Below are 53,625 nucleotides of genomic sequence, written 5' to 3'. Positions count from 1 at the left end.
TGGTGCTTCACCTGTCGCCTTCACCAGAGGGGATCGGTGCAATGGCTCGCTTACGACGGTAGGCCGCCGCGGCGGCCCAGGGGCGGCCGCGTCCGGTGGACCGTCCGAAACCCGCCGGGCGCATGGCCGCATGGGGCCAGCCGGGTTTGACGCACCCCCGCCCGGTTCTGCGGCGGGCGGTCAAGGTGCGGACGCATCCGCGCCCGGGCACCGGCGTGCGACTGGCCTTTTCCGGCCATGACAAGCACTTAACCGAAGACGTCGATTCGCGGTGGAGAGCCCACCGTGGTCACCGTTCGGCGTCGCGCCACATGAGCCAGACCGGCGGGCACCCCCTGCCCGGCAGCCGGAGTTCGCGCGTCACCCTGAAGCCGAACCTCTCGTAGTAGGGCACGTTCTGTTCCTTGGACGATTCCAGGTAGGCGGGCAGGCCCTCGGCATCGCAGCGATCGAGCCGCGACCGCAGCAGGGCCGCGCCCAGACCGTTGCCCTGCGCCGGGGGGTCGGTGCCGAGCACGGCCAGGTACCAGTGCGGCTCGCGCGGATGGTGCTTCTCGATCGCGCTGAGCGCGCGGAGGGTGGCGGGCGTCCTGGCCCCCAGGATGCGCAGCAGCGGCATGGCGTGCGCCGCCTGCAACCGCAGGGGCACGCTCCACAGTCCGGGCGGGTCCCACAGCGCGGCGGCCTCGGCCCCGTCCCCGCGCCCGGTGGTCTCGGTGGACCCGTGGGGGAGGTGGACCCGCCGCAGCAGGATGCCGAACAGCGCGGTCATCCGCCGCACGCGGGAGGCGTCGTCCGGTAGCAGCCAGCGCCAGACGGGGTCGTCGTCGAACGCGCGCCCGAGGAGGGTCGCGATCGGTGCGGCGTCGGCGTCGTCCGCCACGCGGACGAGGGGGGACGGACGGGGCTCGGACGTCATGGCGCGACCTCCTCGGGGACGCGCCGATCCTCACCGGGGGCGCGGCCCCGCGTCAAGCGCGGTCACGCTCGGCCGCGGCGCTCGGCCCGCGCTCGGGCCAGCTCCTCCAGGATGAGCGAGACGCCGATCCCGACCAGCCAGGTGTCCTTCGCGAGCGGGATGCCCTGCGGGGTGGGGCGCAGCCCGCCCTCCTGCCGCACCCCGGGCAGCCGAAGGTACAGGCCGGTCAACCCGGCCGAGAACGCGGTGAGCGCCGCGCCCGCGACGAGGGAGGGCACCAGCGGGACCACCAGCACCGTGCCGAGGGCGACCTCCGCCCTGGCGAGCGTGCGGGTGAACTCCCGCGGATCCTGCGCCTCCAGGAACGGGTAGGCGGCCTTCGCCGTCCCGTGGGTCTGATCGGCCGCCTCGTCCAGTCCCTGGAGCTTCGACAGGCCCGAGTTCAGGACGAAGGCGCCGACGGCCAGCCGGACGGGCATCTGGTGAGCGCGAGCAAGTAGACGCATCGTGTCCCCATAAGCGATCGGAAGACCGGGTGCAGGGCATCATTCCCGCCGATTCGCCTTCACACCTGATCGCCGGGTCAAGTCTCGGCCTGCCGGCGCGCGGAGGGCGGACTACCGCGCGGGGAGCAGGCGCCCGGTCGGCGAATGCCCCGAGCGGGGCAGGCGGGAAGCCTCCGGGCGGCCGACGACGCCCCCGGTGCCGCCGTTGCACGATCGGGCCGTCGTCGAGAGAACCGGAGCGCTGAGATGTCGACCGTCCAGAGGCGGCCGGCGGCCGCCGGGCAGCGGTGGCGGCCGGGACCGCCCGTCCGCAAGACCATCACCGTCGTGCACGTCGTCGCCTCCGTCGCGCTGCTGGGGGAGGTGTGGGGCCTCGTGCTGCTCAACCTCACCGCCACGCTGACCGAGGACGCGACGCTCGCGCACTCCGCCTACCGCCTCATGGGCGTGCTGGTGTTCGGGGGAGGCATCCCGCTCAGCCTCACCGCCCTGGCCAGCGGCATCGCGCTCGCCACCGGCAGCTCGTGGGGCCTGGCGCGGCACTACTGGGTGCTCGCCAAGCTGGTGCTGCTGATCGCGGTGATCCTCGCCGGGATGCTGCTGTTCACGCCCGAGGCGATGGCGGACGCGACCGCGGGCGGGGCGGTTCCGTCCGGGCGGCGGTGGGAGCAGGTGGCGGTGGTCTCCTGCCAGCTGGTCATGCTGCTCACCGCCACCGCCCTGTCGGTGTTCAAGCCTCGCGGCCGCGTCCGGCGGCGCGTCCGCTCATGATGCGGGCCGCCCGTCCGGCAGGCGCTCGGCGACCGCCCGCAGCGCCTCCACGCACGCCCGGACCGCCGGCCGGTCCGACCCGGCCCGCCACGCCGCGTAGATCTTGCGGCGGACGGCGGGCCTGGTCGCGACGATGCGGACCCCGTGCGGGACCGGGTCGCGGCCGAGCCGGGGGATGAGCGCGGCGGCGAGGTCGGCGGCCACGAAGGCCAGCTGGGTCGGGTAGTCGGCGACGTTGCAGGCGAAGTCGGGCTCCACGTTGTGCTCGCGCAGCGTCTGCACGAGCTGCCGCTCGCAGGTGCCGCCCGCCGTCCACGAGGCCCAGCGCATCCCGCGCAGCTCGTCCAGGGCGACCGCGCGGCGCCGGGCCAGCGGGTGCCCGGCCGGCAGCGCCAGGTCGATGACGTCGGACGACAGCAGGACGTTGGACACAGACCCGGGGAACGGTGTGACCAGGGTGTCCCAGCTCTCGACGACGGCGACGTCGATGTCGCCGCGCGTGAGCGCGGGCAGGATCTGGTCGGCGTCCGCCTCCCGCAGGGTCGGGGTGAGGCCGGGATGCCGCTCGCGCAGCGCTTTGAGCGCCGTGGGCAGCACCGCGCGCGCCGCCGTCACGAACGCCCCGAGCCGCAGCGGCCCGACGGCGGCCTCGCGGAGCCCGTCGAGTTCGGCCGCGGCGGCTGTCAGCTGGGCCATCACCTGCTCGGCGTGCCCGGCCAGGACGTGCCCGGCCCGAGTGAGCCGGACGCCTCGGCCCCGCGGTTCGAGCAGGTCGTGGCCGGTCTCGCGTTCGAGCTTGGCGAGCTGCTGCGACACCCCCGAGGGCGTCACGTGCATGGCCTCGGCGGCGGCCGCGATCGAGCCGTGCACGGCCACCGCGTGCAGGGCGCGCAGACGTTCCACGTTCATCGTCACAGTAGTGATGCTACCGTCTTTTGCTTACGATCATTCGCTTGTGCTAAAGGGTCACTTGACGGCAGCGTGGTGCGCATGCAACGGATCGACCCGCGGCTGCTCGTGATCGCCGGCGCCGCCTTCATCTCGGTGTCGGCGATCCTGTTCCGGCAGTCCGGCGTCTCGTCCGGGACGGCGGCGTTCTTCCGGTGCGCGCTCGCGTTGCCCGTGCTGGTGCCCCTGGCCCGCTGGGAGAGGCGCCGGGCGGGGCCGCGCCGTCGCGCCGGGATCGACGTTCTCGCGGGGCTGCTGCTCGGCGGCGACCTCGTGCTGTGGGGCGCGTCGATCGACGGCGTCGGGGCGGGAATCGCGACGGTCCTGGTGAACGTCCAGGTCGTCGTGGTCCCGCTGCTGGCGTTCGCGGTGTTCGGGGAGCGGCCCTCACGGGCCTTCGCGCCGGCCGTGCCGGCGCTGCTGGTCGGTGTCGCGCTGGCCGGCGGGCTCGCGGGGCACGGCACGGGCGGGACGGACCCGGTGCTCGGGTCGCTGTTCGGCGTGGGCGCCGGGCTTACCTACGGCGGCTACCTCTTCCTCACCCGCCTCGCCGGGCGAGGCCAGGAGCACCGGGCGCAGCCCGTCCTGCTGTCGACGCTGGGCGCGGGGGCGGCCTCTCTCGCGATCGGCGGCTCGTGGCAGGGCTTCGACCTCGCGCCGGGATGGTCCGCCCTCGGCTGGCTCGCCGCACTGGCCATGACGGGGCAGGTGTGCGGCTGGGTGCTGATCGGTGCGGCATTGCCCCGGCTGGCCGCCGACGTCGCCGGCACCCTCCTGCTGCTTCAGCCGGTCCTGGCGGTAGCCCTCGGCGCGGTGATCCTCGGCGAACGGCCCGGCCCGGCGCAGCTCGCGGGGTGCGGCCTCGTCGTCGCCGCCGTCTGGCTGGCGGGCAGGGGTAGCGTTTCTCCGCGTGACGAGTCCGGAATGGGCCCCCGAGCGCGAGGTGACGCCCGAACTGGCGGGCACGCTGATCGCGCGGAGGTTCCCTGAACTGCGCGGCGCCCCGGTGGAGCGCCTCGCCAGCGGCTGGGACAACACCGTTTTCCTCGTCGGCGGGGACTGGGTGTTCCGGTTCCCGCGCCGGCAGATGGCGATCCCGGGGGTCGAGCGCGAGATCGCGGTGCTGCCCGTCCTGGCGCCACGGCTGCCGCTGCCGGTGCCCGTGCCGCGCTTCGCCGGGGCGCCGTCGGACGACTTCCCGTGGCCGTTCTGGGGCGCGCGGCGCATCCCGGGCCGCGAGCTCGCCGACGTGCGGCCGGCGGACGGGGACCGGGTCGTCCTCGCCGCCGAGACCGGGGCCTTCCTGCGGGCCCTGCACGACCCTGCCCTGGCCCGGGAGGCGGGGGAGGGCCTGCCGTTCGATCCGATGGGCCGCGCCGACCCCGCCGGGCGCGCGTCGCGCACCTACGGCCGCCTGGACGCGATCGCCGCCGGAGGGGTGTGGGAACGGGATCCGGCCGTCGAGGAGTTCCTGGCGGCGGCCCAGGGCTGGGACGCGCCGGGCGGGGAACCGGTGATCGTCCATGGGGATCTGCACGTCCGGCATCTCCTGCTCACCGCCGACGGCCATGCGGCGGGAGTGATCGACTGGGGGGACGTCTGCCTCGGCGCCCCGGCCGTGGACCTGTCGCTGGCCTACGCGGGGTTCGAAGGCGCCGCGCGGGAGGCGTTCCTCGCGGAGTACGGGCCGGTGCCGGGGGAGCAGGAGGCCGCCGCGCGCACCCTGGCGCTGAACCTCACCGCGGCGCTGGCCGAGTACGCGGTGTCCACCGGGCGGGACGCGCTGCTCGCCGAGGCGCTCGCCGGGCTCGGACGCGCCCTCAGCTGAGACCGGGGCTCAGGGTGTCCATGTAGACGCGGATCGTGGTGCCCTCCGGCCCGGTGTGGACGCGGACCAGGTCGGCGATGTGGTTGACCATGAGGATGCCGCGGCCGCCGTTCGGGCTCATGTCCGCGGGGCGGCGCCCGGCGAGCGGGTCGCTGATCGTCCCGGCATCGCTGACCTCGCAGACGACGTGCCCGTTCTCCGCCCAGAGCCGCGCGGTGCCCGTGCCGCCGCCGTGCAGGCAGGAGTTGGCGGCCAGCTCGTTCACGGCGAGTTCGAGGTCGCCGACGGCTCTGGCGCCGAGGCCGAACCGCGTCCCCCAGTGGCAGGCGAACTCGCGGACGAGGGAGAGCGCGTCGATGTCGAAGCTCATCGCGACCGCCTCGGCGGGCTCGGCGGGCTCGGGCAGCGGCAGGTTGTAGTCGCCGATGACACGGTGCGGCGCGTAGTCGCCGCTCGGACGCAGGCCGTACCGGTCGATCACGACCGGATGGGTGGCGCGGGCGTCGGCGATCGCCACCGGGTCCAGCCGGGCCACGTCGTAGGGGCACAGGATCGTCGCCTCGCGCCCCGCGAAAGCCAGGTTGATCAGCGCCTCGTGCTGCGCGCAGGCCGGGTACTCGGTCGCCGAGCGACCGGGCCAGACGGGCTCGCCGATGATCCGCACCCGGCCTCCGGCGTGCCGGTCGGCGAAGTGTCGCAGCACCCCCGGGATGATGCGCCCGGGATTGCGGCCCGCCTCCGCCATGTCGATCCAGGTCACCTGACCGGCGGCCGCGCCGAGGGCGCCGCCGAGCTGGGCCGTGCGGGCGCCGGGCACCGCCACGGCCACCGGCTCGCCCGCGTCGAGCCCGGCGCGGATGAACGGCACGGTGCCCGCGAGGTACTCCTCGTCACCGCGGTAGAAGAGCGCGGGGTGGACGAACGCCTCCTCGTGTGCCACGCCCGTTCCGCCGGGCCTGAGGCTCATCGTTCGGTCGCTCCGTCCGGTGCCGCCGTCTCGTGCATTCGATCGAGAATACGCGTCGGAGGGAAGCCGTACGAGCAGGGCCATGCGGACATCCCCCGAGGTCAGCCGATCTGATGTTCCGAATCAGCGGTACCCGCGAAGCGCCCTCCGAAAACAGACAATATCCGGACCAATCACGTCCGGCGCCGCCGTGTCGCTCTCCCGCCACCACATGACCGAGGGGTCATTAGCCGGGCAGGAGGACCGCGTCGACGACGTCGGTCAGCCGCCCGCGCCCGCGGTGGGCGGCGCGCTGCAGTTCCGCTCCCGTACCGCCGGCGACCAGGCGCCGGACCCCGCGGGCGACCACGTCGAGGTCGCCGGTCTCGCGCAGCGCGGGCAGCACGTGCGCCAGCAGGTCGCCCGCCTGCTCGCCGAAGCTCGCGGGCCGTCCCGTGCGCACGTCCAGGCCCCGCCCGGCCGGTCCGTGCCGCGCCGCCAGCCAGTAGGCCGCGCGCAGCATCTCGGAGGGCGGGTCGGGCGCCCGCTCGCCGGCGTCCACCGCGTCGGACGACACCTGCACCAGCGCCCGGACGAGTGCGGCGAACACCGAGGCCTCGCCGGCCGTCGGGGCGACGTCCGCGAGCCGGACCTCGATCGTGGGCAGCCGCGCCGACGGCCGGACGTCCCAGAAGATCGTCCCGGAGTCCATCAGGGCACCGCATTCGAGCAGCGCCCCGACGAGGTCGTCGTAGTGGCCCGCCGACGCGAAGTAGGGCGGAGGCCCCGCCACCGGCCACCGCGCCCAGGCCAGCGCCCGCCAGCAGGCGTGGCCGGTGTCGCGTCCCGCCCAGTACGGCGAGTTCGCCGCCAGGGCCAGCAGCGTCGGCAGCCAGGGGCGCAGATGGTTGCTGACCTGGACGGCGCGCTCGCGGTCGGGCATCTCGACGTGGACATGGCACGAGCAGATGCTCTGCTCGTCGTCCAGGCCGCGGTAGACGGCGAGGCTCTCGGCGTAGCGGGCGCCGCGGGCGATCGGGGCGGGCACGAGGTCCCCCAGCACGGGCGTCCCGGTCGCGGCGAGCCGGACGCCCTCCGCCGCCGCGGCGGCGGCCATCACCGCCCGCATCGAGCGGATCTGCTCGCCGAGCTTGTCCAGGTCGTCGCACGGCGAGGTCTTGGCCTCGGCGAGGTAGGCGACGAGTTCGGTGGAGGCGCGCTCGCCCAGTGCCGCGCCCGCCCGGCGCACCACGGCGGCGGCACGGGGGACGACCCCCCGGGAGACGGGATCGACGACGAAGTACTCTTCCTCGATTCCGAATCGCAGGGCCATCCCACCACCTCGGGCTCGGTCCTTCGACGCTACGTCGCCGCCGCGCCGTGCGCACCTGCCGGACGGTCCGGAATAGGTGGAAAGGGATCTCTTTGACCTTCTTTGACCCGGCGCTCAGCGGGCACTGTCCGGGGAGACGCAGTGGAAGGAAAGGGAGGTGAGATCGGATGCCCGGCTCGACTCCGATCGGCGTGCTCGTCATCCTGGTCGCCGTCGCCGTGTTCGTCCTGGCGGGGCTGTTCTACCTCGGCGACAAGCGCAAAGGCCCGCCCAACGGCTCGGATCGCGGCCGCTGAGACGGGCCGCCGGCGCGTGCCGCGCGCGGGCCCCCGGCCGCCCTCAGGGGCCGGGGTCCACGAAGTACATCGACAGTGCGATGAGGTGCGTGACGACGACCACGCCGATGCCGAAGAAGAACAGCATCTTGGCGGGGCCGTGCGGGAAGACGGTCCCCGGCTTGAGCGGTCCGCGCTCGCGCTGCCGCGCGGCGATCCGCTCCTCGATCGGAGGCCGGCCGAACACCGCTACCCCCGGGGCTCGTCGACCACGACGTCGGTCATGATGTCGACGGCCAGTGCGATGACGCCGCCGACCGCGACGAGTGCGGCGCCCACTCCGAACACGACCCAGTCGGGGCCCAGGGTGATGCCGACGCCGCCGATGGCGAAACCGATGAAGATGATGGCCACGGCGACCCAGGACTTGGGACGCCCGGCGTGGCTGCCAGTCGACATGCGTTCGTCTTCCCTCTGCAAGGTTCGGGGGCTGGGGTCTACGACGCCGAACTCTAGCAACGCCCCTAGCCACGGGGCCTTCGGGGGTACCCGAAGATCGCCCCGTGGCCGGGGGAGCCGCCACCGGGCGGGACGGATCAGACGAACGCCCCCAGACCGGTCGCCGCGCGTCCGACGATCAGCGTGTTGATCTCCCGGGTGCCCTCGTAGGAGTAGAGGGCCTCGGCGTCGGCGACGAACCGGCCGATGCCGTAGTCGAGGACGATCCCGTTGCCCGCCATCAGCTCGCGCGCCCAGCCGACCGCCTCGCGCATGCGGCTGGTGCAGTAGGCCTTGGCGAGCGCGGAGTGCTCGTCGCGGTAGAGGCCCTCGTCCTGGAGCTGGGCGAGCCGCACCACCATGCCGAGGGAGGCGGTGGCGTTGCCGAGCATCCTGACCAGAAGGTCCTGGACGAGCTGGAACTTGGCGATCGGCCGCCCGAACTGCTCGCGCTCCACCGCGTAGTCGCGGGCGATCTCGTAGGCGGCGAGCATCACCCCGACGGCCTGCCAGGCGACGCCGCTGCGGGTCTGGCGCAGGATCGCGGCGGTGTCCCGGAACCCGTTCGCCCCGGCCAGCCGGTCGGACTCGGGGACCCGGCAGTCCTCCAGGAGGATGTCGGCGTTCTGCACGGTCCGCAGCGCGATCTTGTTCTCGATCCGGGTCGCGGTGAACCCGGGTGCGCCCTTCGCGACCACGAACCCCTTCACCTGGTCGTCGGCCTCGTCCCTGGCCCACACGACGGTGTGGTCGGCGAAGGTGGCGTTGCCGATCCAGCGCTTGGCGCCGTTCAGCACCCAGTGGTCGCCGTCGCGCCGCGCCGTGGTGCGCAGGCCCAGGGCGACGTCCGAACCGCCCTCCGGCTCGGTGAGCGCGAACGCGCCGATCTTCTCCATCCGCCCCATCGCGGGCAGCCAGCGCTCGCGCTGCTCCGGGGAGCCGCACCGCCCGATGCTGCCCATCGCGAGCCCGGCGTGCACTCCGAAGAACGTCGCCATGGACGGATCCACGCGGGCCATGTCCATCGCGAGGAACCCGGTGAGCAGGCTGCTCGGCTTGTCGCCCGGGCACTCGTCGTAGGCCAGGCCGGCGATGCCGAGCTCCCCGTACTGCGGGATCAGGTCGAACGGGAACTCCGCCCGCCCCCAGCAGTCGTTGGCGATCGGCGCGATCTTCGCCTCCAGGAAGCCGCGCACCCTCCCGAGGATCTCCTTCTCCCGCTCGTCGAGGAGTTCCTGCATGTGGTAGAGGTCGCCGGGGAGTGATTCCAGGGTCATGACCACCCCTCTTCCCGGACCGCGCCCCGCTAACCGGCCGTCCGCGCCCGCCGGCCGGGGGCCCGCGCCGGGCGCCGCGTACTGGTCAGCGGGACCCGGTTTCGAGCCGGATTCGGTCGCTCACCTACGATCCAGGACATGACGGTGCCGCCTGAGGAACTCGAACTGGCCGCCGCCTTCCCCACGGCCGACCGCGACCGGTGGCGGGAGATGGTGAAGGGGGTGCTGCGCAGGTCCGGCGCGGCGGGCGAGGACACCCCCCTCGACGAGATCGAGGGTCTGCTGACCCGGGACTCCTACGACGGAGTGCCCATCGCCGCGCTCTACACCCGCGACGACGCGCCGCCCGGACGTCCCGGGCTGGCCCCCTACGTGCGCGAGGTGCGCCCCGACGGCGAGGGGATCGCCGGATGGGACGTCCGGCAGCGGCACGCACACCCCGACCCGGCCGTCACCCGCGAGGCGATCCTCGCCGACCTGGAGAACGGCGCCACCTCCGTGTGGCTGCGGCTCGGCGAGGGCGGCCTGCCCGTGGCCGCGCTCCCCGAGGCGCTGCGCGGCGTCCTGCTCGACCTGGCCCCCGTGGTGCTGGACGCGGGGGCGTCGGCGGGCGAGGCCGCGGAGGCGTTCCTGGCCCTGGTCGCCGAGCGCGGGAACGCGGCCGTCGCGTCCGGCAGTCTCGGTGCCGACCCGCTCGGCCTCGCGGCGCGCACCGGCACGCCAGGTTCGCTGGACGAGGCCGCCGCGCTCGCCGTCCGCTGCGTCCGCGAGTTCCCCGGGCTGCGCGCGGTCGTCGCCGACGGGACCCCGTACCACGACGCGGGCGGCGGAGACGCCGAGGAACTGGGCGCCGCCGTCGCCGCCGGCGTCGCGTACCTGCGCGCCCTGACCGGCGCCGGGCTGAGCGTGGACGAGGCGTTCGGGCAGATCGAGTTCCGCCTCGCCGTCAACGCCGACCAGTTCGCCTCGATCGCCAAGCTCCGCGCCGCGCGCCGCCTGTGGGCGCGGGTGGCGGAGGTCAGCGGCGCCGCGGAGGGCACCGCCGCGCGCGTCCACGCGGTCACCTCGTCGGCGATGATGACGCGGCGCGACCCGTGGGTGAACATGCTGCGCACCACCATCGCGACGTTCGCCGCCGGGGTCGGCGGCGCGGACGCGGTCACCGTCCAGCCGTTCGACGCCCGCCTCGGCCTGCCCGACGGCTTCGCCCGGCGCATCGCCCGCAACACCCAGACGCTGCTGCTGGAGGAATCGAGCCTCGCCCGCGTCGTCGACCCGGCGGGCGGCTCCTGGTACGCCGAGAGCCTCACCGAGGGGCTCGCCCAGGCCGCCTGGACCTGGTTCACCGAGATCGAGAAGGCCGGGGGCCTGGCCGCCGCCCTCGACTCGGGCCTCGTCGCCCGCCGCCTCGCCGCCACCTGGGAGCGGCGGCGCAAGGACGTCGCCCGCCGCAAGGCGCCGCTCACCGGCATCAGCGAGTTCCCCGACCTCACCGAGACGCCGCCTCAGCGCGACCCGGCGCCACCGGAGCCCGGCGGCGGCCTCCCGACCGTCGCCTACGCGCAGGACTTCGAGGCCCTGCGCGATCGCTCCGACGCCCACGCCGAGGCCACCGGCGCCCCTCCGAAGGTCTTCCTCGCGACGCTCGGGCCGATCGCCGTCCACACGGCGCGCGCGTCGTTCGCCGCCAACCTCTTCCAGGCAGGCGGGATCGAGACGATCACGGGCGCCCCCGAGGAGTTCGGGACGTCCGGCGCCGCGGTCGCCTGCATCTGCTCCAGCGACGCCCTCTACGAGGAGGGCGCCGCGGAGGCCGCGCGGGTTCTGCGGGACGCGGGTGCGGTGAAGGTCTGGCTGGCGGGTAAGGGAACCTACGAGGGGGTCGACGCCCGCGTGCACGCGGGATGCGACGCGATCGAGGTGCTGGAGACCACCCTCCACGATCTGGGAGTGAACGAATGATCCCCGACTTCGCCGAGGTCGACCTCGGGACGGCGCCCTCCGCCGACGAGGCCGCCAAGCGGTGGCGCGCCGCGGTCGCCGACGCCACCGGCGCCGACCCGGAGGCCCAGACCTGGGACACCCCGGAGGGCATCGGCGTCAAGCCCCTCTACACCGGCGACGACCTGGCCGGGCTCGACTTCCTCGGCACCTATCCGGGCATCGCGCCGTTCCTGCGCGGCCCCTATCCGGCGATGTACGCCACCCAGCCGTGGACGATCCGGCAGTACGCCGGCTTCTCCACCGCCGAGGAGTCCAACGCCTTCTACCGGCGCAACCTCGCGGCCGGGCAGAAGGGCCTGTCGGTGGCGTTCGACCTGGCCACGCACCGCGGCTACGACTCCGACCACCCGCGCGTGGCCGGCGACGTCGGCATGGCCGGGGTCGCGATCGACTCCATCTACGACATGCGGCAGCTCTTCGACGGCATCCCGCTGGACCGGATGAGCGTGTCGATGACCATGAACGGCGCCGTCCTGCCCGTCCTCGCGCTGTACATCGCCGCCGCGCAGGAGCAGGGGGTGGAGCCGGAGGCGCTCGCGGGGACCATCCAGAACGACATCCTCAAGGAGTTCATGGTCCGCAACACCTACATCTACCCGCCGCAGCCGTCCATGCGGATCATCTCCGACATCTTCGCGTTCACCTCGCAGCGGATGCCGAAGTACAACTCCATCTCGATCTCCGGCTACCACATCCAGGAGGCCGGGGCCACCGCCGACCTGGAGCTCGCCTACACGCTCGCCGACGGCGTCGAGTACATCCGCGCCGGGCGCGAGGCGGGCCTCGACATCGACGCGTTCGCGCCGCGCCTGTCGTTCTTCTGGGCGATCGGGATGAACTTCTTCATGGAGGTCGCCAAGCTCCGCGCCGCGCGGCTGCTGTGGGCGAGGCTGGTGAAGACGTTCGGGCCGCGCAACCCCAAGTCGCTGTCGCTGCGGACGCACTCGCAGACGTCCGGCTGGTCGCTGACCGCGCAGGACGTGTTCAACAACGTCGCCCGCACCTGCGTCGAGGCCATGGCCGCCACGCAGGGGCACACCCAGTCCCTGCACACCAACGCCCTGGACGAGGCCCTCGCGCTGCCGACCGACTTCTCGGCCCGTATCGCCCGCAACACCCAGCTCGTCCTGCAGCAGGAGTCCGGGACGACCCGCACCATCGACCCCTGGGGCGGCAGCGCCTACGTCGAGCGGCTCACCTACGACCTCGCCCGCCGCGCCTGGGGCCACATCACCGAGGTCGAGCAGGCCGGCGGCATGGCCAAGGCGATCGACGAGGGGCTGCCCAAGCTGCGCATCGAGGAGGCCGCCGCCCGCACCCAGGCCCGCATCGACTCCGGGCGGCAGCCCGTCATCGGCGTCAACAAGTACCGGCCCGACGTCGAGCAGGAGATCGAGGTCCTCAAGGTCGACAACGCCTCCGTCCGCGCGCAGCAGATCGACAAGCTGCGCCGGCTGCGCGAGGAGCGCGACGAGACCGTGACGCGGGCCGCGCTGGAGGCGCTCACCCGCACCGCCGAGGCCGCCGAGGACGGCACCCGCCCGCAGGGCCTGGAGCACAACCTGCTCGCGCTCGCCATCGACGCCGCCCGGGCCAAGGCCACCGTCGGCGAGATCTCCGACGCCCTGGAGCGGGCCTACGGGCGGCACGCGGCGCAGATCCGTACGATCTCCGGTGTGTACCGGGAAGAGGCGGGGCGGGTGACGGGCATCGAGAGGGCGCGGGCCGCGGCCGCCGCCTTCGAGGAGGCCGAGGGCCGCCGCCCCCGCATCCTCGTGGCCAAGATGGGGCAGGACGGCCACGACCGCGGCCAGAAGGTGATCGCGACCGGGTTCGCCGACCTCGGCTTCGACGTCGACGTGGGCCCGCTGTTCCAGACCCCCGGCGAGGTGGCCCTGCAGGCCGTCGAGGCCGACGTGCACATCGTCGGCGTCAACTCGCTCGCCGCCGGCCACCTGACGCTGGTCCCCGCGCTGCGCGAGGAGCTGGCCGCGCTGGGCCGCGGCGACATCATGATCGTCGTCGGCGGCGTCATCCCGCCCGGGGACTTCGAGGAGCTGCGCGCCGCCGGCGCCTCGGCGATCTTCCCGCCCGGCACCGTCCTGGCCGACGCGGCGATCGGCCTGCTGGAGGAGCTCACCGCCGCGCTCGGGCACGCCGTGCCCGAGCACTCCTGAGGAGCGCCGCGGGAGTGACGAGGGAAGGCGGCGCCGCGGGGCGCCCGGCGGGCGCTCGGAGAGCGTCGTGAGCGCGCCGGGCCTCGACGACTACGCGGCCGGGGTGCGAGACGGGTCTCGGGCGTGGATCGCGCGGGCGATCACGCTGGTGGAGTCGGCCCGCCCGGACCACCGGGAGCTGGCGCAGAACCTGCTGGTCGAGCTGACACCGCACGCCGGGAACGCCCGCCGCGTCGGGATCACCGGCGTGCCCGGGGTCGGCAAGTCCACGTTCATCGACGCGCTCGGCACCCGGCTGACGGGGGAGGGCGAGAAGGTCGCGGTCCTCGCCGTGGACCCGTCCTCCACCCGGACGGGCGGCAGCATCCTCGGGGACAAGACCCGCATGCACCGCCTCGCGACCGATCCGTCCGCGTTCATCCGCCCCTCGCCCACCGCCGGGACGCTCGGCGGCGTCGCGAAGGCCACCCGCGAGGCGATGGTGGTCATGGAGGCCGCCGGGTACGACGTCGTCCTGGTGGAGACGGTCGGCGTCGGGCAGTCCGAGACCGCCGTCGCCGAGATGGTCGACTCCTTCCTTTTCCTCACCCTCGCCCGCACCGGCGACCAGCTCCAGGGGATCAAGAAGGGCGTCCTGGAGCTGGCCGACGTCATCGCGGTGAACAAGGCCGACGGCGAGCACAGGAGAGAGGCCGAGCGCGCCGCCCGCGAGCTGGCGGGAGCGCTGCGTCTGCTGCGCAGCGACGAGCGCACCCGCGCCACCCCGGTCCTGACGTGCAGCGCCAAGGAGGGCACCGGGCTGGAGGAGGTGTGGGGCGCGCTCGTGGAGCACCAGGACCGGCTCCGCGAGTCCGGCGAGCTGGAGGCCCGGCGGCGCCGCCAGCAGGTCGGGTGGACGTGGGCGCTGGTCCGCGAGCGGCTGCTGTCCGACCTGCGCGGGCATCCCGGCGTCCGGGAGGCCGCGCCCGGCCTGGAGCGGGAGGTCGCGGAGGGGACGCTGACGCCCGCGCTGGCCGCCGAGCGCATCCTGGAGGCGTTCTCGCGGGACCGCTGAACGGGGTTCCCGTATGTCCGAAACCTTGGGTTGTCCCAGGTCCCGGTCGCGGCGGACGGGGATCAGGTACAAAAGTCGGATGGACGTCATCGCGCTCGATGATCCGACGGACGCGCAGATCCGGGGGTGGCACTCGGTGCTCGCCGCCGTCCACGCGGCCGAGCCGGACGGCGACCCCGCGCCCGACCCCGAGCGGACGGCGCGGCTGCTGCTCGGCGCGGAGGCCGGCTCGCGGCAGCGGCTGTGGGCGGCGGCCGCCGGCGGACCGGGGGCGGCGGGCGGCGCCCTGGCCGCGGTGGCGGCGCTGCGGCTGCCCGGCGAGCCCGGCGCCGACCGCCCCGGCGAGGTCGACATCCAGGTCCGCCCCGAGCACCGGCGGCGCGGGCTCGGCGCCCGGCTCCTCGCCGCGGCCGCGGCGGGGCTGCGCGCCGACGGCCGCTCCAGCGTGATCGCGCAGGTCCTCGCGGGCACCCCGGCCGTCCCGTTCCTGGAGTCGCACGGCTTCGAGTGCGTGCTGACCCTGCGCGGCATGCTGCTGCGGCTGGACGACGTCCCCGCCGAGCGCGTGGCGCGGCTGCTGGCCGAGGCGCCCGCCGGGTACCGGCTCGTGCGCTGGCGGGGCGTGGTGCCGGACGAGCACGCCGGCGCCCTCGCCCGCGCCAAGCACGCCATGGCCGACTTCGCCGAGTACGAGGGGACGCCCTGGGACGCGCACCGCGTCCGCGAGATGGCCGAGATCGTCGCCAAGCGCGGCGACGACCTCTACACGGTCGCGGCGCTGTCCGGAGGCGTCATCGCCGGGTTCACCGAGGTCGTGGTGCCGGCCGGGTCTGCCGGGCGCGCGGCGCAGTACGACACGGCGGTGCTGCCCGAGCACCGCGGCAGGCGGCTCGGCATCTGGGTGAAGGCGGCGATGCTGCGCTGGCTGGAGGAGGAGTGCCCCGGCGTGCGGGAAATCGAAACGGACAATTCCGGCGACAACGCTCACATGATCGCCGTGAACGAGGAGCTCGGCTTCCGCCTGGAGCGCGAGTCCCTGGAGTTCCAGGCCGCCGTGTCCGCCCTCCCCGCCGCCGGTCGCTGACCGGAAAACACGTTGCCCCCGCGGCCCGCCGCTGGGCATTCTCATGGAGGCCTTCCGGGAAATGCCCGGAAGGCGGAGAATTGCCGAAGCATTTCCTCGTAGTTCAACGGCAGAACGCCGCACTGTTAATGCGGATATCCAGGTTCGAATCCTGGCGGGGGAGCGGCACGGGCTAGGGAGGTGACCCGGTGAACGTGCTCGTCCTGAACGCGTCGTACGAACCCATGCAGAGGGTCGATCTGCGGCACGCCATCCGCATGCTGGTGCGCGAGGTGGCCGTGGTCGAGGAGGCGGAGGAGGGCCGCACCTTCGGCCGCTTCCCGGTCCCGCGGGTCCTGCGGCTCGTCCGCTACGTCGCGATGCGCTGGAGGCACGGCAGGCGCCCGCCCTGGAGCAAGCGCGGCGTGTACCTGCGCGACGAGGGCCGCTGCTGCTACTGCGGGAAGCGCGGCAACACGATCGACCACGTCCACCCGCAGTCCCGCGGCGGCGCGGACACCTGGGAGAACACCGTCCTGGCGTGCGGCAGGTGCAACAACCGCAAGGGGGACCGGACGCTCGCCGAGGCCGGGCTGCGGCTGCTGTCGCGGCCGCGGGTGCCCCGCTGGGAGGAACTCGTCGGGTCGTGACGGGAGGCGCCGGGTCCGCCCGGCGCCGTCGGGGGAGGGGCCGGACCGCGTCGTGCGGTCCGGCCCCTGGCCTCTCGCCGCGGCGCCGTCCGGTAGCCCGCACGTGACTCTGTGTGTTTTGTGAAGCTTGTGAGGCAATTAGGGCGATTGTGGTAATGTGCCGCCAATCTTGAGCTTTGTTATCTAGGAGAGATCTGTGGCGGCCCTCGATCCCCCCGGCAGGACTGCCCGCCCCCCGCGCGGGCGCAGAACGGCGAAGCGCCTCGCGGCGCTCGCCCTCGCGGCGGGCGTCTCGGCGGCGCTGCCGCCGGTGTCCGGGAGCGCGGCGGCCCTCCCGCAGGAGCCGAAGGACCTGAAGAAGGAGTACGCCAAGCTCAAGGTGCGCTCGGAGAAGCTCTCCAAGGAGTACCGGGGCGAGCTCGTCTCGCTCGAGGAGGCGAAGAAGGCCGCCGTCCGCGCCGGCGCGGACGCGACCAGGGCCGGCCGCGAGTACGACGCCGCCCGCGTCGACGTGGCCCGCCTGGCGTCCTCCACCTACATGACCGGCCGTCTCGACGTGATCCCGATGATCTCCTCGGCCGAGCCGGGCGCCGCCGTCCGCGACGCCGCCGTGATCGAGCACATCAGCCGCAACAACGGCCGCCGCATCCAGACCCTGGAGGCGCTGAACACCAGGGCGGTCCAGTCGCAGGCGACGGCCAGGAAGAAGCTGGACGCGGTCGAGAAGGAGATCGACGACCTGGAGGGCCAGCGCGCCCGCGTCAAGAAGCTGCTCGCCAAGTACAAGCCGGAGGCGACCCGCACCACAGTCCCCGCCGGCGGCGGCCGCCCGGACGGGGCGAGCGGCACGAAGTCCCCGATCGTCGGCAACTCGATGACCGCGCGGATGCGCACCGCGCTGCTGGCCATCGACGGAAAGTTCGGCGCGTTCCCCACCATCGGCTGCTCGCGCCCCGGCGACCCGCAGGACCACGGCTCGGGCCGGGCCTGCGACTTCATGGAGAGCACCGGCGGCAAGATGCCGAGCGCCTCCGCCCAGGCGCACGGCGACCGCGTCGCCCAGTACGTGATCGACAACGCGTCCCGCCTCGGCATCAAGTACGTCATCTGGAAGCAGCGCATCTACGACATGCGCGGCAGTGGCGGCTGGCGCCAGATGGAGGACCGGGGCAGCGTCACCCAGAACCACTTCGACCACGTCCACGTCTCCGTGCTCTGACGGGACCGCGCCCTCAGGCGCGGCCGCCGGAGGGCCGCGCGGGCGCCCTTACCGATCGCCGAGTTCGACGACGGCGGACTCGCGGGCGGAGCGGGCGGCCGCCTCGATGACCTCCAGCCCGGTGATCGCCTCGGCGAGGGTGACCGGGGGCGGCGCGCCGTCCCGCAGGGTGCGCAGGACGCCCGCGTAGAAGTCGTGGTAGGCCCCGGCGGCCGTGGGCTCGGGGGTCTCGTGCCCGGGCGTGCCGAGCAGGCCGCTGGACCCGGGCGGGGCGATGCCGTAGCCGGGGTCCTTGGGGGTGAGGCCCGCGCGGAGCTGCTCCTCCTGGACGTCCATGCCCGAGACCGTGTACGCCGCGCTGCCGCCGAGGACGCGGAAGCGCGGGCCCAGCTCGGCCGCGGTGGCGCTCATCCACAGGTGCGACCGGGCGCCGCCCGGGTGGGTCAGGGCCACGAACACGTCGTCGGGGGCCGCGGCTCCCGGGCGGCGGGCGTCGATCTCGGCGTAGACGCGGTCCGGGGGGCCGAGCAGCGCGATCGCCTGGTCGACGAGGTGGGATCCGAGGTCGAACAGGATGCCGCCCGCGTCGCGGGGGTCGGCGCTCTCCTTCCAGCTCTCCCTGACCTCCGGCCGCCAGCGCTCGAATCGCGACTCCAGGCGCCGGACGTCGCCGAGGGCGCCCGAGGAGACCAGCCGCCGCACCGTCTGGAAGTCGCCGTCCCAGCGGCGGTTGTGGAAGGGGAAGACCGGCAGCCCCCGGACGGCGCTCAGCGCGGCGAGGGAGCGGGCTTCGGCCGAGGCGGCGGCGACGGGCTTGTCCACGACGACGGGAAGGCCCGAGGTCAGCGCGGTCCGGGCCAGCGGCACGTGCTGCCGGTTGGGGGCGGTGACCACCACCAGGTCGCAGGCGCCCGACGCCCCCCACAGCCGGTCCACGCTGTCGAGGACCTCCGCCTCCGGGTACCGCTCGCGCACGGCCCGCTGCCGCTCCGGTGCGCCGGTCACGACCGCGGCCAGCCGCATCCCCGGCACGGACGAGATCAGCGGGGCGTGGAACACCGAGCCGCCGGTGCCGAATCCGATCAGGGCAACACGCAGATCCATGTCCCGATCATGACCGATGGCGGGGCGGCGACCGGGCGGCGGGGGCCCGATCGGCGGGTCCGGTCCCGCACGGCGGGGCCGGATCCACGTAGGCTTTCGTACGGGGTTGTGCCGGATCGAGGGGGACATGTTGTCCAAACCAGTGCTGCTGACGGTCGACGACGACCCGGGTGTGTCCCGGGCCGTGGCGCGGGACCTGCGCCGCCGGTACGCCGAGGCGTACCGGATCGTGCGCGCCGAGTCGGGCGGGCAGGCCCTGGACGCGCTGAGCGAACTGCGGCTGCGCGGCGACGACACGGCCGTGCTGCTCGCCGACTACCGGATGCCCGGGATGGACGGCGTGGAGTTCCTGGAACGCGCCATGGACCTGTTCCCGTTCGCGCGGCGGGTCCTGCTCACCGCCTACGCCGACACGGACGCGGCGATCCGCGCGATCAACGACGTCGACCTCGACCACTACATGCTGAAGCCGTGGAACCCGCCGGAGGAGAAGTTCTACCCGGTGATCGACGAGCAGCTGGACGCCTGGGCGCGCGTCGACCGGCGCCCGCCGGGCGAGCTGCGGGTGGTGGGGCACCGCTGGTCGGCCCGCTGCTACGAGGTCCGCGACTTCCTGGCCCGCCACCAGGTGCCCTACACCTGGCTGATGGACGGCGACCCCGAGGGCGCCCAGCTGCTCGCGGCGGCCGCGTGCCCGGAGCTGCCGCTGATCGTGACCGCGGACGGGGCGACGCTGTCGGCCCCGTCCGACGCCGAGCTGGTCGCCGCGGTCGGGCTGCCGAGCACCCCGTCCACCGGCTTCTACGACCTGATCGTCGTCGGCGGGGGCCCGTCCGGGCTCGGCGCGGCCGTGTACGGCGCGTCCGAGGGCCTGAAGACGGTGGTCGTGGAGCGCCGCGCCCTCGGCGGCCAGGCAGGGCAGAGCTCCCGCATCGAGAACTACCTCGGCTTCCCCGACGGGGTGAGCGGCGCGCAGCTCGCCGACCGGGCCCGCCGCCAGGCCGACCGGTTCGGCGCCGAGCTGCTGCAGGCCGGCGAGGTGACCGCGCTGGAGTCGCGGGGCACGGCCCGGGTGGCGCGGCTGTCGGACGGCACCGAGATCGCCGCGCACGCCGTCATCCTCGCCACCGGCGTCTCCTACCGGCGCCTCAACGCGCAGGGCGTGGACGACTTCGTCGGGCGCGGCGTGTACTACGGCGCCGCGCTCACCGAGGCGCCGTCCTGCAAGGACGAGGAGGTCGCCGTCGTCGGCGGCGCCAACTCCGCGGGCCAGGCGGCCGTGCACCTGGCCAAGTACGCCAGGAAGGTGCACATCATCGTCCGGGCCGACGACCTGGAGAAGTCGATGTCGCACTACCTGGTCGAGCAGATCGCGGCGACGCCCAACATCGAGGTGCACACCGGCAAGACGGTGTGCGCGGCGGAGGGCGCCGACCGGCTGGAACGGCTCACGTTCGCGTGGCCGGGCGGCAAGAAGACCATCGACGCGCACTGGCTGTTCGTGTTCATCGGCGCGGAACCGGGCACGGAGTGGCTGGACGGCTTCGTGGAGCGCGACGTGCGCGGGTACGTCCTGACCGGGCCCGACCTCGTCGGCGGCGGCCGCCGCCCCGCCGGGTGGCCGCTCGCCCGCCAGCCCTACCACCTGGAGACCAGCGTCCCCGGGGTGTTCGCGGCGGGCGACGTCCGCTCGGAGTCGATGAAGCGGGTGGCGTCCGCGGTCGGCGACGGCGCGATGGCCGTCGCTTTGGTCCATCGTTACCTGGAGCAGGCATGAACACGGCATCACCGGAGCAGCTGCGGGAGCTGTTCCTCTTCGAGGACCTGGACGACGAGAAGCTCGGCTGGCTGTCGGCCTGCGGGACGGTCGCGGACTACCCCGAGGACGGGATCATCTGCGCCCAGGGCGATGCCGCCGAGTTCCTCTACGTGCTGCTCGACGGCGAGATGGTGATGACCCAGAACGTCCGGGGCCACGTGGCGCAGGTCAGCCGGACCGACCGTCCCGGCACCTACGGCGGGGCCGTGCAGGCCTACCTGGGCGACAAGATCGAGCAGAGGTACCAGCACTCATTGCGCGCGACGCGCCCCTCGAAGCTCTTCGTGCTGCCGGCGCGCAAGTTCGCCAAGATGGTCCGCAAGTGGTTCCCGATGGCCACGCACCTGCTGGAGGGCATCTTCTTCGGGATGACCAACGCGCGGCGGGTCGTCGACCAGCGCGAGCGCCTCACCGCGCTCGGCACCATCACCGCGGGCCTCACGCACGAGCTGAACAATCCGGCCGCCGCCGCGGCACGGGCCAGCGCCGAGCTCGGCGACCGGCTGATCGGCGCGCAGAAGAGCCTGGCCGGCCTCGCCGCGCAGGGCGTCGACTGCACCCATCTGAGCGCGCTCGTGGCGCTGCGCCCGGCGCTGCCCGCCGCGCCGGGCGGGCGCCGCAGCCCGCTGGAGGTCAGCGACGCGGAGGACGAGCTGGGCGACTGGCTGGAGGAGCACGGCGTCGACGACGCCTGGGACCTCGCGCCCGGCCTGGTGGCCGCCGGGATCGGCATCGAGCAGGCCGGGGAGGTCGAGCAGGCGGCGGGCGGCCACCTGCCGGCCGCGATGCGCTGGCTGGCCGAAGTGCTGGAGGTGACCCAGCTCCAGGCGGAGATCTCCGAGGCGATGGGCCGCATCACCGCGCTGCTGGACTCGGCCCGCCAGTACTCCCAGCTCGACCGCGCGCCCTACCAGCGCACCGACCTGCGCGAGCTGCTGGACAGCACGCTCACCATGCTGAAGCGCAAGTTCGGGGACGGCGTGATGGTCAAGACCGTCTATGACGAGACGCTGCCGCCCGTCCCGGTCTACGCGGCCGAGCTGAACCAGGTGTGGACGAACCTGATCGTCAACGCGCTCTACGCGATGCAGGGCAGCGGCACGCTGACGATCCGCACCGCCCGCGAGAACGACTACGCGATGGTCGAGATCGCCGACACCGGGACCGGCATCCCCGAGGAGGACCTCGACCGGATCTTCACGCCGTTCTTCACCACCAAGCCGGTGGGGCAGGGCACCGGGCTCGGCCTCGACATCTCCTGGCGCATCGTCGCGGACCGGCACGGCGGCGACATCCGGGTGGAGTCGCTGCCCGGCGACACCCGGTTCCAGGTCCTGCTCCCGCTCACCGAGCCCGCCGAGGAGCCCGCCGAGGAGTCCCCTCAGTAGGACTGGAGCTCCAGCAGGTTCCCGCCGGGGTCGCGCAGATGGGCGGTGCGCAGCCCCGGTCCCCACTCGGGTCGGTCCCGCGGCCCGGCGACCTGGACGGCGCCGAGCCCGCGGAGCGTCCCGGCCGCGGCGTCCACGTCGTCCACGCGGAACACCAGCATCGAGCCGTCCTGCCCGGACGGCGCGGGCAGGTCCGCGGTGCCGGTGGCCTTCGCCATCCGGGAGCGCCCCATCACGACCAGCACGGCCTCGCCCCGCAGGTCCCAGTTGGCGTACTCGGCCTCCGGGATCAGCTTGACCGGCTCGATCCCGAGCAGCGCGCGCAGCGCCGCCTCGTAGAAGCCCGCGCAGGCGCGGAAGTCGTCCACCAGAAGGCGCGGATACAGCGCGTCCATGCCGTCCCCTATTCGTGGGTACTCACCAATGATTGGAGTAACCCTACAATAGGCGGATGGACGAGACCGCCGGCCCGCTGCCGCCCCGCCTGCTCGGGATCACCACGTTCGTGCTCGCCCAGGTCGGGCGGGCCGGACGGGCGCGGATGGGCCGCATGATGGACGAGCACGGCCTCGGCCTCTGGCACTTCGCCGTCCTGTCCGCGCTGGACGACGCCGCGCCCGCCTCGCAGCGCGACCTGGGAGTCCGGCTGCGCATCGACCCGAGCGACCTCGTCGAGGTCGTGGGCCGGCTGGAGGGGGCCGGGCTCGTCCGCCGCGAGCGCGACCCGGCCGACCGCCGCCGCTACGTGGTCGAGCTGACCGCCGAGGGCCGCGCGGAGCTGGACGAGGTCACCCGGCGCGCGGCCGGGCTGGACGCGGAGCTGCTGGCGCCGCTCACCCCGGACGACCGGGCCGCCTTCGAGCGCATCGCCCGCGTCCTGCTCGCCCACCACGATCCGCGGGCGCGGCCGGGGCGCGCGAAGGCCCCGGCGCCGCCGAGCGCGCCGGGGCCGGGGGACGGGTGGCCTAGTCGAACAGGTCGGGCTGCTCGCGGGTGATCTGGTCGTAGAGGGGCTGGTAGTTGATCCAGCCGACCAGGTCGTTGCCGATCTGCTCGTGGGTCAGGGCGGCGTTGTCGTGCTCGATCGGGACGACCTGCCCCGCGGCCTTGGCCAGCAGCTGCACCTGGCACGAGCGTTCCATCGTGATGAACCACCAGGCGGCGGCGTCCACGGTGTCGCCCACGGTGAGCAGGCCGTGGTTGCGCAGGATGACGGCCTTGTGGCCGCCGAGGGCGGCCGCGATGCGCTTGCCCTCCTCCAGGTCGGTGACCACGCCGGTGTAGTCGTCGAACAGGCCGTGGTCCTCGTAGAACGCGCACACGTCCTGAGTGATCGGCTCCAGCTTCTGGCCGAGCGCCGAGATCGCCCGCCCATGGGTGGAGTGGCTGTGCGCGGCGGCCACCACGTCCGGGCGCGCCTGGTGCACCTGTGAGTGGATCGCGAACGCCGCCTCGTTGACCGGGTAGCGGCCCTCGACGACCTTGCCCTCGTGGTTCACCAGGATCAGGTCGCTGACCCGGATGTGCTTGAACGACATGCCGAACGGGTTCACCCAGAAATGGTCGGTGCGCTCGGGGTCGCGGGCGGTGATGTGCCCGGCCACGCCCTCCTCGAAGCCGAACTTGCCGAAGATGCGCAGCGCGGCGGTGAGGCGCTCCTTGCGGTGCCGTCGCTCGTCCGCGACGTCGTCGAACGTGGGCGGCAACCGGAAGATCAGCTCGGTCGGCAGCTTCTCCAGGAACTCTTCCTCGTCGGACATCGCGCACTCCTCGGGCTCGTCTCCCGACCACCGAACACCATGGTCCGGTCTCCCGGCTAGACCGGCGGCGCCCAATGCCCGCACGCCCCGTTGTCCGGAGGGGACAACGAGGACGCACAATGGGTGGATGGAGCCCAGCGCAGGCGACCGGTTCCTGCGGTTGCTGATCGAGCACACCGACGATCCGGTGCTGCTGGAGACGACGGTCCGCGCCGCCCGCGGCCGGTCGGAGCTGGTGGCCGCGCTGCCGGAGGAGGAGACCAGGCGGCACACGCGTGCCCTGGTCCACGGGGTGCTCGCCGCGCTGGAGGACGGCGAGCCGGGCGAGGAGGTCCTCGCGGCGGCGGAGCGGCTCGGCTCGGACCGGGCCCGGCAGGGCGTGCCCGTCGCGGCGTTCCTGGACGGTTTCCAGGCGGGACGCGCCCACCTCGTCCGGGCGCTCGTCGCCGACGGCCGCCGGATGGGCGTCCCGGACGCGGCGCTGCTGGACGGCGTGACCCGCATCGATGAGATCACCACCGCGCTGGTGCAGCGGATGGTCCACGCGCACCGGGTCGCCGAGCTGGAGATGGCGCGGACCGTCCGCGAGGGGCGCCTCCAGATGCTCCGGCAGCTGCTGCACGGCGAGTCCGTCCCCGTGCTCGCGCCGCTCGACCCCCATGCCGCCTACCACTGCGTGGTCTCCGACGTCAGCGACCCGGCCGTGGCGGGACGGCTGGAGTCGGCGCTCACCGCCGCCGGGCCGGGCCTGTGCGGGCTCGTCGACGGGCGGCTCGCGGCCCTCGTCGCCCGGCTGCCCGGCCCGCGGGCCCCGGCCACCGGGTCACCAGGCCCGCTGCTGGTGGCCGCCCCTCCCGCGCGTCCCGGCGAGATCGCCCCGATGTACGCGCTCGGGCGGCGGGCGCTGCGGGCGGGCGCCGCCGCCGGGCTCACCGGGGTGCGGGAGCTGGCCGACCTCGCGCTGCTCACCGCCACCGAGGCCGAGCCGGAACTCGGCGGCCTGCTCGCCGCCGCGCTGCTGACGGGCCTCGACCCCGGCGAGCCGTTCCACCGGGAACTGGCCGAGACCGCGCTGGCCTACCTCGACCACGGCGGACGGATCGAGCCGACGGCCGCGGCGCTGCACGTCCACGGCAACACCGTGAAGTACCGGATCCGCCGCTTCCAGGAGCTGGCCGGGCGGCCGCTGCTCGACCCCGGCGCGGGCGCGGCCGTGTCGCGCACCGCGAACTGGTGGTGGGCCCTGCACCGGTGGCTTGCCCGGTCCGGTGCGTGAACCACCGTGGCGGCATGTATCTATGGGTGGAGGCGTTCCGCGGGGGACGCGGGAGAGGACGGAGGAACCGGTGACCGCACCGAGGATCGGCGCCGTGATGTGGCCCATGCAGTCCTGGCCGGGGGCCGGGGAGCTGTGGCGGCGTGCCGAGGACCTCGGGTTCCGGCACGCATGGGTGTACGACCACATCGCCTGGCGCGGCACGACGCCCTGGTACGACGCCTACACCACGCTCGCCGCCGCGGCGGCGGTCACCTCCCGCGTCCGCGTCGGCACGCTGGTGACCTCGCCGAACTTCCGGCATCCCGTCCCGACGGCGCACGCGATCAAGACGATCGACCACGTGAGCGGCGGGCGCCTGACCGTCGGCGTCGGGGCGGGCGGCACGCGCCGCGCGTCCGACGCCGGGATCCTCGGCGGCGACTGGAGCCCGGACGAGCGCGCCTCCCGCTTCGCCGAGTGGGTGGAACTGCTGGACCGACTGCTGACCGACCCCGAGACCTCCTTCGAGGGGGAGTACTACACCGCGCGCGAGGTCGTGCAGGAACCGGGCTGCGTCCAGCGCCCCCGAGTGCCGCTCGTCATCGCGGGGAACGGGCCGCGCGGGATGCGGGTCGCGGCCCGGCACGGGACCGGCTGGGTGACCAGCGCCCACGGCGAGGGAGACGAGCCGTACGGCATCGTCCGCTCCCGGCTGGACGCCCTGCGCGCCGCGTGCGACGCCGAGGGCCGCCGCCTCGACGACCTCATTCTCCTGACCGGCTTCAACGAGGAGCCCTGGCTGGAGTCGACCGGCGCGTTCGCCGACCTGGCCGGCCGCTACGCCGAACTCGGCATCACCGAGATCGCGCTGCACTGGCCCCGCCCCGGCTCGCCGTTCGAGGCGGACATGACGGTCTTCGAGGCGATCGCCGCCGAGCACGGCGAGGCGCTCTGATGCCGTTCGTCCTGCTCGGCCTCGCCATCGCCTTCGAGGTGACGGCGACGCTGGCGATGCGCGCCTCCGACGGCTTCACCCGGCTGGGGCCGTCGCTGATCGTGGTGGCCGGGTACCTGATCTCCTTCGTCTTCATGGCCAGGGCGCTGACGTCGCTGAACGTCGGGCCCGTCTACGCCATCTGGTCCGCGCTCGGCACGATCGGCGCGTTCGCGGGCGGCGTGCTGCTGTTCGACGAGCCGGTCAAACCGGTGACCATCGCCGGCGCCGCCATCATCGTGCTCGGCGTCATCGTGATGAACCTGGGCGGCGGCGTGCACCAGGGCTGATCCGGCCGGCTCAGGCGGAGGCCTCGGCCAGCGTGGAGACGCGCTGCTGCTCCAGCTGGCCGCCGATCAGCTCGGTCGGCGTGCAGCCCGACAGCGTGCGGAAGTCCCGGTTGAGATGGGCCTGGTCGTAGTAGCCGCAGGCGAACGCGGCCTCGGCGAGCCCGGCGCCGCCGAGGAGCAGCCCGACGGCGCGCTGGAAGCGCAGCACCCGTGCCATCACCTTGGGCGGCAGCCCGGCCTGCTCCCGGAACCGGTGGGTCAGGTGCTTGCGGCTCCAGCCGACGTCGGCGGCGAGGTCGGCGACCGGCATGGCGGGGTTCCCGTTCAGCAGCCGCCACGCCCGGGCCACCTCCCGGTCGGGGACCGGACCGGCGTCGAGGCGGTGCAGCAGGAAGGCGTCCAGGATGGCGAACCGCGCGCCCCAGGTCCGCGCGTCGCCGAGCCGCTCGACCAGCGTCCCCGCCTCCCGGCCGAGCAGGTCGGGCAGGTCGGCGGCGGCGTTGGTGAGCCGCGCCATCGGGACGCCGAGCAGTGTGTAGGCGCCGAGCGGGGTGACGTCGAGCTGGATGCCGCGCTGCCCGCCGGGGCTGAGATACATGCCGTGCCCGTCGTGCATCCCCGCGACGAACGACCCGTACGCGCGGTCGCGCACCCCCGGGTCGGGGACCTCCAGGTGGAGCGGGGGGCCCAGGTTGAGGATCACCACGGTGGTGCGGGTGGGCAGGGTCCGCATCCGGGACGGCACGGCCTCCGTCTCCCAGTAGCCGTCGTAGGCGCGCAGGAACGGGCGCAGCGCGGGATGGGGGCGGCCCCGCGCCAGGCACCAGCCTCCCCGGTCGCTGAACTCGACCGGCCTGTCGGTCATGGTGCCAGTCCTACCACGTCAGGGTGACAGGGCGGACTATTCGTACATCTGCCCGCACACGGCGATCCGGGCGAGATCGGTCCAGCTCATCGTGGTGATCGTGCGGACGTAGGAGCGCGCCGGCGACTCGCCGGGCCCCGCCGGCAGCGGGACGCGGGCGCCGTCGGCCGCGTCCCACCCGCCGAGGCTGCCCGCCACCGCGCACTCCAGGTACGTCGCGGGGTCGAAGTTGTACCAGCGGGCCGGGGTGGCGCGGGCGCCCGAGCCGGGCGGCCGGGGCGCCTCCACGCCGAACCGGGCCCGCGGGCCCGGGGGAGCGGCCAGGAAGTCCTCCAGGTCGGCGATCTGGGAGAGCAGGACCCGCTCCCAGTCGGCGTACCCGTCCGGCTCGTCGCCGGGCAGTGACAGGTCCTTGCCGCTCCAGGCGGCGTCGAAGGCGGGGGGCGGCGTGGCGGCGGCCGCCGCGAACATCGCCGCCACGTCGTCGGGCTCCAGCCGCGCCTGGCCGGCGAGCGCGGCGCCGACCTTCCACAGCGAGCGCAGGAACGCCGACAGCGACCACGAGGCCGCCCTCGCCTCCTGACCGAGCTGCAGGAACACCAGGTACAGGTCGCGGTTGGTGCGCACGGCGGGGCCCGGCGGGCCGTCCACCCAGTACGTCTGCCGGTGCCGGACGCCGCTCTCCAGGGCCATGACCTGGGCCAGCGCGGAGACCCGGGAGTCGTGCACCGCGACGCGGAGGACGTTGCCGAGATCGTCCCGCCGCATGACGTCCCAGGTGTGCATCCGGTTCCTCCAGGGTCGGTGCGGTGATCCACGCCCCTGTCCGGAAGTGTCCCATTCCGGGATCAGGCCGCCAGTAGCGGCGGCATCACTTTCCGGACTCGAAGTCGTGCCTTTCCCCTCATGCGGTACACACCGAAATGAGGTAGGGGCCCGGCGGCCGGGCCCCTACCTGACGTGCTCAGCCCTTCGAGCGGTGGATCACCTGGAGCTCGGTGAACCCGTACAGCCCCCACGGGCCGTTCTCCACGCCGACGCCGCTCCACTTGAACCCGCCGAACGGCTGGTTGGGGGCGAGGGCCAGGTGGGTGTTGACCCACGCGGTGCCGCACTCCAGCCGCCCGGCGACCTCCGCGGCCCGCTCGGCGTCGGCGCCCCACACCGATCCGGACAGCCCGAAGTGGGTGCCGTTGGCGCGCGCGACCGCGTCCTCCAGGTCGGTGTACTTGACGATGGGCAGTGCGGGGCCGAACTGCTCCTCGTCCACGATCCGGGTGCCGTCGGAGACGTCGGCGAGGATCGTCGGCTCGAAGAAGTAGCCGGGACCGTCGATCGGCCTGCCGCCCGCCGCCGCGCGGGCGCCGCCCGCGAGCGCGTCGGCGACCAGCTCGCCGACCCGCTCGTACTGCGGCCGGTTGTTGATCGGCCCGTACTGGACGCCCTCGTCCATCCCGTTGCCGACCCGCGCGGCCCTGGCCCGCTCGGCGAGCGCGTCCACCACGTCCCCGTAGAGCGCCTCCGGGACGTACACGCGCTTGATCGCCGAGCAGACCTGCCCGTTGTTCTGGAACGCGGCGCCGAACAGCCGGTCGGCGACCGCGGCCGGGTCGGCGTCGTCGAGCAGGATCGCCGGGTCGTTGCCGCCGAGCTCCAGCGTGACGCGCTTCAGGTCGGGCGCCGCGGCGGCGGCGACGCGCTTGCCGGTCGCGACGCTGCCGGTGAAGCTGATCTTGCGGGGCACCTCGTGCCCGGTCATCCAGGCGCCGAGCTCGTCGCCGCCGGTGACGACGTTCAGCACGCCGGGCGGCAGGACGTCGCGCAGCACCTCGCCGAGCTTCAGGCTGGACAGCGGGGTGAACGGGGACGGCTTGAGGACCATCGTGTTGCCCGCGAGCAGCGCCGGGGCGAGCTTCCAGACGGCCAGGAGCAGCGGGTAGTTCCACGGGGTGATCGCGGCGACCACGCCCATGGGGCGGCGCACGACCTCGACCTGCGCGCGGGCGTCGTCCTGGATGACCTCGCGGGGCAGTTCGAGGTCGGCGAAGTACTTCAGCCACACGCCCGCGCCGACGACCTCCATGGTCGCGTCGGCCAGGGGCTTGCCCTGCTCCAGTGTGAGGATCCGGCCGATCTCCTCGGACCTGGCGAACATGACCTCGGCCGCCGCGAGCAGCGCCTTGCGGCGCGCGGCCTCGTCGCGGCGCCAGTCGGCGAAGGCGGCCTGAGCCGAGGTCATCGCCGCGTCGAGCTGCTCCCGGGACGCGTCGGGCGCCTGCTCGGCCACCTCGCCGGTCGCCGGATCGATCACGCCGAAGGCGCCGGGCGCCGTCACGGCCCGGCCGTCGATGGTCATCGAGAAGTTCTCGGACACGTTGGTCCTCCGCTCACGGGGTTACCGAACGAGATTCAGTATTCACCCTCACCGCCTTCCTGACGAGCGGCCCGAGCGCCCCGGCGGAAGAAGGGGGCGACCGAGGGCCAGTGGGAGGGCTCGTCGTGGTGAGGGCGCCGCCCACTCCGTCCAGGACCGCGAGCGCGGCACCCGGGGCCGCGAGGTGGGCTCCCGCTTCCTGGACGGCTGATGCCGGACGCAGGCGGGCGCCCCCGCGATCCCGCGGGGGCGCCCGTTGCGACGGATCAGGCGGCGAAGATGCGATCCAGGAGGTCGCGGTAGCCGCGCAGCGCCAGCCGGAGGCGCTCGGTGTCGGCGGGCTCGCCGCCGTCGAGCGCCCCGGTGAGCGAGCGCCGGTGCGCGGCGAGCGCGCGCCCGAGGGCGTCGACCGCCTCGGAGGCGAGACCGTCCGCCTTGCGCACCGACTCGCCGGGGTCGTCGACGAAGGCGGCCTGGACCTCGTGCCACCGCTCCCGGAACCGCTCGGCCTCGGTCGCGGCGATCAGCTTCTCCTGAACGCCGCCGGATGCGGCGCCCGGGGCCGCCCCCGGGGTCGCCCCCGGAGTCGCGCCCGGGGCCGCCCCCGGGGTCGCCCCCGGAGTCGCGCCCGGGGTCGCGCCCGGGGTCGCGCCCGGGGTCGCGCCCGGGGTCGCGCCCGGAGCGGCGCCCGGGGTCGCGCCCGGCTTCTGGGGGGCGGCGTGCTTGGGCTCGGTGCCCTGCACGGGGGTCCCGACCGGGTCGGTGTCCCGGGTGGACGCCTTGACCTGGTTGGCCTCCTGGCTCGGGGTCTTGATCGTGCCCGCGTCCCTGACGGGGGTCTTGGCGCGGTCCGTGCCGCGGTGGGCCGGGACCGGGTCCGGGACCGTGTCGGGCACGGTCTCCGGCGCCTGCGTCCCGGGGGCGGTCGGGCCGGGGCCGGCGACATGGCGGTCGTCGGTCATCCCGGGTTCCGCCGTTCCCGCGTCGCGGGCGCGCTCGCCGGTGAGCGGCCCGGTGGCCGCGGGCGTTCCGGTCTCGGGTCGCCTGTGCTCCATCGGGTCAGCTCCTCATGGTTCGGTCGTCGCCGCGGTGCCCGGTGGACGGACCGGTGGACGGACCGGTGGCCGGTCCGGTGGGGGCGGCGGCGTGCCTGCCGGCGTGTTCGTCGGTGTGCTCTGCGGCGCGCCGCTCGGCATGCTGATCGGTCTGCGGAGTGGCGTGCTGCGCGGGGTTCTGCGCGGTGTGCTCCTCGCCCTTGCCGTGGTGAGCCTCGCCGTGCGGGGCGAGCAGCTCCTCGAACAGGGCGCGGTAGTGCACCATGGCCTGGCGCAGGTCCTCGGTGGACGCCTCCTTGGTCGTGGCCTTCCCGCTGATGGTGTGGGCCCGCCGGTAGTGCTCCAGCGTGCGGCCGTGCTCGACCGACAGGTGGGCCACCTTCTCCTCGAAGCCGTGCGTCGGGTAGCCGCGCTCGCCCATCACCACCGTGACGAGCTGGTCGGCCTGCTCGACCGCCGCCTCGGGGGCGTCGACGAAGCGTTCCTGGACGCGGACCCACTGCTCGCGGTACTCCTCGCGGCGCCCGGGGTCGAGGTCGCGCAGCTCCAGCTCCTCGTGGCGCTGCTCGCGGGAGCGCAGCTCCCGCTCGGCGGCCGCGCGGCCGCCCTGGCGCTCCAGGACCCGGTCGTACTCGGGGCCGAACCGCCGCCTGAGCCGCGCCGTGCGGGACCGGGTCATGGCGAGGTACCCGGCCGCGGCGAGAACGGCGACGACCACCAGGGCGACGACGACCCAAATCGCGGTCGACATTGTTTCCTCCAACGTGCTGTCGGATCGAATGAGACGGCGATGCCCAGCCCAAGGCGTTCAAAACGAACCACCATAAAACGGTACGGATTTCCTGCGGTCTCTCCGGCGCCCGTGTTCTGATTGGGGCGCTACCGGAATCCCGCGCCCCGCGGCGGGCGCGTTCGAATGGATGTGATGCGCGGTGCGCCACGCGTTCGGCTTCGTCCTCGGGGTCCTGCTGACCCCCGCGCTGGTGTACGGCGCTGCCTGGGGGTACGTCCAGGCGGGCCAGTCCTTCGACGGCACCGGGCAGGAGATCACCGACCGCACGCGCATCTACGGAGCGTTCGCCCTGCTCGCCGCCGTGGGCCTGGTGATGGGCGTGATCATCGTCGCGCGGTGGGCGTCGCCGCTGGTCTCGCTGGTGCCGGCGCTGGCGCTGCTCGGCGCGTCCGCCTACTTCCTGGTCGACCCCGGCCGCGCCCTCGACCTGCCCGGCCGGGTGCCGCCGGCCGGCGACATGGACTTCGGCCTGCGCATGCTGCTCGGGTCCGGCGTGTACGGGATGATGGGGCTCGCGCTGCTGATGCCCGCCTGGGCGCCGCGGCGCTGGGGGTCGGGCCGCCGGGACGAGCGCGCCGACGCGGACTTCTACTCCGCCGTGGGACGCTGACGGGCCGGGCCTCCGCGCGAGGCCCGGCCCGCGTCACGGCGTCCGGTCAGGTCCGGCAGAAGCGATCAGCCCTGCTTCGCGTTGACGACGAAATGCGTCGTGTAGGTCTCGGTCAGGTCGATCTGGCCCTTCTTCTCCGCGACCTCGGGGGAGAACTGCGCCAGCACCTTCAGGACGTTCTCGGCGGCGTCCGGCTTCATCACGCCGTCCCCGTTGAACATGCTGATCGAGTCGCCGACCGCCTTCTCGTACAGCGCCGGATCGCCGCCCGCGTAGTCCTTCGGCATCTTCGCGGCGATCTCCGCTGGCTTGTGCTGCTTGATCCAGCCGAGCGTCTTGACGAAGGCGTTGGCGAGCTTCTGCACGGTCTCGCCGTGCGACTTCACGTACGCGCAGTCCATGTAGAGCGAGCTGGACGGGTAGAGCCCGCCGAGCGCCCGGCGGGTGCCGTCCTCGGTGCGCATCTCGACCATGACCTTGCCCTTGCCGGTGCTGACGAGCTTGGCGATGGTCGGGTCCGTCGTCATGCCGGCGTCGATGCCGCCGTTCTCCATCGTGGAGATGAACGTCTGGCCCGCGCCCGCCTTCACCGTCGTGTAGTCGGAGGTCTTGACGCCGTTGCGCACGGCCAGTGCGCGGGTGATGAAGTCGGTGGACGATCCCGGGCTGGTCACGCCGAGCTTCTTGCCCTTGAACCCGGCCGGGGAGGTCAGCGAGCCCGCCTTGGACGCCGAGACCATCTCCGCCTCGCCGGGAACGTCCGCCATCTGCACGACGCTCTGCACGCACTTGCCCTTGGTCTGCAGGTGGATGGAGTGGTCGTAGAAGCCGACGACGCCCTGGACGTCCCCGGCGATCAGCACGTTCTCGGCCTGCGCGCCGGCGGGCTCGGTGAGCAGCTGGACGTCCAGGCCCTGCTCCTTGAAGTAGCCGAGCTGCTCGGTCAGCTTGGCGGGCAGGTAGATGACCTTGTCGATCCCGCCCACCATGATCTTGACGGTGCCGCCGGAGCCGCCGTCGGCCCCGGAACGGGAGTCGCGGCAGGCGGACAGGGACGACAGGGCGGTGAGGGCGGCGAGCGCGGCTGCGCCCGCCCGGACGGAGGTGCTGGGCATGACGGTTCTCCTGGTCGTGCCGGTGAGGGGTGGGAAGGCCCGGGAGCGGGGACCGGGCGGGAGGGGTCAGAGCTGGACGTCGTGCCCGGACGCGGCGGGGCGCCAGCGCAGCAGCCGGCCCTCCAGCAGCGTGAGCAGGTACTCGGCCAGCAGGGCCAGCACGGTGATGATGATCATCCCGGCGTAGATCCCGGCGGCGTCGAAGGTGCCCTGGGCGTGGTTGATGAGCAGTCCGAGGCCCTTGTCGGCACCGGTGTACTCGCCGACGATCGCGCCGATGATGGCGAACCCGAACGCCGAGTGCAGCGAGGCGAGGATCCACGAGGTGGCGCTCGGCACCACGATCGTCCACAGCACCTGGGTCCGCCCGGCGCCGAGGATCCGCGCGTTGTTGACGAGGTTCCGGTCGACCTCGCGGGCGCCCTGGAAGGCGTTGAAGAAGACCGCGAAGAACACCAGCACGAACGCCGTCGCGATCTTGGACTGCATGCCGAGCCCGAACCAGATGATGAACAGCGAGGCCAGGATGATGCGCGGGATCGCGTTGACGGCCTTGATGAAGGGCGCGCACACGTCCGACAGGAACCGGCTCCGGCCGAGCACGATGCCGAGCACGACGCCGCCCGCCGAGCCGAGCGCGAAGCCCGCGACCGCCTCCTGGAGCGTGACCGAGATCTGCTCCCAGATCGACCCCTGCGAGGTGCCCTCGGTGAACCAGTCGACGAGGCGCTCCCAGATCTTCGACGGCATCGAGTAGTAGAACGGGTCGATCCAGTTCCGCGCGGCCAGCTCCCACGTCCCGAGCCAGACCGCCACGAGCGCGACCCGGACGGCGGTGATGCCGAGGGTGCGCCGCAGCCCGGCGGTGCGCATCCGCGCGATCGCGGCACGGTCGCCCTGGTCGCCCTCGTCCGGCGTGGCGGCCTCCGGCGCCGGCCGGTCAGTGGCCTGCGGGGGCAGGTCGACCTCCGCCTCGCGCGTCCTCGCCTCACGCCGCATGGCCGGCCCCTCTCTCGCGGGTGATCTGGACTTCTTCGCGCAGCGAGTCCCACACCTCGCGGTAGATCTCGAGGAACCCGCCGGTGAGCCGGACCTCCTCGGCGTCGCGCGGCCGCTCCAGCGGCACCTCGAACACGCTCTTGATCGTCGCGGGCCCGGCGGTCATGACCACGACCCGGTCGGACAGCACGAGCGCCTCCTCCAGGTCGTGCGTGACGAACACGACGGCGGCGCCGGACCCCGACCACAGGCGGAGCAGCTCGTCCTGCATGAGGCCGCGGGTCTGCACGTCCAGGGCGGAGAAGGGCTCGTCCATGAGCAGCACGGACGGCTCGTTGACGAGGGTCTGCGCGAGCGCGACGCGCTTGCGCATCCCGCCCGACAGCTGGTGGGGGTAGTAGCCCTCGAATCCGGCGAGGCCGACCCGCGCGACCCAGTCCCGGGCGCGGTCGCGGGCCTCGCGCCTGGCGGCGCCCCGGTAGCGGGGACCCGCCGCGACGTTGTCCAGGACGGACCGCCAGGGCAGGACGGCGTCGTTCTGGAACATGTAGCCGACGCCGTCGGGGATCCCGTCCACGGGCCGGCCGTGGACCAGGACGCGGCCCGCGGACGCCGGCTCCAGTCCGGAGACGAGGGACAGGGTGGTCGACTTGCCGCAGCCGGTCGGGCCGACCACGGCGACGAACTCGCCGGGCCCCACGGCCATGTGCAGGTCCCTGACCGCCGTGTGGACGCCGCCCGCCGACCGGAAGCGCTTGGTGGCGCCGTCCAGTTCGATCACGGGCCCGGCGGGTCGCCCGGCGCTGTCTCGCTTGGGTGATGCTGATGTGGACACGGCGGCACCGTACGAATGTGGCACGCGTCACCGGAACCCTTGCCCGCGATGTGCTCGCAAGCCGCGAATTCCCACGTTAAGCGCGATACCCGAGGTTCTGCGCTTTCTGCTCACGCCGGGGTCTGGGCGGCCGGGCCGGCATGGTCTACGGTGCACGTCATGCCCGTCCGGCCCCGAATCTCCTTCGCCCGCCAGGTGCTGATCCTGCAGGTGGGCGTGGTGGTCGTGGTGGCGGTCCTCGGGTACGGGCTGGTCGCCTGGATGCTCGACGGCCGGCTCCGCGACCAGTACGGCCAGCGGGCCCTCACGGTGGCGCGCAGCGTCGCCGTCGACCCGCAGATCGCGGCGGCGGTCGCCGCCGGCGACCCCGGCGGGCTCGTGCAGGACCGCGCCGAACGGGTCCGGGTCCGGACCGGGGCGCTGTTCGTCGTGGTGACCGACAACCGCGGCCTGCGCCTGTCCCACCCGAACCCGCTGGAGCTCGGCCGGCACGTGAGCACCGACCCCTCCGACGCCCTGGCCGGGCGCGAGGTCGTCCGCGTCGAGCGCGGCACGCTCGGCCTGTCCGCGCGCGGCAAGGTGCCGCTGTACGGTCCGGACGGCCGGATCCTCGGCGAGGTCAGCGTCGGTTTCGACGCCCGCGCCATCGACCGGGAGCTCGGCCACGTGCTGCGCGAGATGTCGCTGTTCGTCGCCGGGGCCGTGCTGCTCGGCGTCGTCGCGTCCGCCGCGATCGGCCGCAGGCTGAAGCGGCAGACGCTCGGCCTCGAACCGTACGAGCTGGTGGAGCTCGTCCACGAGCGGGAGGCGGTGCTGCACGGCGTCGGCGAGGGCGTCGTGGCCGTGGACACCGCGGGCCGGATCGCGGTCTGCAACGACGAGGCGTCCCGGCTGCTCGGCGTCGCGCCGGAGCGCGGCGCCCCCGCCGGGGGCCTCGCCGCGGAGGGGGCGCTGCGCGACGTCCTCACGGGACGGCGCGACGCCGCGAACCTGTTCGTCACGGCGGGGGAGCGCGTCCTCGTCGTCAACCGGCGGGAGGTCCGCAGGCACCGCCGCGACCTCGGCGCCGTCATCACCCTGCGCGACCGCACCGACCTGGAGACCCTCGCCCGCGAGCTGGACTCGGTCAGCACCCTCTTCGACGCCCTCCGGGCGCAGCGCCACGAGTACGCCAACCGGCTGCACACCCTTTCGGGCCTGCTCCAGCTCGGCCACAGCGAGGAGGCCGCCGACTACGTCGGCACGCTGATGGAGGACGCCGCGCGTCGCGCCCCGGCACCCGACAACCTGCCCGACCCCCTGTCGGACCCGTACCTGCGCGCGTTCCTGTCGGCCAAGTCCGCCGTCGCCGCCGAGAAGGGCGTCCGCCTCGACATCGGCGCCGGCAGCTACGTGCCGGGCCGCGTCGCCGACCCCCTGGACGTGACGACCGTCGTCGGCAACCTCGTCGACAACGCCGTCGAGGCCGCGCGGCTCGGGCGGCGGCGGCCCGCCCGCGTCGAGGTCGAACTCCTCGGCGACGGCCGCGACCTGCACGCCACCGTCGCCGACTCCGGCGACGGGCTGCCGGACGGCCTGCGCGACGCCGTGTTCGACGACGGCGTCTCCACCCGCGACACCGCGGCGGGCCGCTCGCGCGGCATCGGACTCGGCCTCGCGCGCCGTACCGCCCGCGCCCGGGGCGGCGACGTGACGTTCGTGGACGCGGGAACGGGCGGGCCCGACGGTTGCGGGGCCGTGGCGGTCGCCCGGCTTCCCGGGGTGCTCGGCGCGGAGGCGGTGCGATGATCGACGTGCTCGTGGTGGACGACGACTTCCGCGTGGCGCAGGTCCACGCCGGGTTCGTGGCGGCGCTGCGGGGGTTCGCGGTGGCCGGGCTCGCGCACTCCGCCGCCCAGGCCAGGTCCATGGCCGCCGAGCTGCGGCCCGCCCTCGTCCTGCTGGACGTCTACCTGCCGGACGCCTCGGGCCTCACCCTGCTGCCCGAGCTGGACGCCGACGTCATCATGGCGACGGCGGCCGCCGACCCCGGCGCCGTGCGCGAGGCGCTCCGGCACGGCGCCCTGCACTACCTGATCAAGCCGTTCACCGCCGCCGCGCTGAACGAGCGCCTCACCGCCTATGCCCGCTACCGGGACGCGCTGTCCGGCTCGAGCGAGCTGTCCCAGGCGGCCCTGGACGGCGCGGTCCGCGCCCTGTACGCGCCGCTGCACGCCCGCACGCCCGCGCCCAAGGGCCAGTCGCCGGTGACGACGCGGCTGGTCGGCGACGCGCTGCGGCGGGCGGACGAGCCGCGGTCCGCGGCCGAGATCGCCGACCAGGTCGGCATCTCCCGCGCCACCGCCCAGCGCTACCTCGCGGCGCTCGCCGAGGCCGGGCGGGTCGTGGTGACGCTGCGCTACGGCGCCACGGGCCGGCCCGAGCACCAGTACGCGTGGTCGCCCCGGTAGAGGCCGGCGAGGACGTCCTCGATGCCCGCCTCCCGCAGCGAGATGTCGCGGATATCGTGGTCGCGCGCCAGCGCGGCGACGACGGCCGCCGCGTTCGCCGCGTTCGGCAGCCGGAGCCACTGCCTCGGCCCCTCCACCCGCTCGGTCTCGATCCCGTCCAGCATGATCGGCGGCGCCGGCCGCGCGAGCTCCACCACCAGCAGCCGGTCGGCGTCCACGGTGCGGCGCAGCTCCTGCAGCCCGCCGTCGTAGGCGAGCCGGCCGTGGTCGATGATCAGGACGCGGCGGCAGAGCCGCTCGATGTCGCCGAGGTCGTGCGTGGTCAGCAGGATCGTGGTGCCGCGCTCGGCGTTGACGCGTTCCAGGAAGTCGCGGACGGTCGCCTTGCTCACCACGTCCAGGCCGATCGTCGGCTCGTCCAGGACGAGCAGCTCCGGGTCGTGCAGCAGCGCCGCCGCGAGGTCGCCCCGCATCCGCTGGCCGAGGCTGAGCTGCCGGACCGGGGTGTCCAGGAACGGCTCCAGCTCCAGCAGCGCGGTCAGCTCCGCGAGCCGCGCCCGGTGCGCGGCCGCCTCGACCCGGTAGAGCCGCCGCACGAGCTCCAGGCTGGCGCGCAGCGGGAGGTCCCACCACAGCGTCGTCCGCTGCCCGAACACCACCCCGATGCGGCGTGCGAGCATCGTGCGGCGCCGCGACGGGTCCAGCCCGCACACCCGCAGGGTCCCGGACGACGCGGTGAGGATCCCGGTCAGCATCTTGATCGTCGTGGACTTCCCCGCCCCGTTCGGGCCGAGGTAGCCGACGAACTCGCCCCGCTCCACCGTGAACGACACCCCGTCCACCGCGCGCACCGGCCTGCGCGCCCGCCGCAGGACGCCCGAACGCGCCCGCACGGTGAAGGTCTTGGCCACGTCCTCGGCCTCGATCATCGGCACCGGCATCAGCTCCCTGTCGATCGGTAGTGCCGCAGGCCGGCCCGCCACGCGGTCGCCGCCGCCGCGCACAGCACCGCGGCGACCGCCGGGGAGGCGAACCGCGCGGCGCCCGGCAGCCCGAGCGGGTCCGGACGGTCCAGGACGTACAGCGCAGGCTGCCAGTTGACGAACGCCAGCGGCACGACGAACGTCACCCCGCGGACCAGGTCCCGCGAGAACACGGTCATCGGGTACTGGGTGAGGAACGCGCCGCCGTAGGTGACCGACTTGCTCGCCCCGTGGCTGTCGACGAGCACGAACTGCACCGCGGCCGTCAGCACCCACAGCCCTCCGAAGATCGCCGTTCCGGACAGCACCATGACCGGGAGCATCGCGAGCCGGCCCGGGGTCCAGTGGACGTCCAGCCGGCCGAGCGCGTACCCGAGCACCAGCACGGCCGGGACGAGCTTGCCGAGCCGGCGCGGCGTGAAGCCCTCCGTCGCGATCTGGACCAGCGGGCTCACCGGGCGCACCAGCATCGCGTCCAGCGTCCCCTCCCGCACGTGCGCCCCGAGCCGCTCGGTCGATCCGAGGACGATGTCGGAGAGCGCGAAGGACAGGGCCGACGTGCCGTACAGGAACAGGACCTCGGACACGCCGAACCCGGCGATGCGCGGCGCCCGCGAGAACAGCACCATGATCGCGGCCGCGTCCAGGACGGAGACGACCGCCGTGGCCAGGCCGAGCAGCACCATCGACACCGGGTACTGCGCCGCCGCCCGGATCCACGTCCAGGCGAGCACCCCGTACAGGCGCAGCGCGCCGGGCGCCGCGGGCTCAGCCACCGTGGACCACCAGCCTCCGCCGGGCCGCCCGCGTGACCAGGGCGCCCGCCCCGAGCAGGACGGCCGCCCACCCCGCCTGGAACGCCAGCGCGCCGGCCAGGCCGGCGCCGTCGTACCGGCCGAGGAACACGTCCGCCGGCACCTGGATCTGCGCCGCCCACGGCAGGAGTTCGGCGGTCCGGCCGAGCCTGCCGGGGAACACGACGAGCGGCAGGATCATCCCGGAGAAGAACAGCGACATCACGAGCGTGACGGCGCTCAGGCCGCGGTCGTCGTGCAGCCAGAACATCCCCATCGCCACCAGGTAGCGCAGCCCGAAGCTCACCACCGTCGCGAGGACCACCGCCACCGCGAACGCGGCCAGGTGCGCCGGAGCCGGCCACCGGAAGGGGAACACCAGTGCGCCGGCCAGCAGCGGCGGTCCCGCGCGCAGCACCAGCGAACTCGCCGCGCGGCCGAGGTCGTGGGCCAGCCACCAGCCCTGCAGCCCGGCGGGCCGGTGCAGGTCGATCGCGACGTCCCCGCTGCGGATGCGCTCGGTCAGCTCCATCCCGCCGAAGATCTGCACCGGCCCGATCAGCGCCTGGGTGACGAAGCAGAAGGTCACGGCGTCGGCGGCCGCGTACCCGCCGAGCGACGGCCGGACGTCCCACAGCGCCAGCAGAACGTAGGCGCGCAGGAAGCCGAACATCGTGTTGGTGAGCGACTCGGTCAGGGATCCGAACGGATAGGCGGTGTGGCGGCGGAACCCGTACCACCACACCCACGGAAGAACGCCCACTTGCCGGGAGCCTAGACCGGCGGCCCGCCTCCGACCACGTACTTTCGCACAGAACCGGGCCCCCGGCGGGTCGCGCCGGGGGCCCGGTCCACGGGCGGGACGAGCTCAGTCCTGCGGGATGTCGGGCTTGACGGGGGAGTAGAGCCAGTCCTTGAAGAACCCGCTCAGGTCCTGCCCGGCGACCCGCTGGGCCAGCGCCGTGAACTGCTCGGTCCTGGCGTTGCCGTACTTGTGCTGCGCGTACCAGGTCCGGAGCAGGGTGAAGAACCTGTCGTCACCGATCTTCTCCCGGAGGAACTGCAGCATCATGCCGCCGCCGCTGTAAACGCGGTCGTTGAACATGGTGTCGCGCTGCGGGTCGGCGGTGAGCACCGACCAGTACGGGCGGCCCTCACGGTCGGGGAACGGCCGGGCGGCGTAGGTGGCGCGGGCCGCGTCGTGCACGGTCTGGCGGCCGTGGACCTCGTTGTAGTACCAGGCGGCCCAGGTGGCGAAGCTCTCGTTCAGCCACACGTCCTTCCACCGCGCGGGCGAGACCGCGTCGCCGTACCACTGGTGCGCCAGCTCGTGCGCGATCGTGCCGGTGCTGCGCACGGCCGAGTACACGGGCTTGCTCTGCGTCTCCAGGGAGAAGCCGAGCGGCTGGCCGTTGAAGCGGGCGTCGTCGGCGATCGCGCCGGTGCTGCCGAACGCGTACTCCCCGAACGTCTTGGACCAGAGGTCGGTGACCTCGCTGGTGGTGTCGTAGAAGAAGCTCACCGCGTCCGGCTGCGCGGCGAGCAGCTCGGGGTCGACGGCCGTGTAGTTGGGGACGCCCCGGGGCGTGCGGCCCTGCCGCACGTCCCACCTGCCGATGTCGATCGTGGTGAGGTAGCTCGCCATCGGGCTGTCCTCGCGCCACTTGAAGACCTCGGCGCGGGTCTTGGACGCGCGGCGGCTGAACCCGGCGACGGCGGTGCGGTGCCCCGCCGGGCGGCCGTTGGCGACGGCGGTCAGGCCCTTCGGCACCGTGATCGTGTAGTCGTAGGTGGCCTTGTCGCTCGGGTGGTCGTTGACGGGGAACCAGGTGCTGGCGCCGTTCGGCTCGCCTCCGACGAACGCGCCGTCGGGGGTGTGCAGGAAGCCGTAGGGGGAGCCGAAGACGATCGGCGAGCCCACGATGGTCTGCGGCACGCCGCCGTACCTGATGACGGCGGTGAAGGTCCGCCCCTTGCGCAACCCCTGCCGCGGCGTGATGACCAGCTCCTGGCCGCGCCGCTGGTAGCGGGCCTGGTGCCGGTCGACCCAGACCTTGTCGACGTCCATCCCGGACAGGTCGAGGTCGAACCGCGACAGGTCCTGGGTGGCGCGCGCGGTGACGGTCACGGTGCCGTCGAGCTGGTCGTAGTCGGGGTCGTAGCTCAGGGCCAGCGAGTAGTGCCGGACGTCGTAGCCGCCGTTGCCCTCCAGCGGGAAGTAGGAGTCGCCGACACCGGGGGCGCCGGGGGTGAAGCGCCCGTGGTGGCCCTGCCCGTCCGCGGAGGCGGCGGGCGCGAGCGCGACGACGCTCACCGCGGCGACGGCGAGCGGCAGCATCCGGCCGGGGATCGCCCGGGACCGGATGAACCGGGGGTGACGCGCCATCAGGGGTCCTCTCTCAAAAGAGATCAACTAGCGGGGCTCACGATGCGCCCCTGTGGCGGCGTTTGTCGAGATCCATTACCGAATGTGGCCGGAACGTGAGGGACGGGCGAGGGGGGTGGGAGGGGCCGCGGGCTGCGCCGGGACGCCGGAAGGCCCCCGCGGGTGTAGGAACGCGGGGGCCTTCGGGGTCCTTGGGGATCAGGCCGGAGAGCAGGGCCGGCGGGGCCGGCCGGCGCGGGTCAGTGGAACTGGCCCTCTTCCGTCGAGCCCTTCAGGGCGGTGGTGGAGGAGTCGGGGTTGATCGCGGTGCTGACCAGGTCGAAGTAGCCGGTGCCGGCCTCGCGCTGGTGCTTGACCGCGGTGAAGCCCTTCTCGGCCGCCGCGAACTCGCGCTCCTGCAGGTCGACGTAGGCCGTCATGCCCTCGCGGGCGTAGCCGTGCGCCAGGTCGAACATGCCGTAGTTGAGCGCGTGGAACCCGGCCAGGGTGATGAACTGGAACTTGAAGCCCATGTGGCCGAGCTCGCGCTGGAACTTGGCGATGGTCGCGTCGTCCAGGTGCGCCTTCCAGTTGAAGGACGGCGAGCAGTTGTAGGCGAGCATCTGGTCCGGGTACTCGGCCTTCACGGCCTCGGCGAACCTGCGCGCCTGCTCCAGGTCCGGGGTGCCGGTCTCCATCCAGATGAGGTCGGAGTGCGGCGCGTAGGCCTTGGCGCGGGCGATGCAGGGCTCGATGCCGTTGCGGACGCGGTAGAAGCCCTCGGCGGTGCGCTCGCCGGTGGTGAACTCGCGGTCGCGCTCGTCCACGTCCGTCGTGATCAGGGTCGCGGCCTCGGCGTCGGTCCGCGCGATGATCAGAGACGGCACGCCCGAGATGTCCGCGGCGAGGCGAGCGGTGTTGAGGGTCTTGATGTGCTGCGAGGTCGGGATGAGGACCTTGCCGCCGAGGTGGCCGCACTTCTTCTCGGAGGCCAGCTGGTCCTCCCAGTGCACGCCCGCGGCGCCTGCGGCGATCATGCCCTTCATCAGCTCGAAGGCGTTCAGCACGCCGCCGAAGCCGGCCTCGGCGTCGGCCACGATCGGGGCGAGGAAGTGCGTGTCGCCCTCACCCTCGGCCCACTGCACCTGGTCGGCGCGCAGCAGTGCGTTGTTGATCCGGCGCACGACGGACGGAACCGAGTTCGCCGGGTAGATGCTCTGGTCCGGGTAGGTCTGGCCTGCCAGGTTCGCGTCCGCCGCGACCTGCCAGCCGGACAGGTAGATGGCCTTCAGGCCCGCCTTGACCTGCTGGACGGCCTGCAGACCGGTCAGCGCGCCGAGGGAGTGGACGTAGTCCTCCTCGTGCAGGAGGGTCCACAGCCGCTCCGCGCCGAGACGCGCGAGGGTGTGCTCCTCCTGGACCGATCCGCGGATCCGGACGACGTCCTCGGCCGTGTAGGTCCGCTCGATGCCCTGCCAGCGAGGGTCGGTCTCCCACTGTCGCTGCAGCTCCTCGGCTGCGCCCTTGAGGCGACTATCGCTCATGATCTTGCCCTTCCGTGTCGTCCCCTGGGTGCTTGCTCACGACTATGCCCCCGGCGCGAACCGGTTATGAACTGGCGAGTAACAGAAGAAGTGCGAAATTTCCGCTACGATGAAGCGGTGACGACCTTGCGGACAGAAGAACCCCTCAACTTGACGAGTGGCGTGGATCTCGTCACGTTCGGGCAGCGGCTCCGCCATCTGCGGCGCGCCCGCGGCCTGACGCTGTCGGAGCTCGGCGAGCGCGTGGGCCGCGCCCCGTCCCAGCTCTCCCTGCTGGAGAACGGGCGGCGCGAGCCCAAGCTGTCCCTGCTGCAGTCCCTCGCCGCCGCGCTGGAATGCCCGGTGGAGGAACTCCTGCGCCGCCAGCCACCCAGCCGGCGCGCCCAGCTGGAGATCCAGCTGGAGGAGGCGCAGCGCGACCCGCTGTACCGGACCCTCGGCCTGTCGCACCTCAAGGTCGGCAAGCGGATGCCGAACGAGGTCATCGAGCACATCCTCGCGCTGTACGGGGAGCTCAGGCGCAGCCGCACCAAGCCCACCGCGAGCCCCGAGGAGGCGCGCAAGGCCAACGCCGAGCTGCGCCGCCAGATGCACGAGCGCGGCAATCACTTCGCCGACATCGAGCGCGTCGCGTCCCAGACCCTCGACTCGGTCGGGTACCGGCGCGGCGCGGTCTCGCAGGGGCTGCTGATGACGCTGGTCGGGCACTTCGGCTTCAGCCTCCAGTACGTCCAGGACCTGCCGCGCTCGGTCCGGTCGATCACCGACCTGCGCAACCGGCGGATCTACCTGGAGCGCGAGCAGCTCGGCATGCACACGCCGCGCACGATCCTGCTGCAGACCCTCGGGCACATCGCCCTCGACCACGACCAGCCGCGTGACTTCGCCGACTTCCTGCGCCAGCGCGTCGAGGCCAACTACTTCGGCGCCGCGATCCTGATGCCCGAGCGCAGCGTCGTCCCGTTCCTTCAGGAGGCCAAAGCCGCGCGGGAGCTGTCGGTGGAGGATCTGGCGGACGTCTTCTCCGTCTCCTACGAGATGGCCGCGCACCGCTTCACCAACGTCGCGACCCACCACCTCGACCTGCAGCTGCACTTCACCAAGAACGACGAGAACGGCACGATCTACAAGGCGTACGCCAACGACGGCCTGGCCTTCCCGCAGGACGAGGACGGCGCGATCGAGGGCCAGCGGATGTGCCGGGAGTGGGCCGGGAGGCACGTGTTCGGCGCCGCGGACCGCTTCTCCGTCTACTACCAGTACACCGACACCCCGAACGGGACGTACTGGTGCCTGTCGCACATCGACCCCAGCCACGAGCGCGACTTCGCGATCACTCTGGGCGTCCGCTTCGAGGACTCCCGCTGGTTCCGCGGCCGGGAGACGACCCGGCGGGTCAGGTCGGCCTGCCCGGACGGCGACTGCTGCCAGCGGCCCCCGAAGGCACTGTCGGACCGGTGGGAGGGGATGGCGTGGCCGTCGGCGCGCGCGCACTCGCACGTCCTGTCGGTCCTGCCGCCCGGAGCGTTCCCCGGCGTCGACGAGGCCGACGTCTACGAGTTCCTGGACCGGCACGCCGCCGAATGACGGACGTGTTGTGGCCGCGTTAAACCTTCGGGTCGGTTCGCCGTGCGAGGCGCGAACGGTGACTGATCTGGCCGGATCCGGCGTTTCCTAGTACGTGAGGAGGGCGTCCGGTCCAGGTCGCCCCGCACGGAAGGGAGAGCGCGTGCTGCCCGAGGTCGCGTCGTGGTTGGCCAACCGTACGAGTGCGGCGGAGGACTGGCCGCCGCGTCTCCTGCTCGCGGCCAAGGGCGCGACCAGGATCAGCGTCGTGCTGCCCGCGCGCGACGAGGAGGCGACGGTCGGCGCGATCGTCGCGGCTCTGCGCACCGACCTGGTCGAGCGGATCCCGCTGGTGGACGAGATCGTCGTGGTCGACTCCCGCTCCGGCGACCGGACCGCCGCCGTGGCCGCCGCGGCCGGTGCGCACGTGGTGGCGCAGGACGCCGTCCTGCCGGAGCAGGGCCGCATGTCCGGCAAGGGCGAGGCCCTGTGGAAGTCCCTCGCCGCGACCTCCGGCGACCTGATCGTGTTCGTGGACGCCGACCTGCGCGAGTTCACCTCCTCCTACGTCACCGGGCTGCTCGGGCCGCTGCTGACCGACCCCTCCGTCGGCTACGTCAAGGGCTGCTACGACCGGCCCCTGGTCGAGGGGGAGCGTCGCGTCGAGGGCGGCGGCGGCCGGGTGACCGAACTGGTCGCGCGTCCCCTGATCAACCTGCACTGGCCGCTGCTGGCCGGGGTCATGCAGCCGCTCGGCGGCGAGTACGCGGGGCGCCGCGCGCTGCTGGAGCGGCTGCCGTTCGTGACCGGCTACGGGGTTGAGCTCGGCCTGCTGCTGGACGTCTACCAGGACTCCGGGCTCGACGCGATCGCGCAGGTCGACCTCGGCCGCCGGATCCACGCCCACCAGTCCACCGAGGCGCTCGGGGCGATGTCGGGCCAGATCATGCTGACCGCCTGGTCGCGGCTGGAGCGGCACGGCCGGATGATCCCCCTCGCGGCCCCCTCCACCGCGCTCACCCGGTTCCGGCGCGGCGCGGACGGGCACGACGCCCGCACGGCCGACGTGGCCGTGGGGGAGCGCCCGCCGATGATCGAGGTCCCCGCCTACGCCGCCGTCCGCTCCTTCTCTCCCGGCCGCTGACCGCTCCGCGCACCCCGCCCACGTGTTACCCGCGGTAACTTCGGAGGTGCTACCGTTGGTAACACGCAATATTGGAGAGAGGGTCAATTAATCATGACGAGCGCGGAGCAGACGCCGTTCTCGCTGGAGCCCAGCGAGGACGTTCGCGAGGTCAGGGACTGGGTGCACGAGTTCGCCAAGGACGTCATCCGCCCCGCCGCGGAGGAGTGGGACGAGCGCGAGGAGACCCCCTGGCCGCTGATCCAGGAGGCGTCCAAGGTCGGCATCTACTCCCTCGACTTCTTCGCCACCCAGTGGCTGGAGCCGACCGGCCTCGGCATCCCGGTGGCGTTCGAGGAGCTGTTCTGGGGCGACGCGGGCATCGCCCTGTCGATCGTGGGGACCGGCCTCGCCGCCGCGTCCGTCGCCGCCGTGGGCACGCCGGACCAGGTCAGTGAGTGGGTGCCGCAGATGTTCGGCACCGCCGACGACATCAAGCTCGGCGCGTTCTGCGCCTCCGAGCCCGACGCCGGCAGCGACGTCGGCTCCATTCGCACCCGCGCCGTGTTCGACGAGGCCAAGGACGAGTGGGTGCTGAACGGCACCAAGACCTGGGCGACCAACGGCGGCATCGCCGACGTCCACGTGATCGTCGCCTCGGTGCACCCCGACCTCGGCAGCCGCGGCCAGGCCAGCTTTATCGTCCCGCCGAACACTCCGGGCCTGAGGCAGGGACAGAAGTTCAAGAAGCACGGCATCCGCGCCTCCCACACCGCCGAGGTGATCCTGGACGACGTCCGGATCCCGTCCCACCTGATCGTCGGCGGCAAGGCCAGGTTCGACGAGCGCATCGCGCGCAGCCGCGAGGGCAAGAGCTCCAAGGGCCAGGCCGCGATGAAGACGTTCGAGACGACCCGCCCGTCCGTCGGCGCGATGGCCCTCGGCGTCGGCCGCGCCGCCTACGACTACGCCCTCCAGTACGCGCAGGACCGCGAGCAGTTCGGCAAGAAGATCGGCGACTTCCAGGCGATCGCCTTCAAGCTGGCCGACATGAAGTGCCGCCTGGACGCCGCCCGCCTCATGGTGTGGCGGGCGGCCTGGATGGCGCGCACCGGCAAGGACTTCCAGAGCGCCGAGGGCTCGATGGCCAAGCTGATGGCCAGTGAGATGTCGGTCCACGTCACCGAGGAGGCCATCCAGATCCTCGGCGGCAACGGCTACACCCGCGAGTACCCCGTCGAGCGGATGCACCGCGACTCCAAGATCTTCACCATCTTCGAGGGCACCTCGGAGATCCAGCGCCTGGTGATCGGCCGCACCATCACGGGCCTGCCCGTCAGATAGTAGATGACCTGCGCGGATAGCCGAGCCGCCGGGGGTGCGCCGCCGGGACGCAACCCACTGTCGGCGGCCCGGCTAGACGGCTTTTAGAGAGATCGGGCGACGTTCGGGCGACGGCCCTTGATCGACCATCGCCCGCCGCGCGCTGAGCTGATCGTTAAGGACCGGGACCGGTGACGTCGGAGACAGCGCGATGCGCGCGTCGAGCGTCTGCTCCCACCGGGCCTGGAGGCGGGCCCGTAGTTCCTGCCGCATGAGAGGGGACACGTGCGCGTAGGTCCCACCGATGCCCGGCATGGAATGCCCGAGCCGGTCATGGGCGAGGACCGCGGGAGTGCCAGCCTCGTCGAGCCATACCCGGTGTGAGTGTCGGAGTTTGTGAGGGGTCAGCTCCGAGCCGATCGGAAGCCAGCACGCCAGCTCGAGCTCGCGGACGTGCCCGGCCTCGCGCGCGGCGGCGATGCGAGGCCGGTGCGTGTGACCGCCCCCTGCCGGCGACTCGCAGTGCTGATCAGGCGGGCGTCGCAGCGGGGGCACGGCACTGCCCGGGCATCCACCACCGGCCGGTCGTAGCGGGGAAGGCCGCGCACGTTCGGAGGCGACCAGTCGCCTCCAGTGGCCGCAGGCCATGCCGGAGTGAGCGGTTCGCCGGGCCACCCAGCAGCGATGTCGACCAGGACCGGCCGGGGTGGGGCGCCGCTGGCGCGGCCTGGTCGCGGTCGGCGACCGGGGATCATGCCGGTGGCTGCTTGCTTCCACGGGAATCCTCCGGCGTAGGTCCGGTGCAGATGGTGGCCGCCCTGCGGGTTGAGGAACAGGAACCTCCCGCCACCGCAGCTGCCCTCGCAGTCGCACCGGCTGACCAGACGCGCGGCCATGTGCCGCGCGAGGAGTCCGGTCAAAAAAGGGGGGAGGTCGACTGCGCCGAAGAAGTGGGGATGGTCATTGCGGAAGGACCCCTCCTTGGGAGCCTTGAGGAGGAAGGGGCCGTCCGGCGGGGCTAGTTGCACCCTCGACGGCGAACACGGCGACACCCTGCGCGACGCACTGTCCTCGGTCGCCGTCACCACCGACTTCGGCGCGCTCACCGCGATCCTCGCCCGCGCCGCCTGCAACCCCGACGAGACCTCGCTCGACACTGCGCTCGACACTGCGACCAGGCGCCTCGACCGGTTCAGAGTCCTGCACGCCCGGCTCGTCACCGAACACGTCGACCGGTCGCTCCTGGACCGCCTGACCCGAGCGAACCGCCGCGCCTCCATGATCCGGGACCTCTCCCAGGCATGGCACGGACGCTTCCCCGAAGACCCGTACGCCCCTCTCAACCACCAGAAGTAAGGACCCAGTGGAGACCGTCATGAAGAACCGCACGCGCAACGACGACCACGCACAGCGACCGGCCGCGCACACTCCGCCCGCCCCCGTCTTTCGATCCCCCGACACCGCCCCCGGCATCGCCGCGCTCCTGACCGACAAGCGCGGCGCCGTCCAGCACCACGGCGATCAGGCCCAGGCCCGCCGCCAGGACGCCGAGGAGCACCTCCGGCAGGTCACCGCGCGGGAGGAGATGATCGCCGAGAGGGAGCGGGAGATCGCGGAGTTCCGCGCCGCCAAGGAACGCGAGATCGCCTCCCTCCGCGAGGAGATCGGCCGGTACGACACGGCGGCGAAGAACGCCACCGGCGAGGCCGACCGCCACAGCCAGGCGCAGCGCGACGCCGAGCTCGCCGCGCAGGACCTGGAGCACGTGCTGCGCACGCACGCGCCGGCCGCGCTCGAACTCGCCGCTCCGCCGAACGGGACCCCGCCGGGCGCCACGCCCGTCAACGGCACCCCGGCCGCCGTGACCGGCGGCCACACCGTCCTCGTCGCCGGGAACGGAACCGGCCCCCAGCAGCTCCCCGCCCAACAGGCCCCGGGCCGCTGACATGCCGTACGCCATCACCGAGCCGGCACAGGCGGATTCCTCATGACCGCCGCGCTGATCTTCACGCTCATCGTGGCCGCCGCCGTGGTCCTGGTCCTCATCCTCGATGTCCGCGCCGCTGAGAAGAAGCTCCGCGGCGAGCAGATGCGCGCGGACGCGGCGAGCGCCGACGCGGCCCGCGCCCGCGCCGCGAAGGTCGTCGCCGAGGAGAACCGCGACCGGGCCGTCCTCGGCTACAGCGAGGTCCTCGGCCAGGTCGCCGAACTCGCCCTCCACCTGCGCGCCAACCACCACGACATCGCAGCCAAGCAGCTCGACCGGCTCGTCGAGGACCGCACCGGCGCCCTGAGGAGGCTCTGATGATCTGGCGGATCCTCCTCATCCCCGCCGTCGTGGCGGCAGCCGGGGGCGTGTTCCTCGCCCAGCAGATCCACACGCAGGCGATCCAGCTCAACACCGCCGCCGTGTCCCAGGACGCCGCCAGCGCCTACCTCGGGCGCGCCCGCGTGGAGGCGCCGGAGCTGTGGGCCGCCGAGGACGAGGTGCTGATCCGCGCCGGTATCGGCCTGTGCGGGGCGATCGAGCGGATGCCCGACCCCGATGTGGCGCCGCGCCCGGTGAGCGGGCTGACCGACCGCGAGATGTACGCGATCACCCTCGCCGCCACCCTGCACCTGTGCCCCGGCCAGAACGGCAGGGTCACCGGCTACCTGCGGGACGCCCGATGACGTCCCGCACCCTGTACCGCGCCGCCGGGTACCGTCCCCGCCCGGCGGCGCACGCCGAGGAGTCCAGCTCCCAGGTCTCCTCGGCAACCCCGCCCACCGTCGTCCCCGCGGTGGGCGGGGCCTCAACTTCCATGACGCGCTGGAGCGAGCGTCCCCGCACGGACCTGACCCCGTGCGGCGCGGACCTCTCCAGCGCCGTGGCCCCGCGCACTCCTGGGGGGCGTGCGCGAGGCCACCGGCCGATCCCGTTCGGGGGGGGCGGGATCGGCCACCCTCGGCGCCCGCGGTAACACGCGGGCGCCGAGGGCCAAGACCGCGGCCCGGCCGGTTCGGGGGGACGACCGGGCCGCACTGAACACGGCGACGTACAGGGCCCCCAGGCCCGAGCCCCGCTCCGCCGCCGCTGCCCGCCCAGCCATCCCCTCCCCGGGGGCTGGGCGGGACGAGTCGCCCGCCACCCGCTCGGCGGGCGACCACCAGACCCGGGCAGCCGCCAACCTCCGCGTGGTCACGCGGCTGCCCGGCCACACCCGCCGGGACCCGTCCGTCCAGGCTCCCTTGCCAGGGCGGGCTCCGGCGGCCGCGAGGAGGCGCCGATGATCCGCATGGACTTCCCTGACCCGGCGCTGCCCACACAGCTGGTCGAGGCGTGCCTCATCGCCGCCGGCATCTCCGCACCGCCCGACGACCCGAACGTCCGGCAGGCCTATCTCGACATCGCCGACCAGCTCGGCGACAGCCTCGACCGGCTACCGCCCCGGCCCGTCCCGGAGGTGCCGGATGGCCAGTAGACACCGCCGTGCGCCGGCGTGCCGGGCCTGCGGCCAGCCGGTGATCTTCGCGCTGACCGAGTCCGGCGCCCGCCAGCCACTCGACCCGGACCCCAACCCCAAGGGCAACGTCCTCGCCTTCCAGGACGCACTCGGAGCCTGGCGCGTCCGCTCCCTGGCCTCGGTTGAGCCGGCCAGCCGCCACCCCCTTGAGAAGCCGTACATGCCGCACTTCGCGACCTGCAAGGGCCCGGCCCAACAGGAGCTGCCCGCGAACGTCACCCCCATCCGGAGGAACCGATGACCAGCACGGAGGAGCAGCACGCCCGCCGCCTCGCCGGCGCCCACAACCAGGAGGCCCTGGCGAAGATCGCCGAGCATCTCCACTACAACGAGTCGATCCACCTGCACGACCTCGCCGGCGAGTCGCTGGAGCCGTGCAACTACTGCTGGCTGCGCGCAGGAAAGGCGATCCACGCGCTCCGGATCGCCGGCCTCCCGCTCGTGCTGGGACCCGACCCCGTCCAGGCCGACGAGCCGGTCGAGGTCGAAGCGAAGATCCTCCACGAACTGGAGAGCGCCGCGGGCCGCGGGGAGCGGATCGAAGTGCAGGGCTGGGCGCTCGTCCACCTCGGGTCGCCGGGCGCGGACAGGTCGCGGCGAGTCCTGGTGTTCCGCTCCCAGGACCGGCGGCACTACGGCGCCCGGCTCGAGACCTTCATGCACGCCTCCCCGAACATCCGGGTCCTCTGCCACCCCGCCACGGTGAAGCCCGTGGTCACGCAGACCGCCACGTACGAACTCACCGCGGCGGTACCGCGGTGATCGCCCTGCTCAGGTGCGCCCGGACCCGGCTGCGGCGCCTCGGCCGCGCCTCCTCCGAGCTGAGCGAGATCCGGTACCGGGTCACGCGGATGCGCAGCGAGGTCCTGGCTTTGCAGATCCAAGCGGATGCCCTGTACGGGGAGCCGGGAGACGACGTGTGGCGCGACCCACAGGCGGTGCCCCATGGCTGACCCACTCTCCGCACGGCCCATCTCCAAGCGCGATCAGAACGTGCTGGCGTTCCTCCGCGCGCACATCGCCCTCCACGGCCACGCCCCCACCGTGGTGGAGATCAGCGACGGCGTGGGAGTCAGTACCCGCACCGTGGCCAAGGCCGTCCGGTCGCTGTCCCACCGGGGGCTGGTGAAGCGCCACCCGCGCCGGCCCCGCGGTCTGGAGATCACGACGGGGACGGGCGCGCCGGTGAAGGCGCCGCACCCGCTCGTCGAGCAGCTCGCCAAGACGCGGGTGGGGCGCGGCATCCCCACCCGAGAGATCGCCGCACAGCTCGACGTGCGCACGAGCACGGTCAACAACTACGAACTCGGGCTCCGTCAGCCCACCCCGCAGCGGCTCGAGCAGTGGGCCGGCGCGCTCGGCCTCCGCATCACCCTCACACCAACCAACCTCACGGAGAAGTCCTGAGCATGTTCCACCGCAGCCAGCCCGAGTCCGGCGCAGCACCTCAGGCGACGTCCTGATGGTGCGCGAAGAGCACGATCCGGAGGTCACGGCGATGCTGCCGCCTGTGCCCGACGCGCCGGAGCCGCGCTACGGCCACCATGCGCCCGCCCCCCGCTGGCGCATCGCGCTGGATGACGCGTCCCGCTGGATCGTCACCCACCGCACCGCGTTCTGGAGCGTGGTCACCGTCGCCGCCGCCGCTGCGATGGCCGGCGGGTACCTCGCTGGGGCGCCCGCCGGAGCGGACGCCCCCGTTCAGCCGCCGGCGGCCGAGGCGTCCGAGAGGCCGACGCACCGCCTGGACACCCCGCCCGCGCACAGACCGACCCGGACCCGCAGCCCGCGGGTGAAGCGCCCGGCACCGGTGTTGCAGCCCCGCGCAACCCGCAAGAAGACGGCCCCGACGCGGTCGCCGACGCCGTCCTCGGCGAAGCCGTCGAAGACGCCGGCACCGACGGCGCCCCCTGCCAAGCCGAGCCCCACGCCCACCGGCACCGGAACACCACCCGGGCCGCCGAAGACGCCGGAACCGCCGAACGAGGAGCCCGGATGAACAAGGGAGAGAGCGGCGACGTCTCCACGCTCCTGCAGTGGCTGACGGGCACCCGAGCCTTCGGCCGGATCGGGTGCCGGGAGAACGCGCTCCGCGCGGCGGGCCGCCTCGCCGAACGCGCCGGCGGGCGCCTCACAGCGGCCGAAGTAGCGGACCGGTTCCCGACCGGCGTGTCGTCCCACCTCGACGGCCAGGACGTCGCCGAGCGCCTCGCCGAGACCCTGGAAGGGCATCTGCCGGGGCCCTGGGCCGACCGCGCCGTGAAGGTCCTCACGCCGCTGATCACCGGCCTCGCCGAACCCGTGGACCTTCCGCGAGAGCGGGACGTGTGTTGGCCCGCAAAGGCAGCGCCGTCCTCATGCAGATCGCGCCGGCGGTGCCGGAGGGCCGCACGCGCTGCGGCCACCCCGCCCCGACGATCGGCTGCCACGCCTGCGAGACCGCCCAATCCCGCAAACGGCGCCCCGGCCGGCTACGGGGCCGCGGCTGGACCAAGCCCGCGACCAGGAAGAAGCGGCGCAACAGGAGGAAGCCGTGACAGATGAGGCGGTGCAGCTCCAGAACCTCCTCGCTCTCCCGGACGACACCTTTCACACGCTCGTCGTGAACAACCTGGGCCGGGAGGACCAGCCTGCGATGTGGGACCTGCTGCTCGGCCCGCAGTTGGCGCGCCGTACCCACACCGCGCTGGGCGCGGCGTTCCGCGACGTCGAGGACCAGCTCGCCGAGCGCCGCGCCGACATCGACAGCTACAAGCAGGAGTGCTCCGGGCGGGGCAGCGCAGGACGGCGCGAGTGGGCCGCCGAGTGGGGCCGTTACCAGGAGTGGCGGAGCCGCGTGATCGGGTACCGCCGCCTCCTCAGCCGGCGCCTCGCCGAGGCCAAGCGCGCCCGCAGCGTCGCGCCGGAACCGCCGCGACCGAAACCTGCCCCGCCCAAGCCGACCCCGCCGAACTCCGCCCGCAAGATCCGGCAACTGCAGACGGTGTTCCGGCTCGCCTGGGTCATCGCCCAGCACCGCGAAGCCACCCTGCGGCAGGGCATCGTGCCCGACGACCACGAGGTCGAGCTGTGGCGCGCCCTCGACGTCATCGAGGTCGACACCACCGACGGGCCCATCACCATCGCCGAGTTCCTCCACGACATCACCTCCAAGCCCGGCTTCGCCCCGCCCGACCAGCCGTCCGGGGGGCCGTCGTGAGGACCCGCTCCAAGGGCCGCTCCTGCGCTGGCAAGCGCCGCTACG

The 53,625-nt window shown here is 73.5% G+C and carries 60 protein-coding genes and 1 tRNA gene (2 of these 61 only partly in view); 35 read left to right on the top strand and 26 right to left on the bottom strand.

Translation table 11 applies throughout. The features are described from left to right. The 3 genes from AB0H37_RS25200 to AB0H37_RS25190 all read right to left on the bottom strand — a co-directional run. On the bottom strand, position 1 holds a 1-nt sliver of the coding sequence (locus tag AB0H37_RS25200) for an SAM-dependent methyltransferase (protein WP_329091380.1). 788 nt of this gene lie to the left of the window's left edge; just 1 of its 789 coding nucleotides falls inside the window; the start codon is cut by the window's left edge — 1 of its three bases falls inside, at position 1; its stop codon lies off the left edge, out of view. Positions 2-289: 288 nt separating this feature from the next. Next, positions 290-919: a GNAT family N-acetyltransferase gene (locus AB0H37_RS25195; protein WP_329091377.1), complete on the bottom strand. Its 630-nt coding sequence runs from the start codon at positions 917-919 to the stop codon at positions 290-292. A 62-nt stretch (positions 920-981) separates the two neighbouring features. Continuing rightward, the gene (locus tag AB0H37_RS25190) at positions 982-1,425 is read right to left on the bottom strand and encodes a hypothetical protein (RefSeq protein ID WP_360615606.1); all 444 of its coding nucleotides are present in this window, start codon (positions 1,423-1,425) and stop codon (positions 982-984) included. Between the two features lie 246 nt (positions 1,426-1,671). On the opposite strand from AB0H37_RS25190, the gene AB0H37_RS25185 reads away from it, so the two are divergent. Next, positions 1,672-2,196, top strand: coding sequence for a hypothetical protein (locus tag AB0H37_RS25185; protein ID WP_360615604.1), 525 nt, complete (start codon positions 1,672-1,674; stop codon positions 2,194-2,196). Here the strand turns inward: AB0H37_RS25185 and AB0H37_RS25180 are convergent. Next, positions 2,191-3,105 (bottom strand): LysR family transcriptional regulator, encoded by a 915-nt coding sequence (locus tag AB0H37_RS25180; RefSeq protein WP_360615651.1) that lies wholly within the window; start codon positions 3,103-3,105, stop codon positions 2,191-2,193. The two genes, AB0H37_RS25185 and AB0H37_RS25180, sit on opposite strands and share 6 nt — an antisense overlap. Before the next feature lie 81 nt (positions 3,106-3,186). Here AB0H37_RS25180 and AB0H37_RS25175 point away from each other — a divergent pair, with 81 nt between their 5' ends. Together AB0H37_RS25175 and AB0H37_RS25170 are read left to right on the top strand one after the other, a co-directional pair. Beyond that, positions 3,187-4,134, top strand: coding sequence for a DMT family transporter (locus tag AB0H37_RS25175; RefSeq protein WP_360615602.1), 948 nt, complete (start codon positions 3,187-3,189; stop codon positions 4,132-4,134). Further along, positions 4,055-4,972 carry a phosphotransferase gene (locus AB0H37_RS25170; RefSeq protein WP_360615601.1) on the top strand — a complete coding sequence of 306 codons (918 nt, stop codon included), beginning with the start codon at positions 4,055-4,057 and terminating at the stop codon, positions 4,970-4,972. Before AB0H37_RS25175 ends, AB0H37_RS25170 begins: the two co-directional genes overlap by 80 nt. On the opposite strand, the gene AB0H37_RS25165 is transcribed toward AB0H37_RS25170, so the two are convergent. Continuing rightward, positions 4,965-5,939, bottom strand: coding sequence for a sensor histidine kinase (locus AB0H37_RS25165; RefSeq protein WP_329091368.1), 975 nt, complete (start codon positions 5,937-5,939; stop codon positions 4,965-4,967). The genes AB0H37_RS25170 and AB0H37_RS25165 overlap by 8 nt on opposite strands. Before the next feature lie 226 nt (positions 5,940-6,165). Then, the gene (locus tag AB0H37_RS25160; protein WP_360615598.1) at positions 6,166-7,251 is read right to left on the bottom strand and encodes a glutamate--cysteine ligase; all 1,086 of its coding nucleotides are present in this window, start codon (positions 7,249-7,251) and stop codon (positions 6,166-6,168) included. 167 nt (positions 7,252-7,418) lie between these two features. Here AB0H37_RS25160 and AB0H37_RS25155 point away from each other — a divergent pair, with 167 nt between their 5' ends. Beyond that, positions 7,419-7,547, top strand: coding sequence for a hypothetical protein (locus tag AB0H37_RS25155; protein WP_268247850.1), 129 nt, complete (start codon positions 7,419-7,421; stop codon positions 7,545-7,547). 43 nt (positions 7,548-7,590) lie between these two features. Here the strand turns inward: AB0H37_RS25155 and AB0H37_RS25150 are convergent, their stop codons facing one another. The 3 genes from AB0H37_RS25150 to AB0H37_RS25140 all read right to left on the bottom strand — a co-directional run bounded on the left by AB0H37_RS25150 (position 7,591) and on the right by AB0H37_RS25140 (position 9,301). Next, entirely contained in the window at positions 7,591-7,773 is a 183-nt protein-coding gene (locus AB0H37_RS25150) for a hypothetical protein (protein ID WP_021600299.1), read from the bottom strand. Positions 7,774-7,775: 2 nt separating this feature from the next. Next, a complete protein-coding gene (locus AB0H37_RS25145) occupies positions 7,776-7,985 on the bottom strand; it encodes an HGxxPAAW family protein (protein ID WP_360615596.1) in 210 nt (69 codons plus the stop codon). Positions 7,986-8,122: 137 nt separating this feature from the next. Further along, complete coding sequence (locus tag AB0H37_RS25140; RefSeq protein ID WP_179834618.1) at positions 8,123-9,301, bottom strand: acyl-CoA dehydrogenase family protein; 1,179 nt, start codon at positions 9,299-9,301, stop codon at positions 8,123-8,125. A 138-nt stretch (positions 9,302-9,439) separates the two neighbouring features. On the opposite strand from AB0H37_RS25140, the gene AB0H37_RS25135 reads away from it, so the two are divergent. The 7 genes from AB0H37_RS25135 (at position 9,440) to AB0H37_RS25105 (ending at position 17,468) form a co-directional block, all read left to right on the top strand. Beyond that, positions 9,440-11,263, top strand: a complete 1,824-nt coding sequence (locus tag AB0H37_RS25135; protein WP_360615593.1) for a methylmalonyl-CoA mutase subunit beta — start codon at positions 9,440-9,442, stop codon at positions 11,261-11,263. Beyond that, positions 11,260-13,482, top strand: a complete 2,223-nt coding sequence (scpA, locus tag AB0H37_RS25130; RefSeq protein WP_360615592.1) for a methylmalonyl-CoA mutase — start codon at positions 11,260-11,262, stop codon at positions 13,480-13,482. The genes AB0H37_RS25135 and scpA overlap by 4 nt, the downstream gene beginning before the upstream one ends. Positions 13,483-13,549: 67 nt before the next feature. Continuing rightward, a complete protein-coding gene (gene meaB, locus AB0H37_RS25125; RefSeq protein ID WP_360615589.1) occupies positions 13,550-14,536 on the top strand; it encodes a methylmalonyl Co-A mutase-associated GTPase MeaB in 987 nt (328 codons plus the stop codon). Between the two features lie 79 nt (positions 14,537-14,615). Beyond that, the gene (locus tag AB0H37_RS25120) at positions 14,616-15,620 is read left to right on the top strand and encodes a GNAT family N-acetyltransferase (RefSeq protein WP_360615587.1); all 1,005 of its coding nucleotides are present in this window, start codon (positions 14,616-14,618) and stop codon (positions 15,618-15,620) included. A 92-nt stretch (positions 15,621-15,712) separates the two neighbouring features. Continuing rightward, positions 15,713-15,783 (top strand) — tRNA-Asn (locus AB0H37_RS25115). Positions 15,784-15,808: 25 nt separating this feature from the next. Next, positions 15,809-16,249 carry an HNH endonuclease gene (locus AB0H37_RS25110; protein ID WP_360615585.1) on the top strand — a complete coding sequence of 147 codons (441 nt, stop codon included), beginning with the start codon at positions 15,809-15,811 and terminating at the stop codon, positions 16,247-16,249. Between the two features lie 196 nt (positions 16,250-16,445). Next, entirely contained in the window at positions 16,446-17,468 is a 1,023-nt protein-coding gene (locus AB0H37_RS25105) for a hypothetical protein (protein ID WP_329091341.1), read from the top strand. 48 nt (positions 17,469-17,516) lie between these two features. On the opposite strand, the gene AB0H37_RS25100 is transcribed toward AB0H37_RS25105, so the two are convergent. After that, positions 17,517-18,572, bottom strand: a complete 1,056-nt coding sequence (locus AB0H37_RS25100; protein WP_179834624.1) for a Gfo/Idh/MocA family oxidoreductase — start codon at positions 18,570-18,572, stop codon at positions 17,517-17,519. A 127-nt stretch (positions 18,573-18,699) separates the two neighbouring features. Here AB0H37_RS25100 and AB0H37_RS25095 point away from each other — a divergent pair, with 127 nt between their 5' ends. Both AB0H37_RS25095 and AB0H37_RS25090 read left to right on the top strand, forming a co-directional pair. Further along, the gene (locus AB0H37_RS25095; RefSeq protein ID WP_179834625.1) at positions 18,700-20,349 is read left to right on the top strand and encodes an FAD-dependent oxidoreductase; all 1,650 of its coding nucleotides are present in this window, start codon (positions 18,700-18,702) and stop codon (positions 20,347-20,349) included. Beyond that, on the top strand, positions 20,346-21,779 hold the full coding sequence (locus tag AB0H37_RS25090; RefSeq protein ID WP_360615582.1) for an ATP-binding protein: 1,434 nt from the start codon (positions 20,346-20,348) through the stop codon (positions 21,777-21,779). Before AB0H37_RS25095 ends, AB0H37_RS25090 begins: the two co-directional genes overlap by 4 nt. Here the strand turns inward: AB0H37_RS25090 and AB0H37_RS25085 are convergent. Beyond that, positions 21,773-22,174, bottom strand: coding sequence for a VOC family protein (locus AB0H37_RS25085; RefSeq protein ID WP_329091333.1), 402 nt, complete (start codon positions 22,172-22,174; stop codon positions 21,773-21,775). The two genes, AB0H37_RS25090 and AB0H37_RS25085, sit on opposite strands and share 7 nt — an antisense overlap. A 56-nt stretch (positions 22,175-22,230) precedes the next feature. Between AB0H37_RS25085 and AB0H37_RS25080 the strand changes: the two genes are divergently transcribed. After that, entirely contained in the window at positions 22,231-22,776 is a 546-nt protein-coding gene (locus AB0H37_RS25080) for a MarR family transcriptional regulator (protein WP_360615579.1), read from the top strand. Here AB0H37_RS25080 and AB0H37_RS25075 read toward each other — a convergent pair. Continuing rightward, positions 22,745-23,539, bottom strand: coding sequence for a class II aldolase/adducin family protein (locus tag AB0H37_RS25075; protein ID WP_360615577.1), 795 nt, complete (start codon positions 23,537-23,539; stop codon positions 22,745-22,747). The two genes, AB0H37_RS25080 and AB0H37_RS25075, sit on opposite strands and share 32 nt — an antisense overlap. Positions 23,540-23,666: 127 nt before the next feature. Here AB0H37_RS25075 and AB0H37_RS25070 point away from each other — a divergent pair, with 127 nt between their 5' ends. The 3 genes from AB0H37_RS25070 (at position 23,667) to AB0H37_RS25060 (ending at position 26,081) form a co-directional block, all read left to right on the top strand. After that, a complete protein-coding gene (locus tag AB0H37_RS25070) occupies positions 23,667-24,815 on the top strand; it encodes a helix-turn-helix domain-containing protein (RefSeq protein WP_179834630.1) in 1,149 nt (382 codons plus the stop codon). 70 nt (positions 24,816-24,885) lie between these two features. Further along, the gene (locus tag AB0H37_RS25065; protein ID WP_360615574.1) at positions 24,886-25,752 is read left to right on the top strand and encodes an LLM class flavin-dependent oxidoreductase; all 867 of its coding nucleotides are present in this window, start codon (positions 24,886-24,888) and stop codon (positions 25,750-25,752) included. After that, positions 25,752-26,081, top strand: a complete 330-nt coding sequence (locus AB0H37_RS25060; protein WP_179834632.1) for a multidrug efflux SMR transporter — start codon at positions 25,752-25,754, stop codon at positions 26,079-26,081. Before AB0H37_RS25065 ends, AB0H37_RS25060 begins: the two co-directional genes overlap by 1 nt. Positions 26,082-26,091: 10 nt before the next feature. Here the strand turns inward: AB0H37_RS25060 and AB0H37_RS25055 are convergent, their stop codons facing one another. The 5 genes from AB0H37_RS25055 to AB0H37_RS25035 all read right to left on the bottom strand — a co-directional run bounded on the left by AB0H37_RS25055 (position 26,092) and on the right by AB0H37_RS25035 (position 31,126). Next, positions 26,092-26,946: an AraC family transcriptional regulator gene (locus AB0H37_RS25055; protein WP_329091326.1), complete on the bottom strand. Its 855-nt coding sequence runs from the start codon at positions 26,944-26,946 to the stop codon at positions 26,092-26,094. A gap of 36 nt (positions 26,947-26,982) precedes the next feature. Next, complete coding sequence (locus AB0H37_RS25050; RefSeq protein WP_360615571.1) at positions 26,983-27,732, bottom strand: hypothetical protein; 750 nt, start codon at positions 27,730-27,732, stop codon at positions 26,983-26,985. A gap of 178 nt (positions 27,733-27,910) precedes the next feature. Continuing rightward, positions 27,911-29,320, bottom strand: a complete 1,410-nt coding sequence (locus tag AB0H37_RS25045; RefSeq protein WP_360615569.1) for an aldehyde dehydrogenase family protein — start codon at positions 29,318-29,320, stop codon at positions 27,911-27,913. Positions 29,321-29,586: 266 nt separating this feature from the next. Beyond that, positions 29,587-30,375 carry a hypothetical protein gene (locus AB0H37_RS25040; protein ID WP_360615567.1) on the bottom strand — a complete coding sequence of 263 codons (789 nt, stop codon included), beginning with the start codon at positions 30,373-30,375 and terminating at the stop codon, positions 29,587-29,589. A 4-nt stretch (positions 30,376-30,379) separates the two neighbouring features. Continuing rightward, positions 30,380-31,126, bottom strand: coding sequence for a hypothetical protein (locus AB0H37_RS25035; protein ID WP_360615565.1), 747 nt, complete (start codon positions 31,124-31,126; stop codon positions 30,380-30,382). Between the two features lie 181 nt (positions 31,127-31,307). On the opposite strand from AB0H37_RS25035, the gene AB0H37_RS25030 reads away from it, so the two are divergent. After that, complete coding sequence (locus AB0H37_RS25030) at positions 31,308-31,778, top strand: hypothetical protein (RefSeq protein ID WP_329091317.1); 471 nt, start codon at positions 31,308-31,310, stop codon at positions 31,776-31,778. Between the two features lie 65 nt (positions 31,779-31,843). On the opposite strand, the gene AB0H37_RS25025 is transcribed toward AB0H37_RS25030, so the two are convergent. The 3 genes from AB0H37_RS25025 to AB0H37_RS25015 form a co-directional block, all read right to left on the bottom strand. Next, positions 31,844-32,893, bottom strand: a complete 1,050-nt coding sequence (locus AB0H37_RS25025) for an ABC transporter substrate-binding protein (RefSeq protein ID WP_360615563.1) — start codon at positions 32,891-32,893, stop codon at positions 31,844-31,846. A gap of 66 nt (positions 32,894-32,959) precedes the next feature. Next, positions 32,960-33,892 (bottom strand): ABC transporter permease, encoded by a 933-nt coding sequence (locus tag AB0H37_RS25020; RefSeq protein ID WP_360615561.1) that lies wholly within the window; start codon positions 33,890-33,892, stop codon positions 32,960-32,962. Continuing rightward, complete coding sequence (locus AB0H37_RS25015) at positions 33,882-34,727, bottom strand: ABC transporter ATP-binding protein (RefSeq protein WP_360615559.1); 846 nt, start codon at positions 34,725-34,727, stop codon at positions 33,882-33,884. Before AB0H37_RS25015 ends, AB0H37_RS25020 begins: the two co-directional genes overlap by 11 nt. A gap of 159 nt (positions 34,728-34,886) precedes the next feature. Here AB0H37_RS25015 and AB0H37_RS25010 point away from each other — a divergent pair, with 159 nt between their 5' ends. Together AB0H37_RS25010 and AB0H37_RS25005 are read left to right on the top strand one after the other, a co-directional pair. Further along, positions 34,887-36,515 (top strand): sensor histidine kinase, encoded by a 1,629-nt coding sequence (locus AB0H37_RS25010; protein WP_329091310.1) that lies wholly within the window; start codon positions 34,887-34,889, stop codon positions 36,513-36,515. Next, complete coding sequence (locus AB0H37_RS25005; protein WP_360615557.1) at positions 36,512-37,177, top strand: response regulator; 666 nt, start codon at positions 36,512-36,514, stop codon at positions 37,175-37,177. The genes AB0H37_RS25010 and AB0H37_RS25005 overlap by 4 nt, the downstream gene beginning before the upstream one ends. Here AB0H37_RS25005 and AB0H37_RS25000 read toward each other — a convergent pair. From AB0H37_RS25000 to aceA, 5 genes are all read right to left on the bottom strand, one after another. After that, entirely contained in the window at positions 37,126-38,118 is a 993-nt protein-coding gene (locus AB0H37_RS25000) for an ATP-binding cassette domain-containing protein (RefSeq protein ID WP_360615555.1), read from the bottom strand. The two genes, AB0H37_RS25005 and AB0H37_RS25000, sit on opposite strands and share 52 nt — an antisense overlap. After that, positions 38,118-38,936, bottom strand: a complete 819-nt coding sequence (locus AB0H37_RS24995) for an ABC-2 family transporter protein (RefSeq protein WP_329091305.1) — start codon at positions 38,934-38,936, stop codon at positions 38,118-38,120. The genes AB0H37_RS25000 and AB0H37_RS24995 overlap by 1 nt, the downstream gene beginning before the upstream one ends. Further along, positions 38,929-39,717, bottom strand: a complete 789-nt coding sequence (locus AB0H37_RS24990; RefSeq protein ID WP_329091302.1) for an ABC-2 family transporter protein — start codon at positions 39,715-39,717, stop codon at positions 38,929-38,931. Before AB0H37_RS24990 ends, AB0H37_RS24995 begins: the two co-directional genes overlap by 8 nt. A gap of 105 nt (positions 39,718-39,822) precedes the next feature. After that, on the bottom strand, positions 39,823-41,340 hold the full coding sequence (locus tag AB0H37_RS24985; protein WP_179834641.1) for a M1 family metallopeptidase: 1,518 nt from the start codon (positions 41,338-41,340) through the stop codon (positions 39,823-39,825). A gap of 239 nt (positions 41,341-41,579) precedes the next feature. After that, entirely contained in the window at positions 41,580-42,863 is a 1,284-nt protein-coding gene (gene aceA, locus AB0H37_RS24980) for an isocitrate lyase (protein ID WP_179834642.1), read from the bottom strand. 150 nt (positions 42,864-43,013) lie between these two features. On the opposite strand from aceA, the gene AB0H37_RS24975 reads away from it, so the two are divergent. From AB0H37_RS24975 to AB0H37_RS24920, 12 genes are all read left to right on the top strand, one after another. Beyond that, complete coding sequence (locus AB0H37_RS24975) at positions 43,014-44,450, top strand: helix-turn-helix domain-containing protein (RefSeq protein WP_329091300.1); 1,437 nt, start codon at positions 43,014-43,016, stop codon at positions 44,448-44,450. Positions 44,451-44,592: 142 nt separating this feature from the next. Next, entirely contained in the window at positions 44,593-45,573 is a 981-nt protein-coding gene (locus tag AB0H37_RS24970) for a glucosyl-3-phosphoglycerate synthase (RefSeq protein WP_360615551.1), read from the top strand. A 93-nt stretch (positions 45,574-45,666) separates the two neighbouring features. Next, a complete protein-coding gene (locus AB0H37_RS24965; RefSeq protein WP_179834645.1) occupies positions 45,667-46,896 on the top strand; it encodes an acyl-CoA dehydrogenase family protein in 1,230 nt (409 codons plus the stop codon). A 960-nt stretch (positions 46,897-47,856) separates the two neighbouring features. Further along, positions 47,857-48,231, top strand: a complete 375-nt coding sequence (locus tag AB0H37_RS24960; RefSeq protein ID WP_360615549.1) for a hypothetical protein — start codon at positions 47,857-47,859, stop codon at positions 48,229-48,231. Between the two features lie 19 nt (positions 48,232-48,250). Beyond that, complete coding sequence (locus tag AB0H37_RS24955; RefSeq protein ID WP_360615547.1) at positions 48,251-48,820, top strand: hypothetical protein; 570 nt, start codon at positions 48,251-48,253, stop codon at positions 48,818-48,820. A 42-nt stretch (positions 48,821-48,862) separates the two neighbouring features. Beyond that, positions 48,863-49,180 (top strand): hypothetical protein, encoded by a 318-nt coding sequence (locus AB0H37_RS24950; RefSeq protein ID WP_360615545.1) that lies wholly within the window; start codon positions 48,863-48,865, stop codon positions 49,178-49,180. Continuing rightward, a complete protein-coding gene (locus AB0H37_RS24945) occupies positions 49,180-49,548 on the top strand; it encodes a hypothetical protein (protein ID WP_360615543.1) in 369 nt (122 codons plus the stop codon). Before AB0H37_RS24950 ends, AB0H37_RS24945 begins: the two co-directional genes overlap by 1 nt. A gap of 596 nt (positions 49,549-50,144) precedes the next feature. Continuing rightward, positions 50,145-50,339: a hypothetical protein gene (locus AB0H37_RS24940; RefSeq protein ID WP_360615541.1), complete on the top strand. Its 195-nt coding sequence runs from the start codon at positions 50,145-50,147 to the stop codon at positions 50,337-50,339. Next, entirely contained in the window at positions 50,329-50,622 is a 294-nt protein-coding gene (locus AB0H37_RS24935; RefSeq protein ID WP_360615539.1) for a hypothetical protein, read from the top strand. The genes AB0H37_RS24940 and AB0H37_RS24935 overlap by 11 nt, the downstream gene beginning before the upstream one ends. Continuing rightward, positions 50,619-51,143 (top strand): hypothetical protein, encoded by a 525-nt coding sequence (locus tag AB0H37_RS24930; RefSeq protein WP_360615537.1) that lies wholly within the window; start codon positions 50,619-50,621, stop codon positions 51,141-51,143. The genes AB0H37_RS24935 and AB0H37_RS24930 overlap by 4 nt, the downstream gene beginning before the upstream one ends. Then, positions 51,140-51,334, top strand: coding sequence for a hypothetical protein (locus AB0H37_RS24925; protein ID WP_360615535.1), 195 nt, complete (start codon positions 51,140-51,142; stop codon positions 51,332-51,334). Before AB0H37_RS24930 ends, AB0H37_RS24925 begins: the two co-directional genes overlap by 4 nt. Continuing rightward, the gene (locus tag AB0H37_RS24920; protein ID WP_360615533.1) at positions 51,327-51,788 is read left to right on the top strand and encodes a helix-turn-helix domain-containing protein; all 462 of its coding nucleotides are present in this window, start codon (positions 51,327-51,329) and stop codon (positions 51,786-51,788) included. The genes AB0H37_RS24925 and AB0H37_RS24920 overlap by 8 nt, the downstream gene beginning before the upstream one ends. Positions 51,789-52,082: 294 nt before the next feature. On the opposite strand, the gene AB0H37_RS24915 is transcribed toward AB0H37_RS24920, so the two are convergent. Beyond that, a complete protein-coding gene (locus AB0H37_RS24915; RefSeq protein ID WP_360615531.1) occupies positions 52,083-52,613 on the bottom strand; it encodes a hypothetical protein in 531 nt (176 codons plus the stop codon). Between the two features lie 95 nt (positions 52,614-52,708). On the opposite strand from AB0H37_RS24915, the gene AB0H37_RS24910 reads away from it, so the two are divergent. The 3 genes in view from AB0H37_RS24910 to AB0H37_RS24900 are tightly spaced (each overlapping or abutting the next) and all read left to right on the top strand, a layout consistent with a single transcriptional unit that may run on beyond the window. Next, positions 52,709-52,918 carry a hypothetical protein gene (locus AB0H37_RS24910; protein WP_360615529.1) on the top strand — a complete coding sequence of 70 codons (210 nt, stop codon included), beginning with the start codon at positions 52,709-52,711 and terminating at the stop codon, positions 52,916-52,918. Next, positions 52,915-53,580, top strand: a complete 666-nt coding sequence (locus tag AB0H37_RS24905; RefSeq protein ID WP_360615527.1) for a hypothetical protein — start codon at positions 52,915-52,917, stop codon at positions 53,578-53,580. Before AB0H37_RS24910 ends, AB0H37_RS24905 begins: the two co-directional genes overlap by 4 nt. Then, on the top strand, positions 53,577-53,625 hold the beginning of the coding sequence (locus tag AB0H37_RS24900) for a hypothetical protein (RefSeq protein WP_360615526.1). It continues 146 nt past the right edge of the window; 49 of the gene's 195 nt are visible here — the first part of the coding sequence; it begins with the start codon at positions 53,577-53,579; its stop codon lies off the right edge, out of view. Before AB0H37_RS24905 ends, AB0H37_RS24900 begins: the two co-directional genes overlap by 4 nt.

The sequence above is a fragment of the Actinomadura sp. NPDC023710 genome (assembly GCF_040639875.1).
In the GTDB taxonomy this organism is placed as follows: Bacteria; Actinomycetota; Actinomycetes; order Streptosporangiales; family Streptosporangiaceae; genus Spirillospora; species Spirillospora citrea.
The sequence above is the reverse complement of the archived record's forward strand: the minus strand, read 5'-3'. Positions and strand labels throughout refer to the sequence as shown.

What these genes read in the sequence shown, in the direction of transcription:
- AB0H37_RS25195 (WP_329091377.1), bottom strand. Translation starts at nt 919, where the DNA reads ATGACGTCCGAGCCCCGTCCGTCCCCCCTCGTCCGCGTGGCGGACGAC.
- AB0H37_RS25190 (WP_360615606.1), bottom strand. Translation starts at nt 1,425, where the DNA reads ATGCGTCTACTTGCTCGCGCTCACCAGATGCCCGTCCGGCTGGCCGTC.
- AB0H37_RS25185 (WP_360615604.1), top strand. Translation starts at nt 1,672, where the DNA reads ATGTCGACCGTCCAGAGGCGGCCGGCGGCCGCCGGGCAGCGGTGGCGG.
- AB0H37_RS25180 (WP_360615651.1), bottom strand. Translation starts at nt 3,105, where the DNA reads ATGAACGTGGAACGTCTGCGCGCCCTGCACGCGGTGGCCGTGCACGGC.
- AB0H37_RS25175 (WP_360615602.1), top strand. Translation starts at nt 3,187, where the DNA reads ATGCAACGGATCGACCCGCGGCTGCTCGTGATCGCCGGCGCCGCCTTC.
- AB0H37_RS25165 (WP_329091368.1), bottom strand. Translation starts at nt 5,939, where the DNA reads ATGAGCCTCAGGCCCGGCGGAACGGGCGTGGCACACGAGGAGGCGTTC.
- AB0H37_RS25160 (WP_360615598.1), bottom strand. Translation starts at nt 7,251, where the DNA reads ATGGCCCTGCGATTCGGAATCGAGGAAGAGTACTTCGTCGTCGATCCC.
- AB0H37_RS25155 (WP_268247850.1), top strand. Translation starts at nt 7,419, where the DNA reads ATGCCCGGCTCGACTCCGATCGGCGTGCTCGTCATCCTGGTCGCCGTC.
- AB0H37_RS25145 (WP_360615596.1), bottom strand. Translation starts at nt 7,985, where the DNA reads ATGTCGACTGGCAGCCACGCCGGGCGTCCCAAGTCCTGGGTCGCCGTG.
- AB0H37_RS25140 (WP_179834618.1), bottom strand. Translation starts at nt 9,301, where the DNA reads ATGACCCTGGAATCACTCCCCGGCGACCTCTACCACATGCAGGAACTC.
- AB0H37_RS25135 (WP_360615593.1), top strand. Translation starts at nt 9,440, where the DNA reads ATGACGGTGCCGCCTGAGGAACTCGAACTGGCCGCCGCCTTCCCCACG.
- scpA (WP_360615592.1), top strand. Translation starts at nt 11,260, where the DNA reads ATGATCCCCGACTTCGCCGAGGTCGACCTCGGGACGGCGCCCTCCGCC.
- AB0H37_RS25120 (WP_360615587.1), top strand. Translation starts at nt 14,616, where the DNA reads ATGGACGTCATCGCGCTCGATGATCCGACGGACGCGCAGATCCGGGGG.
- AB0H37_RS25100 (WP_179834624.1), bottom strand. Translation starts at nt 18,572, where the DNA reads ATGGATCTGCGTGTTGCCCTGATCGGATTCGGCACCGGCGGCTCGGTG.
- AB0H37_RS25095 (WP_179834625.1), top strand. Translation starts at nt 18,700, where the DNA reads ATGTTGTCCAAACCAGTGCTGCTGACGGTCGACGACGACCCGGGTGTG.
- AB0H37_RS25090 (WP_360615582.1), top strand. Translation starts at nt 20,346, where the DNA reads ATGAACACGGCATCACCGGAGCAGCTGCGGGAGCTGTTCCTCTTCGAG.
- AB0H37_RS25085 (WP_329091333.1), bottom strand. Translation starts at nt 22,174, where the DNA reads ATGGACGCGCTGTATCCGCGCCTTCTGGTGGACGACTTCCGCGCCTGC.
- AB0H37_RS25080 (WP_360615579.1), top strand. Translation starts at nt 22,231, where the DNA reads ATGGACGAGACCGCCGGCCCGCTGCCGCCCCGCCTGCTCGGGATCACC.
- AB0H37_RS25075 (WP_360615577.1), bottom strand. Translation starts at nt 23,539, where the DNA reads ATGTCCGACGAGGAAGAGTTCCTGGAGAAGCTGCCGACCGAGCTGATC.
- AB0H37_RS25070 (WP_179834630.1), top strand. Translation starts at nt 23,667, where the DNA reads ATGGAGCCCAGCGCAGGCGACCGGTTCCTGCGGTTGCTGATCGAGCAC.
- AB0H37_RS25060 (WP_179834632.1), top strand. Translation starts at nt 25,752, where the DNA reads ATGCCGTTCGTCCTGCTCGGCCTCGCCATCGCCTTCGAGGTGACGGCG.
- AB0H37_RS25055 (WP_329091326.1), bottom strand. Translation starts at nt 26,946, where the DNA reads ATGACCGACAGGCCGGTCGAGTTCAGCGACCGGGGAGGCTGGTGCCTG.
- AB0H37_RS25050 (WP_360615571.1), bottom strand. Translation starts at nt 27,732, where the DNA reads ATGCACACCTGGGACGTCATGCGGCGGGACGATCTCGGCAACGTCCTC.
- AB0H37_RS25040 (WP_360615567.1), bottom strand. Translation starts at nt 30,375, where the DNA reads ATGGAGCACAGGCGACCCGAGACCGGAACGCCCGCGGCCACCGGGCCG.
- AB0H37_RS25035 (WP_360615565.1), bottom strand. Translation starts at nt 31,126, where the DNA reads ATGTCGACCGCGATTTGGGTCGTCGTCGCCCTGGTGGTCGTCGCCGTT.
- AB0H37_RS25025 (WP_360615563.1), bottom strand. Translation starts at nt 32,893, where the DNA reads ATGCCCAGCACCTCCGTCCGGGCGGGCGCAGCCGCGCTCGCCGCCCTC.
- AB0H37_RS25020 (WP_360615561.1), bottom strand. Translation starts at nt 33,892, where the DNA reads ATGCGGCGTGAGGCGAGGACGCGCGAGGCGGAGGTCGACCTGCCCCCG.
- AB0H37_RS25010 (WP_329091310.1), top strand. Translation starts at nt 34,887, where the DNA reads ATGCCCGTCCGGCCCCGAATCTCCTTCGCCCGCCAGGTGCTGATCCTG.
- AB0H37_RS25005 (WP_360615557.1), top strand. Translation starts at nt 36,512, where the DNA reads ATGATCGACGTGCTCGTGGTGGACGACGACTTCCGCGTGGCGCAGGTC.
- AB0H37_RS25000 (WP_360615555.1), bottom strand. Translation starts at nt 38,118, where the DNA reads ATGCCGGTGCCGATGATCGAGGCCGAGGACGTGGCCAAGACCTTCACC.
- AB0H37_RS24985 (WP_179834641.1), bottom strand. Translation starts at nt 41,340, where the DNA reads ATGGCGCGTCACCCCCGGTTCATCCGGTCCCGGGCGATCCCCGGCCGG.
- aceA (WP_179834642.1), bottom strand. Translation starts at nt 42,863, where the DNA reads ATGAGCGATAGTCGCCTCAAGGGCGCAGCCGAGGAGCTGCAGCGACAG.
- AB0H37_RS24965 (WP_179834645.1), top strand. Translation starts at nt 45,667, where the DNA reads ATGACGAGCGCGGAGCAGACGCCGTTCTCGCTGGAGCCCAGCGAGGAC.
- AB0H37_RS24955 (WP_360615547.1), top strand. Translation starts at nt 48,251, where the DNA reads ATGAAGAACCGCACGCGCAACGACGACCACGCACAGCGACCGGCCGCG.
- AB0H37_RS24950 (WP_360615545.1), top strand. Translation starts at nt 48,863, where the DNA reads ATGACCGCCGCGCTGATCTTCACGCTCATCGTGGCCGCCGCCGTGGTC.
- AB0H37_RS24945 (WP_360615543.1), top strand. Translation starts at nt 49,180, where the DNA reads ATGATCTGGCGGATCCTCCTCATCCCCGCCGTCGTGGCGGCAGCCGGG.
- AB0H37_RS24940 (WP_360615541.1), top strand. Translation starts at nt 50,145, where the DNA reads ATGATCCGCATGGACTTCCCTGACCCGGCGCTGCCCACACAGCTGGTC.
- AB0H37_RS24935 (WP_360615539.1), top strand. Translation starts at nt 50,329, where the DNA reads ATGGCCAGTAGACACCGCCGTGCGCCGGCGTGCCGGGCCTGCGGCCAG.
- AB0H37_RS24930 (WP_360615537.1), top strand. Translation starts at nt 50,619, where the DNA reads ATGACCAGCACGGAGGAGCAGCACGCCCGCCGCCTCGCCGGCGCCCAC.
- AB0H37_RS24920 (WP_360615533.1), top strand. Translation starts at nt 51,327, where the DNA reads ATGGCTGACCCACTCTCCGCACGGCCCATCTCCAAGCGCGATCAGAAC.
- AB0H37_RS24915 (WP_360615531.1), bottom strand. Translation starts at nt 52,613, where the DNA reads ATGCCCTTCCAGGGTCTCGGCGAGGCGCTCGGCGACGTCCTGGCCGTC.